A 57671-nucleotide genomic window follows, 5' to 3' on the forward strand; every position below is an offset into this window, starting at 1 on the left:
GCTTCTCTATCTAGCGGAACATTATTTTCTATATGATCGTATAACGCTTTTGCCATTGCAGGACCAAGCATTACACCACGTGTTCCTAATCCGTTAAGAATGTGCAGAGACTTATGTTCTTCATGAGTTCCAAGCAAAGGTCTTCGGTCCGCAACTGTTGGGCGGACTCCAGCAAAGTGCTTTACTATTTCAAAATCGCAGTTAATGATTTCTCTTATACGCTCCAAAAGCTCTTGTTTACCTTCTTCTGTAGGCTCAGCAGTTTTATCATGCCAATTGTAAGTGGCTCCTACTTTGAACAGATTGTCGCCTAGAGGCAAGATAAAAACGCTTGTATTTACAATTATATCAAGATTTAAATCTGGCGCTTTTATAATAAACAATTCTCCTTTTGTCCCATCTAATGGGAGATAGTTAAAGAAAGGATTTTTATGCATTCCAAATCCTTCAGCAAAAATGATATGACGAGCCTGAATATCTTTGTATTGAATTCCTGAATCTAAAAACTCAATGCAACTGAAATCAAAAGATTCTTCTCTCAACAAATCATTCTGAAGCAAATATTGTTTATAGGTGTCTAGCAATAGAGCCGTATCGACATAACCTGTATGCAAAACTTCTCCGTAGTCAAATGGAGAGTCAATGCTGTTATACTTTTTTGAAATTAACTTAGTAGACAAAAAAGGAGCTAGATTGATTTTATCCGAAGCTGCAAACCAATTGTTCTGTTCTTCAATTGAAAAGAACTTTCTTAAAACTGGCATTTTAAAGTTGAATTTCTCTTTGAGCTTCTCTTCTACTTTATCATAAAACTCGTTCATTAATACAAGCTGCTCTTTTGCATTCCAGACTTCACTAAAGCGCTTCAAGATTACAGGATTATACAAACCGCCAGCAACTCTAGAGGAATTCTGAGATTTGTCATCTAAAAGTAAAATTGATTTGTTGTTCTTAAGGGCGACTTCGGCAAAAGAAATTCCAGCCAATCCAGATCCGACAATTAAATAATCAAGCATTGTGAAGTATATAGATAAAATAAAAAAACTCTTACTACAAAGGTAGCAAGAGTTTTTCTTATTATGAGTTTATGGACTTAGTAATTCCACATATCTTCTTCAAAATTACGAATCTTCTCTTTTACTCTTTCCGATTCTAACAATTGGCTTTGCGCATTGTCTTTAATGTAATCTTTGATTTCACGATCGCCATACACATTTTCTTCTTTGTATATCACAGAATTAAAACGTCTAGAATTTAAGATCTGATCAAATGAAATTGGTGCGGCCGAATTTTTATCATTAAAGGCTTTTGCTTCATGCAATACCTCTCTCGCATTAGGAAAGAAAACCCAAAATAACTCTATATAATCTTTTTCATCGCTATTCATGGTATATACGTCAGGAGTAACTGGGCAAATTCCAAGAAGACGGTACTTTAAATCACCTTGCCTTTTATCAAAATACCAAAATCCCTTAATTTTATACTGACTCACATCGGCAGATGTAAGATCTTGTTTTAGAATATATTCGGCAGGAACCGTTCTTGTTGGCCCAACTGTTTGGTCAACATAATTTACTTTTTTATTCTTTCCTGTACCTGTAACCACTTTTTTCTTTACCACACGCGTTCTATAGTCGTCAGGATATTGGTTGATAAGCTCACGGCCCGCATCTGTTGTATCAACACGAGATAACGCACCTTGAATATCTTTTAAAGTCTTTTTTGTATTAAAATAACTATCTGTATAAACTTCTGTAATCCTTCCATCTCTAATGCCTTTCGTTAAAACATCATAAAGAGAACGCCTATCGGGACCTATGTTAGCAGTATCTACCGGAAAATATAATGGAAAATTGATCTTTTCATTCAAATCAATAATTTCCCAAACTGTTTTTCCCATCAAAATATCCCTATCATTTACATAACCATATTCTAAAGGTTTATCATTATCAAATATTCTTTGGGCTGGCGTCTTAACTCCGATCTGATCGGCAGTTTTGGCATTAAGTAAATTAGACTGAGCATAAGAAGATAAGCTTCCGAGAACAGCAACAATAGCAACTAATAAATTTCTTACTTTCATCATGATAAATTTTACAGAACATTAAACGAAATTTTATTACAAATATTGTTATTTTTCTTACATAATCAAAAAGAAATCAAATATTAATCTACATCACAGCCTTGTTAACTTTTTGACATAAAAAAAACTCTTACTACAAAGGTAGTAAGAGTTTTTCAATTATTGTACTATGTATCAACTTAGTAGTTCCACATATCTTGCTCGAAGTTGCGAATTTTCTCTTTCACTCTTTCAGATTCTAACAACTGATTTTGAGCGTTGTCTTTCATATAATCGCTAATTGCTCTGTCTCCGTAAAGGTTTTCCTCTTTGTAAACAACAGCGTTAAAACGTCTTGAATTTAAAATCTGATCAAAAGAGATTGGAAGAGCTGAGTTGTTGTCATTGAAAGCTTTTGCTTCATGCAGTGCTTCTCTGGCATTTGGGAAAAATACCCAAAACAATTCAATATAATCCTTTTCGTCGCTATTCATTGTGTAAACGTCTGGTGTTACTGGACAAATTCCTAGTAAACGATATTTCAATTCACTTTGACGTTTATCAAAATACCAGTATCCTTTAATCTTATATTGGCTAACATCAGCAGCAGTAAGATCTTGTTTCAAGATATATTCAGCCGGAACTGTTCTTGTTGGACCAACTGTTTCTTCTACGTAAGAAACCGATTTGTTTTTACCTTTACCTGAAACTACTTTTTTCTTCACAACTCGTGATTTATAGTCATCAGGATATTGGTTAATCAATTCTCTACCAGCATCTGTTGTATCAATACGAGATAAAGAACCTTCGATGTCTTTCATAGATTTTTTAGTGTTGAAATAACTGTCAGTATAAACCTCAGTAATTTTTCCACCTTTAATAGCTTTAGTTAAAACGTCATAAAGAGAACGTCTGTTAGGACCAATATTAGCTGTATCTACTGGAAAATATAATGGAAAGTTGATTTTTTCATTCAAATCAATGATTTCCCATGTTGTTTTCCCCATCAAGATATCTCTATCATCTACATAACCATAAGCCAAAGGCTTATCATTGTCAGATATCAATTGAGCAGGAGTTTTAAGTCCAATCTGAGCAGGAGTCTTTGCATTTAGCAAATTAGATTGCGCATTAGAAGCAAAACCTCCAGCGATAGAAACAATAGCTATTAAAAAATTTCTTACTTTCATCGTGGTATCGTTATAAGATATTGAATGTAGTTTACACTACTTTATTATTGTATTTCGTAAATTACAGGAGCAGTTCTTGGTAATAAATAACTACCAGCTCCAACAAGTTTAGTTTTAATTTCAGAAATAGTAACTTGGTCTCCTTTACCTGCTCTTGAAAGTACTTGTTTACATTGTGCATTCATTTTGTTTCCTGTAACAACAACTGTAGGCTGTCCAGCAATTTTCATATTGAATCCAACAACATCTAAACCAACTTCAAAATCAAAATCAAGAAGTTTAGCTCCAATAGTAGCAATCTCTAAGTTAGATTTAGGACCTTTAACAACTCCCATCTCACCTCTAATTGTTCCTGTTGGACCAGGAATACCTTTAATTCTGAATGTTTTCTTATCAGTTACTTTGTCACCGTTTGGCAAAGTACCAGTTACAGAAATTGTAGTTTCAGTACCTTGACCTGGGCTCATGTTATATTTTCCTGGTTTTCCAGCAGAAGATAAACCTGGAGCACTTGCAACAATTTTGTTAGCATCAACACCAGCGAAAGATACAGAGATTGGGTTAACAACACCTCTATATACTACGTTCATTTTGTCTGCAGAAATTGTAGCTGCGTTTGGTCTTGGAACAACAACATATTTACCAGAGAATTTTAATGGAATATTTTTTCCATCCTCTAAGAAAGTAAATTGTCCATTGATGTCTTGTTCTCCAACTCCACCTGCAGTTAAAGAGATAACAGCTTGTCCGTTAACAATTTGTCCAGGACCTTGGAAAGAAGTTGGTTTAGTGTTTTCGTCATAACGACCTAAAACAACTTTACCTGTAACTTTTTCTCCTTGGAAATAAGCATTTTTATCTAAAACAACGATTGCTTGGTAGTTGCTGTAAGAAGCAGCAGCAACTGCAGCTTTACCTAAAGCACTGTTGTAAACGTCAGTTTCTACTTTTTTAACGTCATTCTGCCAAGCTGAAAGTTTTGCAGCTGTAGCAATTGCAGGGAATCCTTTAAAGTGGTACGCTAGGTATTTCTCTTTAATTCCTTCTTTGTTTTTAACATCAGAAACATCAAATTTCTTTTCAACCTCAGCTATAATTGCTGCGTATTTTTTGTCTGTTCCTAAAGCAGCTTTAATATCAGCTTTATATTTTTCGATTTTAGAAATAATTTCGTTACCTTTTTTAGTGTAACCGTCTCCTGTAAACCAGTCGTCGATATTATCTCCTCTATCCATAGACTCATAAGGCATTTTTCCTGTTTCCTTATCAACTTCGAAACCTTTAACTGCCTGAGCTTTTAGAGTAGCTATATAATCATAAAAATCTTTTGTAATTGTTTCAACTTTGTGAGCTGTAACTGCAGCAATAGCAAATTCTCCTTTTGCCTCAGCAGCTTTTTGATCTAAAGAGCTTAATAAACTAGCATTTGACTCTGTAGAACTAGTGTTTGCACCTTCGAATTTTTCATTCATCAAACCAAAAGCAGAAATAACTTCTTTTGATACGTTCATTGCTAACATTGCGATGAAAACCAGGTACATCAGGTTAATCATCTTCTGTCTAGGGGTTAATTTTCCTCCTGCCATTTTTCTTTAATTAGTTCTTATTAATAAATTTAATATTTAGTTAAAAACTAATTATCCTTTGTTACTCATTGCAGAAAGCATACCACCATAAACGCTGTTTAAAGAAGCGATGTTTGCAGTCATAGAAGCCATTTGCTCTTTTAATTTAGAAGCATTTTCAGCGATTTCTTTGTTAGCTTCAGCGTTTCTAGAAGCACTTTCTAATTGTACTTTATATAAACTGTTTAATGATTCCATTTGAGCAGCAGCAACAGATAATTCTTCTGAATATTTCTTTTGTCCCGCGATTGAATCTACAGTTGGAGCAATTCCTTTAGCAGCAGATTCGAAGTTTTTGATGCTGTTTCCTAAACTTGACATTAATTCACCGTCAATTTTAGCTTCTTTTAATAATGTGTCTAATTTTTGAGATAATAATCCTTGAGCGTCAGTTGGAGTTTCTGCTTTAGCTTTTTTCTCTCTAGCTTGTCCGTTAGCTAATTCTGGGTAAACTAGTGTCCAATCTAGTTCTTCTTCAACTGGTTCGAAAGCAGAAAGCGCGAAAATTAACGCCTCAGTAACCAATCCTACTGAAAGCATAACTGTACCTGTTAAAGGTCCAATCTCGAAGTGAGTAATTTTGAATAACGCTCCAACGATTACCACTGCCGCTCCCATACCATAAGCGAAATTCATTGCTTTTTTACTTAATAATGCCATAATACTTTTTTTTTAGGTTTAAAATAGATTTGTTGGATATTGAATTAATTATAAATTACTTTTTTCTGTTTCCTGTAACTTGAGTACCCATGTAATCTTGTACAGTTCTGAATCCGATGTAACTTCTAGCTGAGTCAGCATATTCGTGGTCACGTGTACTTACCTGTAGGAAATAAGCAACGTCTTTCCAAGAACCTCCACGAACTACTTTTCTTTGGTTTTTACCATCGATAACGTTTGGATTCATTGTTGATACATATTCGTAAGCGTTTGGATTGTAAGCTGAATCTGTCCACTCAGAAACGTTTCCTGCCATGTTGTATAATCCGTAACCGTTTACATCGTATGATTTAGCTTCAACTGTATAAAGCGCTTCGTCAGCAGCATAATCTCCTCTGCTTGGTTTGAAGTTTGCTAAAAAACAACCTCTATCACTCTTAGTGTAAGGACCTCCCCATGGGTAAGTTGCAGACTCCAGACCTCCTCTAGCAGCATACTCCCATTCTGCTTCAGTAGGTAATCTGAAAGCATTTACTAAGTCACGTCCTTTTTTCTTAGATTTAATGTAGCTGTTTTTGTTTAAAGTTCTCCAAGCACAGAATGCTTTAGCTTGTTTCCAAGTAACACCCACTACTGGATAATCTCCATAAGCCTTGTGCCAGAAGTAATCATTGTGCATTGGCTCATTATATGAATAAGCGAAATCTTTAATCCAAACTGCAGTATCAGGATAAACATTAACCTGCTCAGTTTTTACGAAATCACTTCTTTTTCCAACTTTTGCTTTTGCAGCAGCTTGAATATCCATCCAAGAATAACGGAATTTCAATTTATTCACATCAATTGTTCTTAAACCATTGTATGATTCTTCAATTGGCAAATACATAGAATCCATTACTTCAGCGTAATACTCATCTGGATATGCTTTTGTATCTTTAATTAACTTAACTTTTCTGTTTAATTTTCTTCCAGCATATGGATCATCTTTTGTACCAACACTATAGTAGTTGTCGTACATGTATTTGTCATAAGCTGTCATTTTTTCTGGATCAGAATCATTAAAAGCGTAGTCAGCAATGCTTCCGCCTTTTTTACCTTTTCCATCAGTAGCTTTTTGCCCTGTTTCGTCAGCTAAAATTGCTAAACGAACTCTCATTGTAGAGTCTTTTACCCACTCCACAAATTGACGATACTCACTATTTGTAATCTCAGTTTCATCCATGTAAAACGAACGAACGGTTACAGTTTTAGTTGGAGCATCTTCTACGTTAGCTAAATCAGCATCTGATTTACCCATAATAAAAGATCCACCCGGAACTAATGTCATTCCATAAGGCTTCTCGGGATGCCATTTCCCTCCTGTAACACCAACTAATTCACCTTTGTCACCAGACTTACCACAGCCGATTACTAGTGTTAACATTGCTGCAAATGCAATAAACTTCTTCATATAAATTTGGGATTATCTATTCATTATTAAAAGTCCGTAAACGTATTTATTATTTATCTAAAAAACAATACTACTTGCGAATTTATTTTACCGTTCAAAAATAATGTTAAATAAAATAAAAAAAAAATATTTTATCGATAAACTGTTTCAAAAAATCGATGTAAAACGTTAATTTTTATATATTATATATATTTTCCTACTAATTAATTTTAACCTTTTTTAAGGGGTTTTAAAAATTTAAGATTTCACTTAAATTTTTGATCTATAAAGCGTTTTTTCTTTGCGCTTTCCACCATCTTTCTGGCAATTCTTGATTGCAAGCCGACAAATATTCATCGTAAGAACACGGTAATAACGTATTTCTTTTTAATTTATTGTTGCCGTTTGATTCGTATGGAATTTCAATCCACCAACGGTCCGTTTTATCACTTTTATAGAATATCAATTCTTCATCATCCAACGGAACTATATACTTTAAATAATTAGCCCTACTTCCAAATGGATATTCTTTTGAACGATAGTGATAACCTTCAATAAAATACCATACAATCTGAGCAATAATAACTGATTCAGCTAGTGTGCTATTATGATTAAACACTCCAAAAGAAGAAACTTTATCACTAATTCCAGCATATCTAGACAAAGCACAAATTTCTTTTCCGTTGAATCCGTTCGGCTCAAAAGTCACCATATTCCCTGAGGCAGAAGACTTTACAGAATTCAAATCTATACTAACCAAGTCTGCATCTCTGAAAACCGGTTCAGCCAATGTAATTTTATTTGAAATCTCGCCCAAACGATAAGCATCAAAAAATAGCTTTTCTATCAAATCGATTTCTTCTTGCGAATTATAATAGGTTTGATATCCTATATTACAATAGTTGAAAAGATTATTTGGTTCATCAATAATAATTTTCGTTAAATAAGAATTAGCAGAAACCGACTCATTCTCTTTACCAAAATCAAATTTATTATCAACAGCAACCAAGTTTACCATTTGTTCTAAATCGTCGTAAGCACGATACAAAGCATAGGTCAAATCCTGAGAACCTCCCAGGACTATAGGAATGACTTTATTCTTGATTAATGCCGCTGTAACTTTCTTTAACGCAAAATAAGTATCCTCTACAGAATCTCCTGCAAGTATATCTCCCAAGTCTGCAATTGAAGCATCCCAATTGCCTGGAAACATACTATAAAGTTTTTTACGCACAGCAGAAAGATTAACTTCGTTAATCATATTGATGTTTGTACGGTCTTCCAAAACACCAATTATAGCAATGCTAATCTGTGCAATATCAGGAAACTGATCTTGAGTATGAAAAACAACTTTACTTCCAAGCTCTTGTGAAGACAGTGCTCCGACGAATTTTACAATTCCATCATTAACTGGTTCTAGAAAATCAAATTCCATTTATATACTATTTCTTTTTAGCAGCTGTTTTTTTAGCTGTCGCTTTTTTAGCCGTTGTTGTTTTAGCTGCCGTTTTCTTTGCAGGCGCTTTTTTAGCTGGGGTTTTAGCCGCAATCATTTCTTGAACTTGTGCCAATGTTAATTTTGAAGCATCAACATCTTTACTTAATTCAATTTTGACTTTTCCTTTCAGAATCACAGAACGTCCCCAACGGGCTTTTTCTACTACAATCCCTTCTTCTTCCCAGTTATGAATAACCTTATCGATGTTTTTCTGAAGTTTTTCCTCAATCAGTTCTTCAACATCAGCTTGAGAAAGATTATCAAAATTGTATTTTTTGTTTACGTTTACAAAAAGTCCGTTCCATTTAATGAAAGGCCCAAAACGTCCTACTCCTTTTTGAACAGCTTCTCCTTTGTAAACTGCAATTGGCGCATCAGCAAGTGCTTTTTCGTCAATTAATTCTTTAGCTCTTTCTTTAGAAACATTAAGCGGATCTTCGCCTTTAGGCAACGAAATAAAAACGCTTCCGTGACGTACATAAGGCCCGTAACGGCCATTGTTCACTTCCACTTCTTCTCCTTTATATTCTCCTAAACTTTTTGGAAGCAAGAATAAATTCAAAGCTTCTTCCAAGGTAATGTTTCCTATATTTTGGTCTGCCATTAAGCTGGCAAACTTTTTATCTTCATCGTCAGCTTCTCCAATTTGAGCCATTGGTCCAAATTTTCCTAAACGAACTGAAACTTGTCTTCCGTCAGCATCTTTTCCTAAGATTCTTTCACCGCTTTCACGTTCTGCATTTGCCTCAACCTCTTTTACATTTGGATGAAACTGATTGTAGAAATCCTGCATCATTTTTGCCCAATCAATATTTCCTTCGGCAATTTCGTCGAAATCCTGCTCTACTTTTGCAGTGAAATTATAATCTAAAATGTTTCCGAAATTCTTTACCAAGAAATCAGTCACAATTGTTCCGATATCTGTTGGAACTAATTTTCCTTTATCAGAACCTGTATTTTCTTTCAGAACTTTCTCCCCTACTTTACTATTTTGCAAAGTAAGCTGTGTATAATTACGTTCTACACCTTCAAGAGTTCCTTTTTCAACATAATTTCTATTGATAATTGTAGAAATAGTTGGTGCGTAAGTCGAAGGACGACCAATTCCAAGTTCCTCTAATTTTTTAACCAAAGATGCCTCAGTATAACGTGCAGGCGGTCTTGAATATCGTTCTGTGGCTGTAATATAGTTATTAGCCAGTTTTTCGTTTACTTTTAAAGCTGGAAGCATTCCTTCTTGCTCCTCTTCATCATCATCGTGACCTTCTAAGTACACTTTTAAGAAACCTTCAAAAAGCAATACTTCTCCTGAAGCTGTAAAAACTTCATCATGATTATCTGCCTCAATTTTTACGTTTGTTCTTTCCAACTGTGCATCGCTCATTTGCGAAGCCAAAGTTCTTTTCCAGATCAAATCGTATAAACGAGCTTGGTCACGATCGATATTTACTGTATGACGAGACATATCTGTTGGACGAATTGCTTCGTGCGCTTCTTGAGCTCCTTTGTTTTTATTAGCAAAAACTCTCGGTTTAGAAAATTCTTTTCCGTAAGATTTAATGATTTCTGCCTGTGCAGCATCCATTGCTTCTTTAGAAAGATTCACAGAATCGGTTCTCATATAAGTAATAAGTCCCGCTTCGTAAAGACGCTGTGCCAACTGCATTGTGATTCCAACTGGCAAATACAATTTTCTCGCAGCTTCCTGTTGAAGTGTCGAAGTTGTAAAAGGTGCTGTTGGAGATTTTTTGGTAGGTTTAGTTTCTAAATCGGCTACCTTATATTTAGAACCGATATTTTGATTTAAGAAATCTTCGGCTTCTTTTTTAGTGTTGAAGTTTTTTGGAAGTTTTGCTTTGAAAGCTTTTCCAGCTTCGTTTACAAATTCCGCAACAATAGAATACGTTGCAACTGCATTAAAGCTTTGTATTTCGCGTTCTCTTTCAACAATCAAACGTACAGAAACAGATTGTACACGACCAGCAGAAAGTCCGCCTTTGATTTTTCTCCATAAAACAGGAGACAATTCATAACCCACCAAACGATCCAGAACACGACGTGCTTGTTGCGCATTTACTAAGTTATAATCAATTTCTCTAGGATTATCGATTGCTTTAAGAATCGCAGATTTTGTAATCTCGTGAAAAACAATTCGTTTAGTTTTTTTTGTATCCAGTTTTAATTCTTCCGCCAAGTGCCATGAAATAGCCTCTCCCTCGCGGTCCTCATCGGATGCTAACCAAACCGTTTCGGCATTCTTAGAAAGTGATTTTAGTTTCGTTACCAAGGCTTTTTTATCCGGAGAAACTTCATATTTTGGTTTAAAACCATTCTCTACATCTACTCCTATTTCCTTTGATGGTAAGTCCGCTATGTGACCATAACTTGACTCCACCTGAAAATCACTCCCAAGAAATTTCTCGATCGTTTTCGCCTTTGCAGGTGACTCCACTATTACTAAATTCTTTGCCATTGCTCTATTTTTCTGCAACAAAAGTATTTATTTTTTTTAAATATTAACCTTACGAATGCATTTTTGAGGTATTTTGATATTATGAAACTTAAAATTGCAGATTTATCTGTAATAATCTCGATAATATATATAGGTATAACTTTTAGTGATTTCTGACCGAGAAATGTGCTTTTATTTTAGATTCTAGATTAAATAATAATTTTTTTTATAAGTTTAGAATGCCTTAAAAGAATAATTCCATTTTTAGTTTAAACATTTCAACCATCTAGCAATGAATAAATATGACCTTTTATTACACAAGTCAGAACAACTTGATTTTAGCGATTATTCTTTATTCAATGAAGAAGAATCTATTCAAATATTACCAAACTTTAATACAATAAATATTTTTGTTGGATCAAACAATAGCGGAAAAAGTAGATTTATAAGAGCGCTAATGAAGCAAAAAACTAATTCTGGAATATTCAATTTGAATATTTTAGAAGAAAAAATCACGAGTTATAATACAATCCTCTTGGATTTAGATATTGATTGGCTTAGAAAGCCAAATCTTTCATCCAATTCTATCCTCCCTTTTGTTACAGAAAACACTATGGTCGAAATATTACCATTAAATATGTCGAAGGAAGAATATTTCAAAACAACGTTTATAGGAAAGCTTGAAAATCACAAAAAACTATTGAATGGTATTCAGACAACACCAACCCATATTATAAGACATTACTACATTAATCGAAAATACAATACTCCTATTGGATTTCGTTCTAGTTTCAATCAGTTAATAGCTGACATTATTTTACTAAACGAAGAAATTACAAATTTTTACAAATTTAAACTCATAGGCACCAAACTAAATTATTTAATCCCAACACTAAGAACTGCTCACTCTCTTTTTGAAGAAAAGGAATTTGGCAATAACGATTATTGCAAGATTAAAAAAAATATTTTTTTAGATACAATTACCAAAAATTACAATTTAAGTTCTTTTAAAAGCATAGAACCAACTATTAAAGAAGAACAAGAATCTTCTGAAAAAAAAATATACACTTTTACAGGATTAGATCTTTACAATCAAATTGTTAATGCCCGAAATGGCTTAAAAGAAGAGCGAAAAAGATTTGATGAATTTGAAAAATTCATAGGAAAAGAATTTTTTAATAGTGAACCTATAGATATTGTAGCACAATTCAATATTAATGAAAAACATGAAAATAATGACAAAAATGAAATTATAAATATTCATATAAAAGACAAAAGCAACTATCTACACGATCTAGGAGATGGTATACAATCTCTGATAGTATTAATGTATACGATATTTATCGCTCCTGAAAACACAATGATTTTTATTGATGAGCCTGAATTGAATTTACACCCAGGAATGCAACGATTATTTCTCGAACAAATAACAAACAATCAAGTCTTAACGAAGAAAAAACTAACCTATGTAATTGCTACTCATTCTAATCATTTATTAGATTTAACAATAGAAAAAGACAATATTTCTGTTTATTCATTTTCCAAAAAAGAAAATGGTAAATTCCAAATCAAAAATGTTAATGCAGGAAACAATGAAATAATAAGAGAATTAGGCGTTAACAATTCTTCAGTATTTCTTGCCAATTCAAGTATTTGGGTTGAAGGTATATCAGATAGAAATTATATTAAAGCTTTTCTTATTGCTTATTGCAATTCTGAAAAAAGGTCCATGCCACGTGAAGATATTGACTTTGCCTTCCTTGAATATGCTGGATCAAATTTAGTTCACTATGAATTTAGCTATGAAGACAACGACAACATCAAAGCTTTTGCTTTAAATAATAAGATTTTCATTCTTGCTGATAATGATTCTGGCAAAGAAGAAAAACATGAAAAACATAAAGAACTTTGTGAATTAAATCCTGAAAATTTAAAATACAAATCAACGAGTCCGTATAGAGAAATTGAAAACTTAATAAGTGTCGAAATATGGTCAAAAGCAATGATCGAATTATGCAATAAGAATAAAATTAAAAAAGAAGAAGAAAAAATCTCAGTCCAAGAATCGATAAGTAAAAAAATCTCGAAAATTAACATTGAAGACTATAATGACAAATATATTGGAGAGTACCTTAAAGCATTAAAAATACCTGAATTAAACGATGTTTTTGAAACTTCCGGAAGAACTCCTAAATCACTTAAAAGTGAATACAAAGCTTATTTAAGTAAAATAATATTAGATAAAACAATCAACAAAGAAATTACTTGGGAAGATTTTTCAAAAAATGAAACCGTAAAAAGCATAACTGAGGAAATCTATGAATTTATATTAAAGAAATAATTTTCCATTATATAATTCCTAGCCCAGATTGCAATGGAAAGCCCGGAGTAAAAAAAGCAAAAGTTTCTTGTTTTAAAAAAGCGACCAACGGAAGCTTTTTTATAACATTAGAAACTTTGCTTTTTTTATGAGGACTTGGAGTGGAAAGCTGGAAATAGCTCCTGATAATTCTAAATTGTGAATTGTTAATTATGAATTTCTCTTTATATTTTTTCCTCACTAAAGTCTGCAAATGAATGCTCTATTAATAATTCTCAAAACATTGTTAATTCTTTATCTGACATCTTGTCATATTCATTTCAATTACCCTATCTTTGCACTTTGAATTTTTACAATGGAAAAGATTATTGAAGAAAGCAAACAGGGCGAAAGTCTTGTTTTGGAAAATAAACCTGAGAATACTAAAAAACTTTTTATAGAGAGTTACGGCTGTGCGATGAATTTTTCGGACAGTGAAGTCGTAGCTTCCATTTTGTCTGACGGAGGATATAACACAACTTCGGTTCTTGAAGAAGCCGATTTGGTTTTGGTGAATACATGTTCTATTCGTGACAAAGCTGAACAGACTATTCGTAAACGTTTGGAAAAATATAATGCTGTAAAACGTACCAATCCGAAAATGAAAGTGGGCGTTTTGGGCTGTATGGCCGAGCGTTTGAAAAGTCAGTTTTTGGAAGAAGAAAAAATAGTTGATCTTGTTGTTGGTCCAGATGCTTATAAAGATCTTCCAAATTTATTGGCAGAAGTTGAAGAAGGACGTGACGCCATTAATGTAATTTTATCAAAAGAAGAAACGTACGGAGATATTTCGCCTGTTCGTTTAATGAGCAACGGAATTACTGCTTTGGTTTCGATTACTCGCGGTTGCGATAATATGTGCACGTTTTGCGTTGTGCCTTTTACACGCGGTCGTGAACGTAGCCGTGAACCACAGAGTATTATGAACGAAATTCAGGATTTGTGGAATAATGGCTATAAAGAAGTTACACTTTTGGGTCAAAACGTTGACAGTTATCTTTGGTACGGCGGCGGTTTGAAAAAAGATTTTGTAAACGCTTCTGAAATGCAAAAAGCAACTGCAGTAGATTTCGATCAATTATTAGAAATGGTTGCCGCTGGCTTCCCTAAAATGCGTATTCGATTTTCTACTTCAAATCCGCAGGATATGCACGAAAGTATTTTGCATGTTATTGCAAAATACCCAAACATCTGCAAACATATTCACTTGCCAGTGCAGTCCGGAAGCAATAGAATTTTAAAAGAAATGAATCGTTTACATACTCGTGAAGAATATATGGCACTGATTGATAAAATCAGAGCGATTGTTCCCGATGCTTCGATTTCGCAGGATATGATTGCCGGTTTCCCAACTGAAACTGAAGAAGATCATCAAGATACTTTGAGTTTAATGGAATATGTAAAATATAATTTCGGTTATATGTATTCATATTCCGAACGTCCTGGAACTCTTGCCGGAAGAAAAATGAAAGATGATGTTGAAGAGGAAACAAAAGCCAGAAGATTACAAGAAATTGTCGATTTACAGCAAAAACATGCTTGGTTTAGAAGCGAGGAATTTGTTGGAAAAACAGTTGAAGTTTTAGTAGAAAAAGTTTCTAAAAAATCTAAAGATGAATTTTCTGGAAGAAATTCTCAAAGCATTACGGTAGTTTTCCCAAAAGAAAATTACAAAATTGGAGATTTCGTAAATGTAAAAATCACAAGCTGTACTAGTGGAACTTTAAAAGGCGAAGCTGTTGGTTTGAGTAGCATGAATTAATTTTTTTTAGCCACGAATTCCATAAATTTACACGAATTTTCTTTCAATATTTTCTATAGATTTGCTTAAAAAGTAAAATCGTGGAATTATATAGAAAAGAAGAATATTATAAAATTGTTGGAATTTGCATGGAAGTTCATAGAATATTAGGTGGTGGCCTTTTGGAAATTGTTTACAAGGATGCATTAGAATATGAATTTAGAAAGCACAATATTCCTTATGAACGTGAAAAAGAATATGACATTCAATATAAAGAAATTGTTTTAGCGCATAAATTTTATGCCGATTTTGTAGTATATGACGAAATCATATTAGAAGTGAAAGCATCAAAAGAAATAGTTGATGAATATATCGCTCAAACAATAAATTATTTAAAATTAGCTGATAGTGATTTAGGAATTATCGTTAATTTTAATAAAAAGACATTACAACACAAAAGAGTTATTCATTGACCACTTTTTCAAAAATTTGTGAAATTCGAGAAATTCGTGGCAAAAGAAAAAATATACATGGAAACAGTTCAAGCAATAAAACAACGATTTGAGATTATTGGTAACGATCCAAAGTTAAATCGTGCTATCGAAAAAGCCATTCAGGTTGCTCCAACTGATATTTCGGTTATGGTAACTGGGGAAAGTGGTGTTGGTAAAGAAAATATTCCAAGAATTATACATTCGCTTTCACATAGAAAGCATGGTAAATATATTGCCGTAAACTGCGGTGCAATTCCGGAAGGAACTATTGATAGTGAACTTTTCGGACACGAAAAAGGCGCTTTTACAGGTGCAACAAGCACACGTGAAGGTTATTTTGAAGTGGCAGACGGCGGAACAATTTTCCTTGACGAAGTTGGTGAATTACCTCTAACAACTCAGGTAAGATTACTTCGTGTTCTGGAAAATGGAGAATTTATTAAAGTAGGTTCTTCTCAAGTTCAGAAAACCAACGTGAGAATTGTTGCCGCAACCAACGTGAATTTATTCAATGCAATAGAAAAAGGTAAATTCCGTGAAGATTTATATTATCGTCTAAGCACGGTCGAAATTACTTTACCACCTTTACGTGAAAGAAACGATGACATTCATTTGTTGTTTAGAAAGTTTGTAGCCGATTTTGCTCATAAATACAAAATGCCACCTTTAAGACTGGATGATGATGCTATACAGCTTTTGCAAAAATTTAGATGGAGCGGAAATATCCGTCAGCTTCGAAATGTTGCTGAACAGATTTCTGTTTTAGAAACCAATCGCGATATCAGTCTTGCTACTTTACAATCTTACCTGCCAGCCGAAGGAAGCAATTTGCCTTCTGTTATTAGCGACAGCAAAAAAGAAAGTGATTTCAGTACCGAGAGAGACATATTGTACAAAGTGCTTTTTGATATGAGAAGCGACTTGAATGACTTGAAGAAACTGACTTTAGAATTGATGAAAAATGGCACTTCTAAAGTGCAGGATATTAATCCGAATTTAATTCAGAAAATATACGGAAATCAGCAAAACGACAGCGAAATTGATTTTGAAGAAGAACCAAGAACCGCTGTTATGACAACACCTGCAGTTCGTGATGATAACTATCAAATGCAGGATGATAATTATTTATTTGCTGAAACTATCGAGGAAGAAGAAGTTTTACGTTTGGAACAAAAAGAAATCGAAATGATCAAAAAATCACTAGAAAAAAACAAAGGAAAACGTAAAGCCGCAGCAGATGAATTGGGTATTTCTGAAAGAACTTTATACCGTAAAATCAAGCAATTCGATCTATAAAATAATTAAGTTATAATTTCTAAATTCCAAATCCCAATCATTATATTTGATCGCAATTGGAATTTAAAACTTTAAACATTGGATTTTTTCCAATAGACATTTATGAAAAAAATATATTCTCTTTTCGCATTATTAAGCCTTTTCATGTTGAGCGGCTGTTCAGTTTATAACTTCACAGGAACTGGAAAAATCGACGCCAAAACATTTCAAGTTAACTTTTTTCAAAATAATGCCGATTTAATTGAACCTGGAATCGATAGAACTTTCACGTTAGCTTTACAGGATTTGATTATGAATCAGACCAACTTAAACTTAGTTAGCAATGGCGGTGATTTGGTTTATGAAGGAGAAATTACAGACTACAGAATCACTCCGATGACTGCAACAGCAGATCAGCAGGCGGCTCAAAACCGTTTATCGATTCGTGTTAATGTGCGTTTTATGAATAAAAAGAAAGAAACAGATGATTTTGAGAAATCATTTGAATTCTATTACGATTTCCCAGGAAGAGACTTGCCAACAGGATCTGTTTTAAATGAAGCAATCAGAGTTATTTTTGAAAGAATCACACAGGATATCTTTAATCAGTCATTGGCAAAATGGTAATTTTGCTGTTTGTTGAATCGTTTAACCGCACAACCGTTTAAGCGATAAAAACAAATAAACGATTAAACAAATTAACCGAGTAAACCCAAAAAAATAAAGAATGAACGTTAGCGATTATACCTACTTAATGAATAAACCCGATGCTATTACTGAAAAGCAAGCGGATGCATTAGGCAGTGTTTTGAATGAATTTCCATATTTTCAAAGTGCTCGTGCATTGCGATTAAAAGGGCTTTACAATCAAAACAGTTTTAAGTATAATTATGCTTTAAAGGTAACTGCTGCACATACGGCAGATCGTTCTGTGTTGTTTGATTTTATTACTTCAGAAGCTTTTACTTCTATTCAGAATGATTTCTACGAACAAAAATTGAGAGATCTTCTTGAAATCGCTGTTTTTGACAGCGAGATAATTTCACCAGAACAGATTCAGAAAGCTATCGAGATAAAAACAGATTCTGAAGAACAGCCTGTTCAAGATACAATTAAAGAAAGTCCAATTTCTTCAATTGAAATTCCTTCGGTTACAAAAATCGAAGAACCAATAAAAACGCAGGAACCTATAATTACTGAAGAACCTAAAAAAGTTCCTGAAATTGACCCTTCTATTTTCTTAGCCATAAAGGAAGCACATTCGGTTACTTTTGAAAAACCAGTAACAGTCGAAGAGCCAAAAAAACTTCCAGAAATAGATCCGTCTATTTTTCTCGCTATCAAAGAAGCACATTCAGTTACTTTTGAAAAACCAGTAATTGAAATAGAAAACAAAATTGATTCTACAGATTCAATTTCAAATATTAAAAAAGAGGAAGAAGAAACTAAAGCTTTAATAGAAGAAATAGAAGAAGAAACAATAATAAAGGAAGAACCTAAAATTGACCGTGTTGAAAATTCTATTTTAAGTTCTATAAAAGTTTCTGAAACACCTTCTGTTCCAAACCCAATAACTTTTGAAGAACCTAAAAATGAGCGTATTGAAAACTCTATTTTAAGTTCAATTAAAGAAGCAGAAGCTGTAAATGCTGAACAATCTGTAAAAGTTGAAGAAATAAAAGCAGAACCTATCGCAGAAGAACCTGTTTTAAATTCGGTTGAAGATGAGGAAGATGATAGTGTTATCGAAGAAATGATCATTCCGGAATTTAAAATGAATTCTGTTGAACGATCTATTCTTTCTTCTATTAAAGAAGCTGAAACAAAAGCACCTGAAGAACCAAAAGAAGAAATTCTCGAAGTTCTGCAATCTGAGGATAAAGACGAAGAGGAAATCAAAGAAGAAAATGACGAGCCGATTGAAGAAATAATCGAAGAAGAAGAGCCTAATGAGCCTGCAAAAACAGCTGCAGAACATTTAGAAATTGGGAAGCCTTTGGATTTTTCTCTTAATGAAAAACACTCATTCCAAGAATGGTTGCAATTATCTAGAACCGAACCAATTGATCGTTCAAATGATATGTCTCCAGAGGAAAAAGCGGAGAAAGAAGCGGCAGAAAAAGCAAGACTAGAAGAAGAAAGACAGAAAAAAGCTGAAATTATCGATAAGTTTATTGAAAATAATCCGAAAATTTCTCCAATTAAACCTGGAAACAGCACTCCAATAGTTCCAATTGAAAGCCCTCCAGAAGACAATTCATACCTAATGACGGAGACTTTGGCTAGAGTTTATCTGGAACAAAAGAAATATACAAAGGCAATTCAGGCATATGAAATATTAATTTTGAAATATCCAGAAAAAATTACTTTCTTTGCAGACCGCATATCGGATATAAAGATTTTACAACAAAATAACAATAACAATAATTAAGTAATGAGCACATTTTCAATTTTTTTAGTTTTAATCACAATAGTTTGTTTTCTATTGATCGTAGTTATCATGGTACAAAACCCTAAAGGAGGCGGATTGTCTTCTACTATCAGCGGAACTCAAATGTTAGGTGGAGTACAAAAAACAACTGACTTTTTAGATAAAAGTACTTGGACTTTAGCTACTGTTTTAATTGTGCTAATTCTACTTTCAAGCTTAAGTTTCACTGGATCTTTAAGCGATACAGAATCTAAAATCATTGACAAAACAGAAGCTCCTGTAAACACACCTGCAGCTCCTGCACAAGGAACTACTCCTGCTCCTGCAGCTCCAGCTACTAAATAATTTTAGCTCAATATAAAAATCTAATGCCAGCCTGTCAAAGCTGGCATTTTTTTTAAGAAAAAATGTCAGTTTTTCTAGCATGGCACAATTTCTGAAAGTTTATAGAACAGAAAAAAAACGTATAACTTATTAATAAATATAAAATCATGGCTTTAAACATTAAACCGCTTTCAGACCGCGTACTTATTGAGCCTGTTGCAGCTGAAACCAAAACTGCCTCAGGTATTTTTATTCCAGATACTGCCAAAGAGAAACCTCAAAAAGGAACTGTTGTAGCAGTAGGAAACGGAACTAAAGATCATACTATGACTGTAAAAGTTGGAGACACTGTTCTTTACGGTAAATATGCAGGAACAGAGTTAAAACTAGAAGGCACTGATTACCTAATCATGCGTGAGGATGATATTTTAGCGATTATCTAAAGATTGCTGTAAGCTGTAAGCCGTAAGCTATAGGCCTTCCTGAAAAGCTTAAAGCCTACTGCCTAAAGCTTAAAGCTAACAAAAAATGAGAGATTTTAAAAAATACGACATTTGGCAGCTAAGTCATTCTTTAACTTTAGAAATCTATAAATTGACTTCTTTTTTCCCTAAAGAGGAACTTTACGGATTAACAAGTCAAATAAGAAGAGCATCTTCTTCAATCCCTACTAATATTAGCGAAGGATGCGGAAGAAATAGCGACAAAGAATTTAATCAATTTCTCAACATCGCTTTAGGTTCTGCAAATGAAACAGAATACTTATTGATTTTAGCTCGAGATTTGCAATATTTGAATAGTGAAATTGCAGAAAATCAAATAGAAAAAATCAACAGTATAAAAAGTAAAATTTACAAACTAAAGCAAGTATTAGTTCAGCAATAAGCTGTAAGCCATAGGCAATAAGCACTATGCTGTAACTAAAACCCGCAGTAGAAAGCCTATAGCTTAAAGCCTACTGCATAAAGCATAAAAAAATTACTAATCAAGCAGTAGAAAGCCTAAAGCTTAAAGCCTACTGCCTAAAGCAAATATTAAAATGGCAAAAGATATAAAATTTGATATTGAAGCACGTGACGGTTTAAAACGTGGTGTTGATGCATTAGCAAATGCTGTAAAAGTAACTCTTGGACCAAAAGGTCGTAACGTAATTATCGGAAAATCATTTGGTGGACCTACAGTTACTAAAGATGGGGTTTCTGTTGCAAAAGAAATCGAATTAAAAGACGCATTAGAAAATATGGGTGCGCAAATGGTAAAAGAAGTTGCTTCTAAAACCAATGATTTAGCTGGAGACGGAACTACAACTGCTACAGTTTTAGCTCAAGCGATCGTAAAAGAAGGTCTTAAAAACGTTGCTGCAGGTGCAAACCCAATGGACTTGAAACGCGGTATCGACAAAGCTGTTGAAACTATAGTGGCTGACTTAGCAAAACAAGCTAAAGTGGTTGGAAGCGATTCTGATAAAATTCAGCAAATTGCTTCTATTTCTGCAAACAATGACGAAGTTATTGGTGAATTAATCGCTACAGCTTTCGCTAAAGTTGGAAAAGAAGGTGTAATCACTGTTGAAGAAGCTAAAGGAACTGATACTTTCGTTGACGTTGTTGAAGGAATGCAATTTGACAGAGGATACCTTTCTCCTTACTTCGTAACAAATCCAGAGAAAATGGAAGTTGAATTAGACTCTCCATATATCTTATTATACGACAAAAAAGTATCTTCTTTAAAAGAATTACTTCCAGTTTTAGAGCCAGTTGCACAATCAGGAAAACCATTATTGATTATCGCTGAAGATGTTGACGGAGAAGCTCTTTCTACTTTAGTAGTAAACAAATTAAGAGGTGCTCTTAAAATTGCTGCTGTAAAAGCTCCAGGTTTTGGAGACAGAAGAAAAGCAATGTTAGAAGATATCGCAATCTTAACTGGTGGAACTGTAATTTCTGAAGAAAGAGGTTATACTCTTGAAAACACAACTATCGAGATGTTAGGAAACGCAAAAAGAGTTTCTATCGATAAAGACAATACAACTATCGTAAGCGGTGCTGGTGAAGCGGATATCATCAAAAACCGTGTAAACCAAATTAAAGGTCAGATGGAAACTACTACATCTGATTACGATAAAGAAAAATTGCAAGAGCGTCTAGCTAAATTAGCTGGAGGTGTTGCTGTTCTTTATGTTGGTGCTGCTTCTGAAGTTGAAATGAAAGAGAAAAAAGACAGAGTTGATGATGCTTTACATGCAACTCGTGCCGCAGTAGAAGAAGGAATCGTTGCTGGTGGTGGTGTTGCTTTATTAAGAGCAAAACTTGCTTTAGCTGACTTAAAAGCTGACAACGCTGACGAGGCAACAGGAATTCAAATCGTTTCTCGCGCTGTTGAAGCTCCGTTAAGAACTATCGTTGAAAACGCTGGTCTTGAAGGTTCTGTTGTTGTGGCGAAAGTTTCTGAAGGAAAAGGTGATTTCGGATACAATGCAAAAACTGACGAATATGTAGATATGCTTACTGCTGGAATTATCGATCCTAAAAAAGTAACTCGTGTGGCTCTTGAAAACGCTGCATCAGTTTCTGGAATGATCTTAACTACAGAATGTGCATTAATTGATATTAAAGAAGAAAATGCCGGAGGCGGAATGCCAATGGGAGGCGGAATGCCAGGAATGATGTAATTCATTCTCTTCTTAAAAATTAAAAGCGCCGGATTTTTATCTGGCGCTTTTTTTGTTTGCCACTAATTGCACGAATTTCCACTAATGCTTTGTGTAAAAGAAGTTGCCACAGATTACACAGATTAAAAGGATTTCTTTATTGGATACACTAAAAAATTTTCACGCAGATTTTACAGATTCAAGCAAATTAATTTAATTTTTATAATCTATGATCTGCATAAAATAAAAATCCTTTTAATCTGTGCAATCTGTGGCTAATTAAAATATGCGCAAAAGATTGAAAAAAATTAATTCGTGGAAATTAGTGTAATTCGTGGCAAACCTTTTATTTAACATTCTCTTTTTCTTTAAAAAATCTGTTATCAATACCTTTGCGGTTCTATTTAAAATTGTACAATGAGAAAATTCACAACTCACTTTTTATCTTTTACATTTTTGCTTCTCACTACTTTTTTACAAGCCCAAAATAGCAAAGACAATTACGTTGTTTTAATTTCTATGGATGGATTTCGTTGGGATTATGGAAAAATGTATAATCTTCCAAATCTGAAGCAAATTGAAAAAGAAGGCGTTCATGCAAAATCAATGAAACCGTCTTATCCTAGTAAGACTTTCCCAAATCATTATTCTATCGTCACAGGACTTTATCCAGATCATCACGGAATTATCAATAATGTTTTCTACGATTCTTCTCTAAATCAGTCTTTTTCATTATCAAGTAATGCCAAAAATGATTCGCGTTTCTATGGTGGAAATCCGATTTGGAATTTAGCAGAGCAGCAAGGCGTAAAAACTGCTTCTTTCTTTTGGCCAGGTTCTGATATTGATAGCAGAAATCCGAGTTATTTCAAAAATTACGATGGCAAAGTTCCGTATGGTGCCAGAATCGATACCGTTATGAAATGGCTGCAACTTCCAGAAAAACAGCGTCCGCATTTGGTGACTTTATATTTCGACGAACCAGATCATACAGGGCATAATTTTGGTCCGCTTTCGCCAAAAACTGAAAAAACAGTGATCAAAATGGACTCCATTATGGGAGAAATATCTGGACGATTAGATCAATTGCCTATTGGAAAACAAATCAATTTAATTATCGTTTCAGATCACGGAATGGCTACTATCAGCAATGATAAAAAAGTAGCTGTTTTAGATTATCTAAAACCAGAATGGCTAGGTTATAAAGACGTAATTAATCCGATTATGAGTTTACAGGCAAAACCTGGTTATCAGGATTCAATTGCCAATGCCTTGAAAAAAGTACCTCATATTAAATTCTGGAAATCATCTGAAGTTCCCGAAAGATTGCATTACGGAACAAATCCTCGTGTGCATGATTTTGTTATTGAAGCTGAGAAAGGCTGGAGTTTAGTAAGCAAAGAAAGCACTCATATAAATGGCGGAACGCATGGCTACGACAATAACGAAAAAGATATGCACGCTATTTTTTATGCAAAAGGCCCAGCTTTTAAAGTCAATAAAAAAATAAAAACATTTCAGAATGTTTCGGTTTATCCTTTGATTGCTCATATTCTAGGCTTACAAATTGGAGAAATTGATGGAAAATTGAGTGATGTTGAGAGTGCGCTGCGCTAAAATTAGATAATGTGTCAATTTGATAATTAGATAATTTTTGAATTGGAATAGCTCAATATAGTAAGTTGCCTCCAGCTTTAGCTGGAGGTTCACATATTTAAACACCTTGAAAGGCTTTAGCCAAACTAGCAAGTTTGGCTAAAGCCTTTTTCTTATGCACTTTTTATTCCTCCAGCTAAAGCTGGAGGCAAGTCAATAAAACATAAACTTATTTATTACATAATCGAATGTCACCCTGAGCGGAGTCGAAGGGCACTCCAATTAGTATGTAGGCTTCGACTTCGCTTAGCCTGACAAAACTGAATCAATTATAGACAACCAAACCCGACAGGTTTTAAAAACCTGTCGGGTTTATCATTGCATTTGGAATTTGGACCCGAGCGATAGCGAACAGGCGAAGCAATTTCAGCTATTGGAATTTCCTATTTAAAGCGCTGTAGAAACAGAAACTGATTTCCAGCTTTCCAATTCTGCTTGAACGCTTGCTATTTTTTGATTCGCCATATTATAAGCGTCTTCGCCTAAAAATAAATGTAATGGCGGGTTCTGATCGTTACTCACTTTTATTAAAGCTTCCGCTAATTTCACAGGATCACCTGGTTGATTTTGATTGATATCTTCTTTGTGAGCAATTTCAGATTGTCTCACTTCTTTGTACTCTGCAATTGGATTTTGAGGCAATAATAATGAACTATCTTTTAAGAAATCTGTTCTAAAATAACCTGGATAAACAATTGTTGCGTGAACTCCAAATGGTTTTATTTCTGCCGCCAAAGATTCTGTCAAGCCTGCAACTGCAAATTTTGTAGAACAGTAAATTCCCCAGCCCGGAAATTCTCCATAATAACCGCCAACAGAAGAAATATTAAAGATATGCCCTTTTTCATTTACACGGAAAATTGGCATTGCATTTCTGATTACATTTAATAATCCGAAAACATTTACTTCGTAGTTTTTTCTAGATTCTGCGTCGCTTAATTCTTCTAATGCGCCTAATAAACCATAACCAGCATTATTGACCAAAACGTCAATTGTTTTAAAATGGCTTACGGTTTTGTCAATTGCATTTTTAACGCTTTTTTCGTCAACCAAATCCATTTCTAAAGGAAGAAAGCTTTCCGACAAACTGCCCAATTCTTTAATTAAAGAAGCTTCACTTCTTGATGTTGCCGCTACTTTATAACCTTCTGCTAGTAATTTTTTAACCAATTCTAATCCAAGTCCTTTTGAGGCACCTGTGATAAACCAAACTTTTTTATTGTCCATGATTTTAATTTTTTACGTTATAATTACAGGACAAAGGTATAAGCGAAGTGCTTCTCAAATATTGAAGCAATCAAACAAGAAGTTGCAAAAATCAAACAATTTCTGCTAAACGATAATTTTTTGGAGAAACCTGAACATTCTTTTTGAAAAAATTGATAAAATGAGACAATTCTTCAAACCCTAAACACCATGCAATTTCATTAATATTCCAATTGGTTTGTTTTAGCAAAATCATCGCTTCTTGAACAATTCTTTCTGAAATAATCTGTGAAGTTGTTTTTCCAGTTGTTTCCTTTAATGCCTTATTCAAATGATTCACATGCACATTTAATTGATTTGCAAATTCAGAAAGCGAGCGGAAATTAATCTGCTGAGAAATCGATTCAATTGGAAATTGTCGTTCTAACAATTCCAAAAACAAAGAAGAAACACGAATCGTAGCATTCGATTTACTGTATAATGAAGCAGTTACAGTCTGCGTTTTTAAAGCTAGGTGAATAATCTCAAAAACAAGATTTCGAAGCACATCATATTTAAAAGCATAATCAGAATTGATTTCGTCCAGCATTCTTAAATACACTGCTTTTAAAGATTCTGCCAGCTCAACAGAAACTGGAACAACAGGATTACCGCCCGGCTGGAACAACGGATATTCTTTTAAATTTCCAAACTGACTAAAAAATGCGTCTGTAAAAATGCAGAAAAACCCAGTCTGATTTTCATCTATATGCTCCCAACTATACGGAATCTGCGGATTGGCAAAGAATAAAGCTTGATCTTCAATCGAAACAACTTTATCAGCATAATGCACTTTATTTCTTCCAATGATTAAACTGATTTTATAAAAGTCTTTTCGCGTATAAGGCAACGGATTACAAGTACTTCCAATGTAATCATCCAGTTTAAAAACATTAAAATGTCCGATCTCTTTTTTTAGATTTTCGGGCATCCCTTTTATTTTTACTGTATAAAAGTCCTCTAAAGTTTCTGTTAGTTTCATTTTACAAAGTTACAAAAATCAAACATTCGATAATTAGAAAATTTGTCAATTTGATAATGAGATAATTTTGGATGTTGTTTTAATTATCACCCTGAGCGGAGTCAAAGAACGCTCCAATTGGCATGTGGGCTTCGACTCCGCTCAGCCTGACAAACCAATAAACATAACAAACCCGACAGGTTTTAAAAACCTATCGGGTTTGCTTTTTGATATACATTACGTAGACGCACTGCAGTGCGTATCTACAAATACACGCTGCCAATATCATTATCTAATTATCAAATTGTCACATTTTCTAATTAACTAACCACTTTATAAGTAGGATCTTCAATAACATTAACCTTAATGACTGCATCAGCATTTTTCAGCAATTGTCTACAGTCGGCGCTTAAATGCTGTAGTTCTACTGTTTTATTAAGCAGATTGTATTTTTTAGTAATATTATTCAAAGCTTCAATTGCTGACATATCTGAAACACGGCTTTCTTTAAAATCAATTATAATATGATCTGGATCGTTCTGGATATCGAATTTTTCTAAAAAAGCAGTTGTAGAACCAAAGAATAACGGTCCAAAAATTTCATAATGTTTTATTCCATTTTCGTCAATATAATGTCTGGCGCGAATTCTTTTAGCACTTTCCCATGCAAAAACCAAAGCCGAAATAATCACACCAATTAAAACCGCCAAAGCCAAATTATGCAATATAATGGTAATTAAAGCTACTAGAATTCCAACAAAAATATCATGTTTCGGCATTTTATTGATAATCTTGAAACTTGCCCATTCAAAAGTGGTAATGGCAACCATCATCATAACACCAACTAAAGCTGCCATTGGCAATTTTCCAATTACGGGAGCTCCAAAAAGAATGATCATTAAAATAGTCAAAGCGCCAATAATTCCCGCAAGTCTGGCTCTTGATCCTGCTCCAAGATTTACTAAAGTCTGCGCAATCATTGGACAGCCTCCCATTCCGTAGAAAAAACCATTTAAGATATTTGAACTTCCTTGTGCAATACATTCTCTATTGCTGTTTCCTCTTGTTCCTGTAATTTCGTCGACTAAATTTAGCGTAAGCAAACCTTCTGTTAAACCAACAGCCGCAACAATTACCGAATAAGGAAATATCACTTTTAAAGTTTCGAAAGAAAATGGAATATTCGGAATATGAAATGGAGGAAATCCGCCTTGAACCGAAGCGATATCTTCTACTGTTTTGGTTTCGATATTAAAAATAATTACGATTGCAAAAACAACCATAATGGCCACCAGAGATGCTGGAACCGCTTTTGTAATTTTCGGAAAAACTAAAACTATCGCAATTGTCAAAGCAACCAAACCTAGCATAATATACAAAGGAGTTCCCTGAAGCCATGAAACCTGACCATTGACAACCGTTTTAAACTGTTCCAACTGCGACATAAAAATCACTACCGCCAAACCGTTTACAAAACCAAACATTACGGGCTGCGGAACTAACCGAATAAATTTTCCTAGTTTAAAAAGTCCGATGCAGATCTGGACGACACCGCCAAGAGCGACGGCGGCAAAAACATATTCTATTCCGTGCGACTTCATCAAGGCAATCAAAACAATTACCGTTGCTCCTGCTCCGCCCGAAATCATTCCTGGTCTTCCGCCAAAAATAGCTGTAACCAATCCGGCAATAAAAGCGGCGTATAAGCCAACTAATGGCGGAAATCCAGCCAAAATAGCAAAAGACAACGATTCTGGAATCATAGTCATTGCTACAGTTAAACCCGCTAAAATTTCGTTTTTATAATTGACTTTCTGGCTAAAATCGAAGAGTTGGAATGCTTTTTTCATTGCGTAAAATTAGAAAAATAATACGCAAAAGAGTAAACCTTTTATACGATAAAAAGTGATTGAAAAACATTTGAAGAAAAACAGTTAAATCAGAATAACTGTTCTAGAAGAAAAAGAAAAATAGAAAGTATAAAACTTAGCATTTCAGATTTAGTATTAAAATTAGAATATCACACAAAATACTTACAAAAAACATAAATACGTTAACGTATATACACCTGTTTTAGAAATAGAACATGTTAAATTATTCTAACCGCACGCAAGTATAACCTAAACGATTTACATAATCTACAACATTATCATACTGCAAATCAACACCTTCAACTCTTAAAATTTTATCGCAGTCTTCCAAGTCAAAATTGATTTTATAATCTGGAAACTGATTTTGTATCACTGTTATGATATAATCCCGATCAGATTCTTCCTGAACATTTGTTTTAAAAATCTCCACAATCCTATCGGTATCTTTTAATTCTTTAAACTGGTACATTTTATTTTTTATTAAAAAGATTTATAGAAACTCAGATCAAAAATAATGGAGAAGCCCTTATTTTAACAGCAATTTTATACCAATGGCGTATGATTTATACGAATGGCGTTGGTATAAATTATTCCTGATAAATGCTTACAAACTATACGATTATATTATTTTTGCCGCTATGACAATTGCAAAAATCTACCAGAATTTTTTTCTGCGAAACTTAATCGTAAATACTCTTGTTTATTTGGTCATTCTGGCCTGTATTTACGACGAAATAAAACTCAACGGACATAGCTGGTCTTATATTCTCAGCAAAATTGCCATGGGGTATTTCCCTTGCATTGTTTGGATTACGGTTTTTAACATCTGCATCATCAACCCTTTTTTATTTCACAAAAGATTTAAAATCTTTTTTACGCTTCTTGCGGTCTATTGGACTGGTTTTTACTTTTTTATGAATTGGTTTTTTCCGCTTGTCGGATTAGGAAATTTAAAAGCGCTTCAGATTGTATCATTGATCATAAACGGCTGTTTTTTCTATTTTCTGCACATTGTGATTACCAAAAAAATGAGTCAGGCCGATAAAGATATTATGAATTTCAAATCGGAACTTTCGTTTTTAAAACAGCAGCTGAATCCGCATTTTTTATTGAATGCCATGAATAATCTTTACGGAGAAGCATTAGCAGAACCAGAAAAAGTTCCAGATCGAATACTGAATCTTTCAGATTTGCTGCGCTATCAGATAGAAGCTTCCAAAAAAGATTTTGTCTTAATGCAGGAAGAAATTGCGTTTATTAAAAAATATATCGAATACTACACTTTTAGAAACGAAAGACTGGCTGTAACGCAAAAAATAGAAGGTGTTCATGACCAAATCGAGATTCCGCCTTTGTTCTTTTTGCCTTTGGTAGAAAATGCGGTGAAGTTTTCGGCCGAAACTGCTGAGCCTTTTATTGATTTAGATTTAAAAGTAAATTGCCGAAATTTGTCTTTTACCATAAAAAACAATTATCTCGATTCGGGATCGCGCCTTTCTAGCACGGGAATCGGAATTGAAAACCTAAAAAGACGTCTGGAAGTATACCGTTTAAAACACGATTTAAGCTGTAAAAAAGACAAAAACATGTTTATCGTAAAATTGAATATATGGCACTTACCTACCGCTGTCTAATAGTTGATGACGAATCGCCGGCGCACAAAGCCTTGATTTCGCACATCTCCAAATTTGACGAACTGGAACATTCCGGAAGCGCTTTTAATGGTATGGAAGCCATAAAACTGCTCAATGAAAACCAATACGATATTATTTTTCTTGACATTAATATGCCTGTAATTTCGGGTGTAGAATTAATGGAACTCCAGCCCAAACGTCCAATCACGATTGTAACAACAGCTTATTCTGATTTTGCGCTTTCGGCTTACCAAAACGATGCAATCGATTATTTGATGAAACCTATTTCATTTGATAAATTCTCAAAAGCAATCGAAAAAGCCAAAACGTATCATTCTGGAAATAATCTTAAAAAAGAAAACACCGACGACGAAAAAGTCCTTTCTTATCGCTCGAACGGACAAGTAATTGAAACGCCTCTTTCGGATATTTTATATATCGAAAGTCTGGGCAATTACATGAAATTGTACAATTGCAAACTAAAATCTCCAATTGTCATTTACGGTTCGCTCGCGAGCATAAGTGCCGAAATTGACTGTGCACATTTCGTACAAGTTCACAGATCTTATATTGTAAATACAACTAAAATTTCTGCTGTTACGACCAAAAACCTTACGATGTCTAATGGCGATACTATTCCTGTGGGAAGAAAGTATCAGATTTTATTGAACAATCTTCCAATTAGATAATTTGTCAATTTAGATAATCAGATAATTTTTGAAAAGCTCAACCTATTTTGGTTGGGCTTTTTTGTTTTTAATTAGATTGCAAAATGCGTAGAAGTACTTGGTGTTGAGTTTTTATTTATTGGTATAATTGCTTGAAACTATTTTTATTTTTTAAATTTATAAAATTCCAAGCGAAATATAATTAAAAAATCTTATATATTTGGCGTAATTTTCTTAATAAATTTATTTGCTTTTTATATGGATTATAGGTTAGAATTATTGGATGATTCTCAGTTTGAGAATTTAGTAAACAAAATTTGTCAAGATATATTAGGGTTAGGTGTTATTTCTTTTTCTAGTGGAAAGGATGGCGGGAGAGATGGGAAATTTAATGGCACAGCAAATAAATATCCTTCTCTCAAAGATTGTTGGAAAGGAAAATTCATAATTCAAGCAAAGCATACTTCAAACTCGATTGCCTCTTGCTCTGACTCAGATTTTAAAAAAACTATTGACATTGAAATTGAAAAAATAAAAAAATTAATCTTAGCAGGCGACATAGATTGTTATATTTTATTTACTAACAGAAAATATCCAGCAATTGAGGGAGAGCGTTTAGTAAAAAAAATTCAAAATGAAACTGGGCTTAAAAATGTAGCAATAATTGGTAAAGAAACACTTAATGACCTATATATAAATTCTAATAAAAATCTCATTAAAGACTTTCGATTAGACTTGAATCATATACCTTTCGATTTTTCAGAACAAGAAATTAAAGATATTATAGTCGAATTCAATAAGGAATTACCGAAAATAACACATAATATAATTACAGAAGTAAATAGGATAAAGTTTGATTTTGACAGAATAAAAATAGAAGAAAAAAATAAAAAAAATGACTTAAGTAATGAATACTATGAAAATGAAATTTTGAACCATTCTTTACAAGATTTTGAGAAAATAGAGTCTTTTCTTAGTGACCCTAGAAATGATGATTTAAAAAATCAATATTTTGATATTGCATCTGAGTTAAGAAATTTAATTCAAATAAAAAGAACTAACTTTGCCTCATTTGAAGAAATATTTGTTTATATATTTAAACAAATATCAGACGGAAATCAGATAAAAGGTAAAAGACATATATTCACTTTATTGCATTATATGTATTACGAATGCCTAATAGGGATTAAATGATTAAACCAGACAGACACACCAATCCAAAATATTCTATTTTGAATATAAGTACAATTATACTATTGGAACTAAACTCTTTTTATGCTATTCAATATGATAATTTACTAAATAAAATTACTGCAATACTTGGTGACGAGGCAAAAACAAACTTCCCTTATGCACTAAATTTCTTATATTTATTAGGAAAACTCAATTACGAACAAGAAACTGACTCTTTTAAAGCAAATGAAGTTAAGTAAACTCTATAGCAATGACAATCGATTCAAAAATATTACATTTAATCTAAATGGCTTAAATGTAGTATATGCAGATGTATTAACTGATCTAAAAGAAAAAAAAAATTCACATGATTTAGGCAAAACTAAACTAGCAGAATTGATTGATTATCTATTAATAAAGCAAATTGATAAAAATCATTTCTTACTAAAAATAAAAGACGAAAAAGGAACTTCAATTTTTATCAATTATATTTTTTATTTAGAAATACAATTAAATGATGGGCGTTTTTTAACAATTAAAAGATCGATTGCAAGTCATTCAAAAGCTTCTTTTAGTATCAGTAACCAAAAAAATGATGGTTATACACCTCCATCTATTTGGCAGTTTGAAGATCTTGGTAATGATGCTGCCAAAAAACAATTAGCAGAATTTTTGAAATTTGATTTTTTTAAAAATAAACCATACGATTATAGAAAAGCAATAAATTATTGTATCCGTATGCAACCAGACTATGAAGATGTTTATCGATTATCAAAGTTTAAAGGAGGAAAAGATATAGATTGGAAACCTTTTATGTTTGACCTATTAGGATTTGATGGTGAAGTATTAAGAAAAAAATATCAAAATGACACTGAGCAAGAAAAAATTGAAACCGAAATCAAGCAACTGAAAAAAGATTTTTCTGTTAATGAAGCAGATCGAGATGAAATTATTGCTCAAATAAGTCTTCAAAATAACAAAACAGAAGAAGCTAGACAAAGAATTGATCAATTAAATTTTTATGAAGAAGATCAGAGCTTAATGCAACTTGGAATTGATGAGATTGAAAATAAAATTTCAAAACTTAATACTTTTTCATATAATTTAAGTTTCGATATTAACAAACTTAAGGGCTCAATCAAAAACAACTTTGCTTTTGACTTAAATAAAGTTGAAAAAGTTTTTAAAGAATCTAAAATCTATTTTGCAGATGATCTGAAAAAGGATTATCAAGATCTTATTAATTTTAACAAAGAGCTAACAAAAGATAGAAATCGATTACTCAATAAAACATTAAAAAATAAAAGCGAAGAACTTCAAAAAATCAATACCGAACTTCAAGAACTTAATAGCAAAAAAGAAGACCTACTTAGCTTCTTAACAGATACAGATACATTTCGTAAATTAAAAGAATACCAGAAGGAGTTAGCAAAATTAGAATCTGATTTAATTCAATTAAAAGAACGCTTAAAAATTATCGATTTGATAATAAATAAAGATGAAGCTAAAGAATCACTAAAAAATGACATTGAAAGCACTATAAAGCAGATTCGAAATTTTAGTAATAATACCGAAAAAAATGAAAAATATAAGAGAATTCGTGACTTATTCTCTAAATATTTTCTTTATGTAATGAACGAAGACACGTATATTTCATGGTCTATAAATAGTAATAACAATGTTGATTTTAAACCTCCAATAGTAAAGACTAAAGATCTTTTATCCAAAGACACTGCGAAAGATGAAGGACGAACTTATAGAAAAATATTGTGTGTGGTGTTTGATCTTGCAATTTTAGTTGCATATAATATTGAATCTTATTTCCGATTCGTTTATCATGATGACGTTTTATCACAGCAGGACAATGGTATTAAGATTCGATTATTAAATTTAATTAGCGACATTACTAAAAGCAATGATATTCAATACATACTATCAGTAATTAAATCAGATCTTCCCATAAATGCAAATGATGAATTAGTTTATTTTGATAAAAGCAACATCGTTTTAGAACTTAATGATCGCAATGAAACGGGGACTTTATTTGGCTTTGAATTTTAATAAAAATTTATTTTTCAAAAAAAGAGACTTTTTACACAAAAGTCTCTTTTTGGTTTTATACAATATTTTATAAAATCCTATTTCTCTTTAAGCAACTTTTCCAAATAAGAAATCTTCTCTTTTTCAGATTCCAATAAACGCTCATAAAGTTTCTTATTTTCATCATAAGCTTCAATCAGCTTTTCGATTGGATTAAATGTTGGGTGAAATTGAAATAAAGCAGAATTATCATGATTCGTAACTGTGTTGCCAATAATATTAAAAACGGCTTCATCACTAAAATTCTTGATAGTTTCTACAGAAACTCCTAAAGCTTCAGCAATTCTATTTAGCTTTTCGTCATCAATGTTTTCAGTTCCTTCAAGAGTAGAGATATATTGCTGGCTCATGCCAAGAGCAATAGCAAGTGCTTCCTGCTTCATGTCTCTAAGCTCTCTAATTCGGCTAATATTTCTCCCAATATGTTTTGGTTTTGTTGCTGTGCTCATAATTCAAAGATATTTAAAATTCTTTAAAGTTTTTTATTTCAATACAATACCTTTCTATCCAACAAAAGTATCATTTTTCGCACAACAAAAAAAGCTTCACCGTTTCGTTTTTGCACTAAATCTAAATACAATACAAAAAACTCACATCTTAAGTATTTACAGGGATTTCAAATTTCTGAAAGCATTATTTTTATTTGTTTTAAATCTATAGCAATTGCTGTAATTTATGATTTTGTTAATTCTTTTCTTAAAAAAAATGTCAAACTAAGAAACTTTTCTTACTTAATTCTTTAAATTCGCCGCACAACCAAACCACTAAGCTGTTTATAAACCAATGACCATTTTTAATTTCTTTAAAAGATCTACTGTAAAATGCCCGAGATGTCTTGGAAAAAGATTTGTTGATTGGGATGATATCCGCCGTTTAAACCGACAATTGAAATGGGTTCCTGCGCCATGCGCCTATTGCGATGCAACGGGAAGAGTCCCCAAAGAATTGCTTTCTAAAGTTTCTGTAGATTGCATGTATCTCACAATCGATTTGCCAGAATCTGTAATAGAAAAAATAAAAGAAGGCGATCTAGAAACAATCGAAAAAGGAAAACAACGCGAACTTTTTGTAGATCACCTTATACAATACGCAGAGCATCATTACGTTACTCAAAATCTCGATGCAGAAAGTATTGCTAACCTATACTTAAATACCGAAGCAGAAAAAGCTCCTTATGCCGTAACCAGAGAAGAATTAATAAAATATATTCAAGGCGTAATCGAACTCAAAAAAACGGTATTACAATAATCTTTGCACCCCAATTACTCAAAATCTTTGACCGTTTACAAAAACAGGTAAAAACACCTATAGCCACGCTATTATTTTGTTCTAATATTGCTGTGAATAATTTTTAGTTTAGGCAAGTTTTTCTAATAGAAAGCTTTTTAATTTTTTGTCACTTTTTTTTTGGAACAGAAAGTGGGATTTCAAATCGCTGGTACCGATTGGAAATTTCACTTTTTTTTTGCCATCTTGACGAAAGAAAGATAACCCTCATAAATTCCGCAACGATCCTATCAAAAACCCTAAAAATACACTTCTACAAAGTTATAAAACCTCAATTCTGTCCTATTGTAATACAAACAAGACTTTTAGAGGGAATTAAAAATAGAGCCTCTTTTTACTTTTGCAGCCGCTCATTTATCTTCGAGAAAATCTGATAAATGGATAAAAACAAGTAAAAAGTAAAAAAAGAGAATGAGAAAAATTATACTTATGCTGACATTAATTCAAAGCGGATTCGTGATGGCACAGACAGAAACTGAAAAAGTGGTAACCCCAAACGGGAAAAAAGTAAAAGTTTACACAAATCCAGTCACTACTGTTGACAATGGTTTAACCAGAACTGACGGAAATGTACAATTGGGCGGAGATTTAACAAAGCCTACTTTAATAAAAACAACTTCTGAAAATCCCTTAGCCATTGGAGGTTTACAAAACGGAACTTTAACAGATCAATTGTTAACTACAGATGCTAACGGCGTTTTAAGGAAAATATCTAATGGTAATTGGTGGAATACTAATGGAAACACAGGAACAATTGCAGGAACAAATTTTATTGGAACAACTGACGATCAGGACTTAGTTTTTAAGCGACAAGGCTATGTAATTGGAAGATTAACATCATCAAACATCTCTTTTGGATCTAGTAGCCTAACATATAATACTACTGGTGATCAAAACTCAGCCTTTGGAAGAACTGCCTTATTAAATAATACAACTGGGAGCAATAATACTGCCTTAGGCGCAGGAGCACTTGCGCGTAATACCGTAGGGGAAAAAAATACTGCTGTAGGAGTTAGTGCATTACCATTAAGTAACTCTGCCAATAGAAATGTTGCTGTAGGAGAAGCTGTTTTTGGCTCACTTTTAACAGGAAATAATAATATTGCTTTAGGCTTTGGTAGTGGAAGATATTTTGGAGATAACGCAGCAACTAATCTTCTAGATAATAGTACCGAAAGCATGTTTATTGGAGCAGAATCACGAGCTTTACTCAATGGATCAAAAAATGAAATTGTTATTGGGTATAATGCAAGAGGAAAAGGCTCAAATACAGTAACGATTGGTAATAGCCAGATAACTGAAATCGGCGGTTATGCACCTTGGTCAAATTATTCTGATTCTCGTTTAAAAAAGAATATCGTTAGCAGTACATACGGTTTAGATTTTATAAATAAATTACGTCCTGTGCTTTATAACATGAAAACAGGAACCACAGAATTACAATCTGGTTTTATTGCTCAGGAAGTAGAAAGTGCGGCAAATAGTATTGGTTATAAATTCAGCGGAATTGTAAAACCACAAAGTGATACTGATTTTTATAGTTTGCGTTATTCAGATTTTGTCGTGCCATTAGTAAAATCAGTGCAAGAGCTGAAAAAACAGTTGGAAGAGAAAGAAGAGAGAATTTTAGATCTTGAAAATCGTTTGCTAAAATTAGAGCAAAAACTTAAATAGTAATTGAAAGGAAGCATTTAGCTTCCTTTTTTATTTTCAACTATTTTATTTTTAAAAAATCCAACCTTTGCTACTTTGCTACTCTGCACCTTTGCTCCTCGAAAAAAAGCAGTATTTTTGCATTTCTGTAAACGCCACGAAATTAAAAGCCCAGAAATCGATATGACACGAGAACATTATATTCCGTTTAATAAAGAATTTTTACTCGAACAGCAAATTACCGCTTTTGCTAATGACCCTAAAAAAGTAGATGGTTTTAAGAAACTTTTCGAAATAATCGAACACTATTATCATTACGAATCTTTTAACTTAAACCGAAATCTAAAGCAAAACTATGCACTTTATGATCCTGATTTAAGTGAGAAAGAACGAGAACAGTTTATCAATAAAAGCGATTTTCCAGTTTTTAAAGAAACACTACTGAAAGTCCTTGAACGTGGTAATTACTACAGAATTAATCAAAAAGCTTTAAACGATGCTTTCAACGAATCTGATTTAATTGGACTGAATCTTTCTATCGACTTTAATGCTTTTAAAGATTTTGAACTTTATGCACGCGGGCATCATAAAGCAAAAGAAAAGGTCAAAAAATATTTTTTTTGGACCAAAGAAGTTGAAATTGAATATTATGACCGTGTCTTAATTTACCTCAATTATAGCGAAGCAGATTACCTAAAAGAAAAGAAAGTCAAATTAGGTAAAATGCCAATCGATCCAGGTTCAATTGCCTTAAAAATATTCAAACGTGTACCTAAAAACGATCTCGAAACCATTTTCCCAAATGCTATTCCTAAAATGTCTCTTAAGGATAAATTGCTGCTTTGGGTACCGGGTGTTTTTGGCGGACTTTCGTTATTAAGTGCCAAGGTGATTCCGGCCCTGATCAATATGTATGAAGCTTATCAAACAGGTGAAACAATCGATTTGCTTAACAGCAAAACTTCTTTAAATCAGGGTTTAATTGCACTTGGAATTTTAGGAGCATATTGCTTTCGTCAATACAATAACTTCATAAATAAGAAAATCAGATATTCTAAAACACTTTCAGACAGTTTGTATTTTAAGAATCTTGGAAACAATAGTGGCGCCTTCTACTCTCTTCTAAATTCTTCTGAAGAAGAAGCTTTAAAAGAGACCATTTTGGCTTATACTTTTTTACACGAAAGTGAAGATTCATTAACAGCCGAAGAACTGGACAATCAAATTGAATCTTGGTTTAAAACCAAACTAAATACCGATTTGGATTTTGATGTGAATGATGCTTTATTGAAATTAAAAAGCATTGGTCTGGGAATAGAAACTAACGGAAAATGGAATGTGATTCCACTTAATGAAGCGCTTATTGCAATTGACGACTTGTGGGATAATGTTTTTAAATATAATCAGAAAGCCAAATCTTAAGAAAAATGAATACTTACAAATGTTCTTGTTGCGGAGAAGTTTTTGACCAAATGCCTTTGTGTTTTGGAAATGAATTTCCTGCTTATTATTTTACCATTACGCCAGAAGAAAGAGAACAAAGAATTGAATACGGAGGAAGCTGGTGTTATGTCGATGAAGAGCACTTTTTTCACAGAGGAAGATTGACAATTCCGATAATTGATTACCACGAAGATTTGGTTTTTAATGTCTGGACCACGATAAGCGAAGATAATTTCTGTCTTCGAATGGATTTGTGGGAAGATCCCAATAGAATTAGCCAAGAACCATATTTTGGCTGGATGCAGACTAATATCCCAACTTATGGCGAAACTTTATCTCTAAAAACAATTGCTATTGAGCAAAGCTTAGGGTTAATTCCAGAAATAAAAATGATTGAAGAAAATCATCCTCTAACTTTAGATCAAGAAAACGGAATTACATTAGAAAAAGTCATTTCGATTGTAGATGAAATAATGAAAATACAGCACGGCAAAAGCTAAAAGAAATTTTCTGTAAGTCATCAAGATTAGAAAAAAGAACAACACCTTCCATTTGATTGCACACAATTTATTTCTTTTGTTTGATTTGTTCTAAAGTATCTCACGGAGCTTGATCACAAATTCTATTCAACCAAAACCACTTTCTTTAAAGATCTTCAGTTTGCATCAATTGCAGTATTTTCACTTGGAAATTCATATCTCATTATAAACGATTTCCACTTATTTGATTCCAATTTTCCAATACACACTTACTTTTGAGTTCATAGAAACAATAGCAGAATTTCTATACTGCCCTACACATTTAACTATTCTTTTGCGTTGACAGATAATTATGTCATTACTATTTGCCTATGTAATTGTGGAAATTAAGCCATTAACCTATTGAATTTATTCTGTTAAAATCTATTTTGTATCTCTGGAAAACCTTTAAAACCAAGACAACTCTTCTTTTTATTAAAAAACGAAACAAGCATTTGTCTTATTTTATTACAACTAAAACTTTTTAAGGCTAAAATCTGATTATAACGCAACTAATTTAGCTTGATTTTATGAGAAAATTCAATCAACTCATAAACAACTCAGATTAAAGTATAACAAATCTTTTAAAACAACTTAAAATGAAAAAAATTACCTTGGTGCTCTTATTGATCCAGAGTGCATTTATGATGGCACAAACAAAAACTGTAGTGACTCAATATGGTGAAAAAGTTACTATAAGCCCCTATTCAAACAATGGTTTAACGGCCACAGGAGGCTACATACAGCTTGGCGGTACTTTAATACAAAATACTACCATACAAGCCACTCCGTCTGCTACTCTAGCTTTACTAGGATTGCAAGCAGGAGCATCTACAGACAAGATTTTAGTAGCTGATCCAACAACTGGCGTTTTAAAATTAGTAGATAGATCTACTTTTGGTGACAATCTTGGCAATCATACTGCTACACAAGATTTAGCAATGGAAGGTAACAATATTAATAACGCAGCAAATATTACAGCTACAGCAAAAACAACTACAGCAACTGCTCAAATTACAACTGGTGCTGGAGCTGGTAAAATTGCTGTGTCTGATGCAACAGGTAATGTAACTTGGACAGATCCTGCAACTATCAGTGTAGCAGGTGACAATCTAGGTAATCATACTGCTACACAAGATTTAGAAATGAGCGGCAAGAATATTAATAATGCAGAAAATATTACAGCTACAGCAAAAACAACTACAGCAACTGCTCAAATTACAACTGGTGCTGGAGCTGGTAGAATCGCTGTTTCTGATGCAGCAGGTAATGTAACTTGGACAGATCCTTCATCTATTAGCGTAGCAGGAGACAACCTTGGTAATCATACTGCTACACAAGATTTAGCAATGGAAGGTAACAATATTAATAACGCAGCAAATATTACAGCTACAGCAAAAACAACTACAGCAACTGCTCAAATTACAACTGGTGCTGGAGCTGGTAAAATTGCTGTGTCTGATGCAACAGGTAATGTAACTTGGACAGATCCTGCAACTATCAGTGTAGCAGGTGACAATCTAGGTAATCATACTGCTACACAAGATTTAGCAATGAGTGGCAAGAATATTGATAATGCAGCGAATATTACTGCTACAGCAAAAACAACTACAGCAACTGCTCAAATTACAACTGGAGCTGGAGCTGGTAAAATTGCCGTTTCTGATGCAACAGGTAATGTAACTTGGACAGATCCTGCAACTATTCAAACTATTACATCAGAAATAGTAATTGATGAATTTAATGTGACAACAGATGGAACGGATACTTTTACATTAAGCAAAACACCAACTTCGACTGCCAAATTATTATTCCATATAAATGGTGTTTGCATTTCTACAGCGGCGATTTCTTTAAATGGTAATACTGTGACGTATACTCCTGCTAATAATGCTTCATATGCATTAATGACAGATGATCTAATAAGAATCACCTATTTAAAATAATAGCTTCTCTAAAATCTATCAATACTCCGATCTATTGATTAGTCCTTAATAATCGATACGGATTATTAGACAGATATATTTAATTAAACACCTGCAAGAGCTTTTTTTGCAGGTGTTTTTCTTTAAAATTCTTATCTATTCTTTGTTTTGTCAATTCATTTGAGCAGGAGTTAGCTTATAATTATAATAAGTATCTTACCAAAATTTAAATAACATGGATTTATCTCTTTTTCCATAATTATGCCTTTGTATACCGCTATTTCAGGACAAGACATACAATTTCATAAAAAAAGCCATTTCGATTGCAGATAAAATAATGAAAACAAAGCGCGGTAAAAGCTAAAAGAAAATTTATTAGATTTACGCTACTAACTATAAAACCGCCCAAATGAGAACATTAGATCAATGGTTTGCAGAATATGCCGTAAGTCATAAAAACCCAAAAAACAAGACAATACATTATGTTTGTGTGCCTGCTATTTTCTTTTCAATAGTTGGATTATTTATGAGTATTCCGAGCTCGACAATCTCAAATACATTAAAACTAAACGCTCCAATTATCGAAAATTGGGCTTTTGTTGTACTCCTTTTTGTTCTGCTATTTTATATCAGATTATCTCTTGCAATGGCGGTTAAAATTGCTGTTTTTTCTATTCTTTGTTTAGTTGTAAATTATTACATCGGTCAGTTTGTTCCGTTGTGGGCATTCTCTATTGGCGTTTTTGTATTGGCTTGGATTGGACAATTTTATGGACATAATATTGAAGGTAAAAAACCTTCCTTCTTAAAAGATCTACAGTTTTTATTAATTGGACCAGCTTGGGTTGTAGAAAATTTGTTTTCGAGAAAATAGAATTAAAATGAAAGCGGAAAAAACAAGCAGAACGGCACAATACATGGCGTTCTTTCGAGCATTGGAAACACAATGTAAAAAAAGGTTGTTTTCAGATCCTTATGCCATTCATTTCATAGATTCAAAATTGAGATTGGCCGTTCGTTTATACAAATATCCAATTATCAGAAAATATATTAATAATACTATACAGAAAAAAATTCCTGGAGCTTTGTCTTCTGGAATTGCCAGAACAAAATATATTGATGATTTACTTGAAAATGCTATTTCAAATGGCGTAAAACAAGTTATAATTTTAGGTGCTGGTTTCGACACGAGAGCGGTACGCCTTGATTTTCTAAAAGATATTCCTGTAATAGAAATTGATCATCCTAATACTTCGAAGTTTAAAGCCGAAGTTTATAAAAATAGAATAGGGCAAATTCCTCAGAACATCCGTTTTCTTCAAATTGATTTTAACAAACAAAATTTAGATCAATTAGCATTAGAAAACAATCTGGATTTTTCTAAACCAACTACAATTATTTGGGAAGGTGTAACAAATTATCTTACCGAAGATGCTGTAAAAAATACCTTTTCATATATCGCTAAATTTGCTGCTAACAGTCATATTATTTTTACGTATGTACATAAAAATATAATCTTAAATCCAGAATCTTTTTTAGGTGGCAAAAAACTTCTGGAAGATTTAGAAAACCTTGAAGAACATTGGACATTTGGTTTTCTTCCCGAAGAACTACCAAATTATTTAAATCAGTTTGATATTGCACTTTTAGAAGATTTAGGAGCTAATGAATATCGTGAAAAGTTTCTGCCAAGCCGTTCTGAAAATGGATATGAATTTTATAGATCTGCAATTGGTATAAAAAAATAAACAGCTATTAAAAAGTATACAGACAGTATATAATCAGCAAAATAACTCCATAGATTTTTGCTAATATTTTCTTAATAAAAAAACAACAGACGATATAATTTCTACATTTATGCTTCGTTAATCAATTAAGAAAATATCAATCAAAAAACCAAAAACAAATGAAAAAAACCATTATTTTACTGCTGTTTTCAGTTATTAATATTGCTTTTGCTCAATCTGGAAAGATCTATTTAAAAAATGCAAAATTCAACATGGGTAAACCTAATACTTATGTTTATGAACCTCCTCAAGGTCTTGCAATAGAAGATAATGCTAAAGCAAATTTTCTCTATATTACCCCTAATGATTTTTCTTCTGACGTAAGTCCGCTGAAAAAAAGTGGAAAACGTTATGAATTTACAGCAAAAGTTCCTGATTCTGTTAGAGTGATCCTAGTAACAATAAACGATTCACAAAAAATTGCAGATAGCAATAATGAAAAAGGTTATTCTGTTCTTTTAAAGACACAAAATGATATTGAATTAGGAAAAAGTCTGATAGACGAAATTTATGTCAGAAGTAATGGAGGCTACTTTTTTAGATTAAAATCAGATCCAAAAAGAGAAGATTTAATTACTGAATATGATGTCATATTTGCAAAATATCCGAAATTAAGAGATGATATCGTTTCTTTAGAATATTTATACACTAAAAAGTCTCTCAACAGAGAACAAGGAACAAAAGATCTTCTAGATTTTGCTGATAAATGTGTAAAACGAAATAGTGAAGAATATTTGACTACAGCTTATTATATCTATAGTTCAAATAATGACACTCAAGATAAAGCAACAAAATTGAGAAAGGAAATTTCAGAAAAGTATCCTGCAAATAGAATTGATAAAATGGATTTTATTCGAAATTTCTATGATCAGCCTGATAAAACCGAAGCTTCTATTTTAAAAAGTCTTAATACTTTTAAGACAAAATATCCTAACGATAATTCTAAGAGGTCTCTAAACTATTTTTATTCAAATTTATTAACGATATATCTAAATAAAGGAGATTTAAAAAAAGCGATAGAAATAGAACCCTATATAAACACACCGGCAGACTCCTATAATAATTTTGCTTGGGGCCAATCTGGTGGTGATTTAACAATGCCTGTAAAAGATATTGATTTTGCTACAAAAGTTTCTAAACGATCTTTAGACATTCTCGAAGCAAAACGAAAAGAATGCTTTACTCCTGATTATAATGATAAATTTAACATGTTTGCTGATACTTATGCACTTCTGCTTTATAAACAAGGCAAATATGAGGAAGCTTTTAAATACCAAAGCGGAGTCAAAGCGCTTAACGGGTTGGACGCTGGAGGAAAAGAACGCTATTTAGCAATGCTGGGCAAAGTAAAAAGTAAAGACGAAGTAAAAGCTTATATTGAAGATGAAATTGGTAAAGGCAACACATCACCGGCATTTCTTGCTAAACTAAAAGAAATTTACATTGAGAAGAAACTACCTATGGCTGAATATGATGCTATTCAGCAAAAAACAGAATTATTAGCACAGGAAAACAAAAACAAAGATCTTCTTGAAAAATTTGGAACTAAAAATGCCACTGATTTTACCTTGAAAAATCTAGAAGGAAAAGACACAAAACTTTCAGATTATAAAGGAAAAGTAGTTGTTCTTGATTTCTGGGCAACTTGGTGCGGGCCATGCAAAGCTTCTTTTCCAAAAATGCAACATTTAGTGACTAAATACAAAGATAAAGATGTTGCTTTCTTGTTTGTAAATACTTGGGAAAATGGTAAAGAGGACGACGTACTTAAAAAAGTTACTTCGTATATAACTGAGAAAAAATTCGACTTCAACGTCGTTTTCGATTCAAAAACAGAGGTTGTTACCAATTACAAAATACAAGCGATACCAACACGTATTGTAATTGATAAAACCGGTAATATTCTTGCTTATGACAACTCTAATACTGATCTTGGAGCAATTATCGATGAACAGTTAAAATAAAATCGAGCTTTAGCTAATTAAAAACTAACTAAAAGGACAAAGATATCTTTTGTCCTTTTTTTATGATTAAAATATACTTAAAATATTTTTATATTAGCATAATAAACCTAATCTATAAAATGAGAAAAATCTTCGTATTGATTGTTTCTGGAATTTTACTTTCAGCTTGCAAACAAACAGACAACAAAAACATTTCTGGCAAACAAGAAATAAAGAAAGACAGTGCCAAAGTTGAAAACTCATCGCAAACAGTAAAATCGGATTTGGGATTATTCGAACAATTTTCTAAAAATAAAAATGAAGTTATCCTTAAATTAAAATCGATTCCCAATAAAGAAGCTGCTAATGCATTGTATGAGAAATATTATGAAGAAAATAATATTTTGCTGGGACAGATCGAAGAAAAAGAATCAGGTGTATTAGATAAATTCTACAATGAAGAGGAAAAAGCTAAAAGAGAAGTGAAACTTTTAGGCGAAAAACTTTCAAGACATCAGTTAGAGTATTTTGAAATTGGAGAAGGGTATGTTGAAATTGAGACGCTACCTGATTTCTATTATAAAATCTTCAAAGATTATGTAACAAGCGATTACAAAGATTATTTGTATCTGAAAAGTGAAGAAAACAAAACGCTTTATTCTGCAGACGCTGGACTTGTAATCTCTTTTAAAGATCTAGGCGAGAGAGTAATTTCTTGGGAAAATTTCATGACCAAATATCCTAATTCAAAATTGATTGCATCTGTAAAAGAAGAATACAAAAATTACCAAATGGATTATTTAGTTGGTCAAAACAATACGCCAACAGCCTAAAGAGCAACAGATGAAAAATATATTTACCCAGAAAACATTCAAGAATTTAACCGATTCATGAAAAAATATCCAAAAAGTCCAACAGTTCCTCTAATTAACTTGTTTATGGAGAACTTTAAAAGCGAAAACGTTTTTGATTTACTAAGAGCTGAACAGGATAAACTATAACTAAGATATTTAACAACCAACAATCTAAATATGGAAAATAAAAACCAACCTATAACATTTGTTTTTTGGATAGTAGCCATCATTTTAGGCGTAACCTTATACAAGCAATTTGATTTTAAAAATTTAAAGTTTGAGAATCCGGCAATGGCTGTTATTTATGGCATTGCCTTTTTATTTTCAGTTTATTATATCATTAAAATTTTAAAAAAAAATAAAATATAATTAATAATAAACCTCGAAAAGTTTATGAAAGAGAATTGGTTATATATCAAATCGCCAGATTGTTACGACCCCCCCTCTGTCATTCAATTTAACAATAATGACATTAATTATTTTATTATTGAAAAAAGCAACGAAGATTCTCTATTAAAAATAAAAGATGAAAATAGAAGTAAAAATTTAGCCGAAACAAAACATCAGTTAATAAACCCAAATAGGATTCGTTTTTTTGAAAAAGGAAAAATATATTACTCCTTAAGTAATGAAGAATCAATTACAGAAAATTGTATTTTCGAAAATGATTATCAAAAACTACATCCGACCGAAACAGAATTAACAGAAAATGAAATTCAAAATTTGAAATTCGAGATTAATTGGAACGGAGAAAAGACAATTGTACGTTTTAATGAAGATTTAGATCCTCTATACATACAAGAAATAAATAAGCGACTGAATAGAGAGGGACGGAAAATTCTAATAGAAAAGTTAAATGATACATTGTTTGTTTCGTTTTATGAAAATGCCGCTTTAGACAATCTACTCCCAATAAAATATGTAGACAACCAGAAGATCATTCTATATGGTTTTCCTCAAGAACCTTATGAAATAGATTGCCAAATAAGTCTGTAAAAAATTAATCAAAAAAACACAGAATGGAATTGAATTTTAAAGATTTCCCTAAACTGATTACCGAAAGATTAGTATTAAGAAATATTGAAAACACTGATGTTGCTTTAATTCATAAATTACATTCTGATGCAATTGTAAATGCGTTTGTTGGAAGAGACAATTCGTCAAGCATAAAAAATGCCGAAGAATACATAATTAAAATGCAAAATTTAATTGCGAAAAATGAATGCATTTATTGGGTTATAACGGAAAAAGGAAATAACGATCTAATTGGTTCAGTTTGTTTATGGAATTTTGATGTTGAAAATGAAATTGTAGAAATAGGATATGAAATGTTGAGTGAATTTCAAGGTAAAGGAATAATGACTGAAGCAATCAAAAAAGTAATAGAATATGCGTTTGAAAAAATAAAAGCAAAAATAATAACTGCTTTTCCGTCTTCTGACAATATCAATTCTGTATCAATATTAAAAAAAATGAACTTTGAATTGGAGAATAAAAAATATAATAATACCCATGAGAATATAAAAAATCTGGTAACTTATACTTTAAGAAATAGTCAAATTAATAACTAGACGAAAACATTAAAAATTTTTGCCCCATAAAAAAGCCTGAGAACTTAAATTCTCAGGCTTTTTTAAATTTTATAGTGACCTCGACGGTACAGAATTCGAACCTTTTATTGAAAGACTTGGAGATTTTAAATTATGTCTAATTCCATTTTGATCGTTTACGAAATAAAAATCCTATTTTTGAAAATAAAATCTATTGTTATTTGTCAGATATAACTACTTTATATAAGATATATCAGATGTACATACAAATTAATTTCAACTTTATAACGAACAGTATAAACAGAACCTAGGCTCTAAAATGAAAAATGACAATACAAAGAAATATGAATGTTGGTTTTTAATCAACCAGCATATTTTTGAAAAAGAATTTGAGGCAATTCAACAAAAAGCTATAAATGTCTTTCTTGATTTTATTTCCGATAAAAACTATGGTTTAGGTATTAATCTTTTTCGTTTTGATATTTATGTTGAACCAAATATAAATTTTGGACGACAAACTGATAGTCTTTATTCGGCTTGCGCTCACTTGTCTGCCCATATTGACAAACAACTTTTTGACAAAGTAAGCGATGATGAAAAATTGAAGTTAGTTCTTAATGCGTCTTTAATTCTAGTGAAATATTTAGAACAGAAAGTTCCTTTGCCAAAAGATTTTAATGTAAACAATTTGTATACGGACTATAAACAATATTTAAAAAAACAATCTTTGTTATTAGACCAGACTGAAACTGATCGTGCTATCATCAAATTTTTTGACACTACCCGCTTTCATTTCTTAAGGACAGAAACAGCAGAAGTAGATAAAAGCAAAATCCATTTTGACCTTAATGAAGTTCAGGATTTTATAAATAATGAGATTGCTGGCAGAACATTCGGTAAATCTGTTACTACCATAGACTTTGGATTTGAACTTTATGACTTCAATGGTGGCTTTGCAACATTTTTGAAACAAACAGAGAACTATAAAAGATACGGAACCAAATACAAAAACTATCTTGTAGTAAAACACTTTGATTATTCGGAAATAAAAAAACTTGATGAACAGCAACAATATCGATTATTGAAAGCAAAAATACTCGAAGGTATAAACGATTATGACGACTTAAAAAGAAAGCCAAAGGATTTTAATAAGGAGGGATTTTACAATATAATGCAAAACATATTGAATACCTATGAAAAACAAAAAAGTTAACGTTAATACCGAATCTAACAACATGATTATCAATATTGATAGAAATTAGTTTTGGATTTGAATGATTTGAAAAATTTCAAGAATTGGCTTAATTTAGTTCAAAACCTCTGTAGTGCTTGGAGTGCACAGTAAATAACCTAAACACTCAACAATGGGAATACTCATAATATTATTAAGTATAATTACAGGATTAATAATTTTGCATTTTGGCTTAGCATTTATTTTAATTCAAATCCGCAGACCAAAATTTAATAAAAAAGGTTATACGAAACTCGAAAAAAAACTTTTGGATATTTTTACATCTATGTTTGATCCTGATTTAGCTGAAAAAATCAAGAAGCAAATTGAATACTTCGAAAATAAGCGTAAATGGAGGCAGTACTGGGAGAAGAGTATGTCAATAGAACTATATGGAGATAAAAAAATGTCGCCTGACTTAAAATACTCAAGACAAGATGATAGTAAAATTGCAACTATTAGATTTAAAGTAAGCGAAGAAAAATACAGTATTGAATTTGATAGTTATGAGGGTAGGATTTGGGGATGGAAAATAAGACCCAATCCCAAGCGAATTCAAAAAACAGACGATATTGAAGTAATTAGTAAAAAGATTAACAATGATCCAAATGAGAAAGTTGTAATTAGTATCGAAAAAACAGAATTCAAGACGATTCCAAATTTTGATGGCGTGATTGGAGAGATTGCAAAAGTGAAACCAATTAAAACTGCGTATAATCCGTTAATTCCACAGCAAATTGAGATATTTAAACGGAAAATTGACTCATTCCTTCCACATGGTTACATACAAATCATTGAGCAAACCGAGGGCTTAGAATTTCAGGAATTTCGAATTTCAGGAATCTCTGAAATACAGAGAACAGGATTGGATGATGGAGATTATTTTCATTTAGCGGAATTTGAAGATGGTATAATTGCCATAAAAGAAAATGATAAAAACGGCGAACTTTATTTTTGCCATTTTTCGGGGCTGATTGATAAAGTGGGGACAGATTTCGACAAAATATTAAAAGAAAGAACTACATAACTACACACCAAAACAACTATTATAACGTTAATCATGATTTTGAACTTGAAATAAGCTGGAGACGAATTTAAAAATTATATTATCCGTATAATTAATGTAAAAAATAAATCCATGATGGGCTTCGAACCAAAATTCCCTTTAAATATAGGCATTTTCAAAACTAGAGAAAAGATCATCTAAATTTTCGAACCATAAAAAAGCCTGCAAAATATACACTTTGCAGGCTTTCATTTTTTTATAGTGACCCCGGAGGGGTTCGAACCCCCAACCCTCAGAGCCGAAATCTGATATTCTATCCAGTTGAACTACGAGGTCAGTTTTATTTATGATTTTAGATTATAGATTGGTGATTGAAATCTAAAATCTACAGTCTAAAATCTAATAAAATTATATTTACGAAAGTAATTTCTTTACAATTGTAGAAATGGTTTTTCCTTCAGCAGTTCCACCTAATTGAGCAGATGCTAATCCCATTACTTTACCCATTGAAGCAATTCCAGAAGCGCCTGTTTCAGCAATGATTTTTGCTACTACAGCTTCTACTTCTTCTTCACTTAATTGAGCTGGTAAAAACTTCTCGATTACAGCAACTTGAGCCAATTCTGGTTCAGCTAAATCTGGACGGTTTTGCTCTGTAAAGATTCTTGCGCTTTCTTTACGAGTTTTAACCAATCTTTGAAGTAATTTAATCTCATCATCTTCAGATAAATCTTCTTTAGATCCTGAAGCTGTTGAAGCCAATAATAATTCAGATTTAACAGCTCTTAAAGCTTCTAAAGCTACTGTATCTTTTGCTTTCATGGCGTTTTTGATTTCGTCCATGATTAGTGTTTGTAAACTCATGTTTATATTTTATTAGAATAAGCTAACGCTTATTAATTGATGTATTAATTTGACCCTTTGACTTCGCTCAGGGTGAAAATAAGATTCACTTTAAAAACCTATTTAGAAAGTCAAATTTTGAAATTCTGTGCGAAGATAAAAAAAATAACCCGAAAATTAAATCCAATTTTCGGGTTACCCTATATTATGATTCTAAAAATTAATCTACGTTATCGTGCAAAAATGAATTGTTTGAACGTAATTGTAAATCATTATTACTGTCTGTTCCAACAGAGATTCTAGAATTTGTATTATTAGACTGAGAATTAGACAAATCTATCCCTAATCTTTTGTAAGCAGGCTCTTTTTCCAACTCATCAATTCTAGAAACATTGTTATGGAATTTATAGTTAAATTCTTTTAGCTTCTTTCTTCTTTCTTCTGCTCTTAAACGCAATGTTTCTTCAATAGTCAATTCTAAAGGAGAAACTTCAGAAGTTGTTGAAATATCAGGTTGACTTGCAAAATCAGGTCTTGCTTTCAACGTGATGTTTAATTCCTCTGGAATTGTAGGCTCAACTACTTTTTCAACTGGTTTAGAAGCCAATAAATCGTTTTCAACTTCCATATATTCTTCTAGAGAATATTTAATGATTCCGTTATCTGAAACTTCAGTTACAGGAACAAATTGTACTGGATCGTTTACTTTAATATCACGAGTTTCATTTGTCAATTCAAACAGAACTCTATTATCTTCAACAACTGGCTCTCTTTTTGCAGGCTCTTGCTTAAACAAAGGAAGATCAAACGAGAATGTTGTTTGTTCTTCTCTTTCAAAAACTCTTTGCTGCTGCACTGGCTGTTGTTGTACTTGCTGAACAGCTGGTGCTTCAGGAGATGAAATTGTAAAATCGATATCTGTAATTGGCGAAACGATTTCGAAAGTAACATCTAGATTCTTAATAAACTCAGACATCACCACTAACTCTTCCTGATTGATTGCTGGAGCAACAGCTTGTGCAGTTGGAGTAAAAGTTTCGTCATCATCCATCAAATCAAAAACAACTTTATCTTCTACTTTTGCTGTCGGTGTATCAACAGTTAAGTCGAAAGAAGCAAGTGGTTTATTCGTTAAATTATGAACGCTTCTCTGCTCATCTTCTAACGTATGAATGATTTTCTTTGGTTCTGTATTTACAATTTCATTTTGTTGTTCTACATCAAATCCTGTAGCGATAATAGTTACAGCAATGGCTTCACCAAGAGTTTCGTCTTCACCAACTCCCATGATAATATTTGCATTGTAACCCGCTTCAGCTTGAATGTGATCGTTGATTTCTCCAATTTCGTCAAGAGTAATCTCATTAGTTCCAGAAACGATAAGCAACAATACGTTTTTGGCACCCGTAATTTTATTGTCATTTAACAACGGAGAATCTAATGCTGAAACAATAGCATCTTTCGCTCTGTTGTCGCCTTCAGCCACAGAAGATCCCATGATCGCAGTACCGCTGTTTGCTAAAACAGTTTTTGCGTCACGTAAATCGATATTTTGAGTGTAGTGGTGCGTAATTACTTCGGCAATACCTCTAGAGGCTGTTGCCAAAACTTCATCCGCTTTAGAAAATCCTGCTTTAAAACCAAGATTTCCGTATACTTCTCTTAATTTGTTGTTGTTGATTACAATTAAAGAATCGACTTGCTTACGCAATTTCTCAATTCCAATAATTGCTTGCTCCTGACGCACTTTCCCTTCAAATTGAAACGGAATGGTCACGATACCAACTGTCAATATTTCTCTTTCTTTTGCTAATTGAGCAATTACCGGAGCTGCACCAGTTCCAGTTCCTCCACCCATACCAGCAGTGATAAATACCATCTTAGTATTTTTATCCAACATTTTCTCAATATCCGAAATACTTTCGATAGCCGACTGCTGTCCAACGTCTGGGTTTGCTCCTGCTCCTAATCCTTCAGTCAAATTAACTCCTAACTGAATCTTATTTGGTACTGAACTATTTTGAAGCGCTTGCGAATCGGTATTACAAACGATAAAATCTACGCCTTTAATACCTTGTTTGAACATGTGGTTAATTGCGTTACTTCCGCCCCCACCTACACCTATTACTTTGATTACATTTGATTGATTTTTTGGTAAATCAAATGAAATACTTCCAAATTCTGAGTTGCTCATCATCTTTTTGGTTTTTTGAAATTCTTATTAAGTACATTTTTTACTTCTTGACTTGGGGCAAGAAATAATCCTTCTCTTTTTATTATTCTGCGTTGTCTAAAAATTCTTTGATTTTGTCGACATATCGATCAAAAAATGATCTTCTTATTTTGGTTTCAGTAGATTCATTTTTAGGCACCTTTTGACTTACGGTTTCTCTAGGTTCTTCAATGGTTTCTACTTTCTCAACGTAGTTTTCTTCAACTTCGTATCGCTGTACTGGCGGAGCCGTTCTGTAAACAATTTTTGGTTGTTCTTGAACCATTTCCATTCTAACAGCACTTTGCGAACTGTTTTCGATACTGTTCATTACTAATCCTACTGCAGTTGCAAATAGCGGGCTAGAGATTTCTTCACTAGAGTTTCCTGCCAAATGCTCATTCGGATAACCAATTCTAGTATCCATTCCTGTAATGTATTCTACCAGCTGTTTAATGTGCTTTAATTGTGCACCACCACCTGTTAAAACAATTCCTGCAATTAGCTTTTTACGGGGATCTTCGTGTCCATAAGCTTTAATTTCTGCAAAAACCTGTTCTACTATTTCCACAACTCTTGCATGGATAATTTTAGATAAGTTTTTAAGCGAAATCTCTTTTGGCTCTCTTCCTCTTAAACCTGGGATAGAAACGATCTCGTTGTCTTTATTTTCTCCCGGCCAAGCAGATCCGAATTTTATTTTTAAAAGCTCGGCTTGTTTTTCAATAATTGAACATCCTTCTTTGATATCATCTGTAATTACATTTCCTCCAAAAGGAATTACTGCAGTATGACGAATGATGCCATCTTTGAAAATAGCTAAATCTGTTGTTCCGCCCCCGATATCGATAAGCGCAACACCAGCTTCTTTTTCTTCCTGACTTAAAACAGCATCAGCCGAAGCTAATGGCTCTAATGTCAATCCAGACAATTCAATTCCTGAACTCTGGATACATCTTCCAACGTTTCTGATTGAAGATGCCTGACCAACTACAACGTGAAAACTTGATTCTAATCTTCCGCCGTACATTCCGATTGGCTCTTTAATTTCAGATTGCCCATCGATTTTAAATTCTTGCGGTAAAACGTGAATTATTTCTTCTCCCGGTAACATCGCCAGTTTGTTTACCTGATCGATTAGGAGCTGAATATCTTTTTCGCCAATTACTTCTTCAGGATTATTTCTGCTGATGTAATCTGTATGCTGAATACTTCTGATGTGCTGTCCGGCAATACCCACAACCACATCTTTGATTTTGTATCCTGAATTATTTTCTGCTTCAACTATAGCCTGCTGTATAGACTGAATAGTCTGCGTAATGTTGTTTACTACTCCTCTGGCAACACCCAAACTTTTGGATTTGCCAATGCCCAAAATCTCCAACTTACCATATTCATTTTTTTTGCCAATCATGGCAACGATTTTGGTTGTTCCAATATCTAGACCTACTGCAATGTTATCTTTTTCCATTTTCTATTATTTAGTGCAAACTACTTGTTCCGTAAACCTAAGGTCAATTTTTTTGTATTTGTATAACGAACTATCTAAAACTGCTTTTTGAAAGAAGGCTTTATAGTTTCTAAATTTTTTATCAACATTCATCGTTCTTCCAAAATCTATGAAGTAATCATAGTTACGATTAAACATTTTTAAGCTTCCATTCGGCATAATCTCTATAGCAATGATGTTTTTTTTCAAAAACGCATCGTCATAAATTGTGCGAAATAAAGCTGCTAAATCTTCGTTATTTTTTTCATTTATTGCCCCTGAAACAAGAGGAACTCGCGCAGTGAAATTGTCCGATAAGGGCATTTTATTACCCTCATAGTCAATATAAAAAGAAGCGCCGCCATCATAAACTCTTGCTATGGGCGTCTTCTGTTTTACTACTGCTTTTAGAACTCCATCGATACTTACAAAAACATTTGACTTCTCAATCATGTCTTGCGTATCGAGGGTTTTCTCTATCTTATTCAAATCTACTTCATCTTTTCTAATACTGGAAGCGTCTCTTTTATTTTCTATCAACAATTTATTAACCGTTTCTGGCTTCACAAAAAGCGTATTTTCTCCTACAAAAACGACCATCGATTTTTTCAATTTTCGATCACCATTTCGATGTTGTGCGAAAGAATATAAAAACAAAACCAGTCCGAAAATAAGTACTAATCTGATATTTGTCCAATTAAATATTTTCATTTAAAATCTTTTTAATTGAAGGAACCATTTCTCCCAGATCACCAGCTCCGATTGTTACAATAATAGGTGCATCACTGGCTTTGATTTCACCTAATAAATCTTCTTTTGCAACAATTTTCTTGTTCGTATTGGTCATTTTACCCAAAAGCCATTCAGAAGTCACTCCTTCCATCGGAAGCTCTCTTGCAGGATAAATATCCATCAAAAATACTTCGTCAAACTGCGATAAGCTTTCTGCAAATCCGTCAACAAAATCTCTCGTTCTGCTGAATAAATGCGGCTGGAAAATTGCCAAAACTTTACGCCCTGGATACAATTCTCTAACTGCATGATGAACAGCATTTATTTCTGTTGGATGATGCGCATAATCATCAATATATACTAAATTTTCGCTCTTAATCTGATACGAAAAACGTCTTCTGATTCCGTTGAATGAAGCAATGGCTTTTGCAATGGAATCGGTCGGGGTGCCGAAAGTTTTAGCCATCGCAATAGCCATCAATCCATTCATTAAATTGTGTTTTCCAGGCAGTCCGAAACATAAATCTTTCATGATTTCTGACGGCGTTTGCACGTCAAAAACATAAGCCCCATCTTCAATACGAACGTTGTAAGCCTTATATACAGCATCTTCATTTATAGCACATTGAACGCCGTCTAAAGGCAATTCTTTGGTTATAAAAAGATTATTTTTATCTTCTACTTTGGCAGCAAATTCTCTAAAAGAAGCTTGAATTGCATCGCTAGTTCCATAGATATCCAAATGATCCGCATCCATAGAAGTCACACAAGCAATATCTGGGCGCAAATGCAAAAATGATCTGTCAAATTCGTCTGCTTCAACAACTGTTACCGTTTTTCCGCTTCCGATTAAGTTAGAATTGTAATTCTCTACAATTCCTCCGATAAAAGCAGTTACATCTGCACCGCTTTGAAACAAAATATGCCCCAAAATACTAGATGTAGTAGTTTTTCCGTGCGTTCCAGCAACTGCAAAACAGAAAGTATCTCTACTTATAATTCCAAGAACTTCAGCACGCTTTTTAACTTCATAATGCCTTTCAATAAAATAATTCCACTCTGAATGTGTTTTTGGAACTGCTGGCGTATAAATTACCAATGTATTCTCCACATAATAATCACTTGGAATTAAATTAATATTGTCTTCAAAATGAATATCTATACCACTTTCAATCAATTCATTAGTCAGCATAGAAGGCGTTTTATCGTAGCCTGAAACATTCTTTCCAATAAACTTGAAATAACGAGCCAGGGCACTCATTCCGATACCTCCAATACCAATAAAATAAACGTTTTGTATTTGATTTAAATTCATTTTTATTTGCTTTAAGCATTAAGCTATAGGCTTTAAGCCTTCGCCTATATTTTACTTTTTAATTAACTTCACAATTTCTGCAACAATATCCTGTGTCGCTCTTGGTTTGGCCAGTTTTTTAATATTATCACTTAGTTGTTTCTGTTTTCCAGAATCTTTCAGCAGCGCTTCAAAAACAATGCTAAACTGGCTGTCAAGCTCAGATTCTTTCAACAAAATCGCACCTTTTTCATCTACAATTGCCTGCGCATTTTTAGTTTGGTGATCCTCAGCTACATTAGGCGACGGAATAAAAATCACTGGTTTTCCGACAATGCATAATTCTGACACCGACGAAGCGCCTGCACGTGAAATTATGACATCTGATGCTGCATAAACAAAATCCATTCTTTCAATAAAATCGACCACTTTTACATTTGGCTGATTGTATTTTTTATATTCTTCAAAATATAACTTCCCGCATTGCCAGATTACTTGCACGTCTTGAGAAAGAAAATTTTGCAGTTCTTTTTCGATTAACTGATTAATTCTTCTTGCGCCTAAACTTCCTCCTAAAACCAGCAATGTTTTCTTATTCGGATCTAAACCATAGAAAGCAATTGCTTCGTCACGTTTGCTCTCAATATCAATTAAATCCTGACGAACTGGATTTCCAGTTAAAACAATTTTCTCTTTTGGGAAAAAACGCTCCAAATTTTGATACGCTACACAAATTGCATTGGCTTTTTTGCTCAACAATTTATTTGTTATCCCCGGATAAGAATTCTGCTCTTGAACCACTGTTGGAATTCCTGCCGAACCTGCCGCTTGCAATAATGGTCCGCTGGCAAAACCACCCGTTCCAATTACTACATTTGGCTTGAACTTTTTAACAATTCTTTTTGATTCCAATAAACTGCTTGCCAATTTTAACGGAAACATTAAATTTTGTAAAGTCAATTTTCTTTGTAATCCAGCAATCCAAAGACCTTTTATTTCATAACCCGCCTGAGGCACTTTCTGCATTTCCATTTTATCTTTGGCCCCTACAAAAAGAAATTCTGCATCAGGAAATTGTAATTTTAATTCATTTGCAATCGCAATTGCAGGATAGATATGCCCTCCTGTTCCTCCTCCGCTAAGTATGAATTTATACTTTGTCATCTTTCTAAAAATTACAACTTTTTAAAAACTTTTTATATTCTAATCTTATTTGTTTAAAACCGCATTCATCGGATTTCTTGAATTATCTTCAATGGAATACAAAGCTTCTTCTTCGTAAATCTCTTCTTTTTCATCAACTGGCAAATCATCTTCTGCCAATTCTTTATCTATTAATCTCTGAAGCGCTTCTTTTCTTCTTGCTTTTTCTTCTTGTTCTTCAGCAATTTCTTCTTCTTTTTTGGTTACGCTAATGATAATTCCAAGAGAGAAACAAGTCATCCAGATCGAACTACCTCCAGAACTTATCAGCGGAAGCGTTTGCCCTGTTACCGGCAATAATTCTACTGCAACCGCCATATTAATCATAGCCTGAAATATCATCGGAAATCCGAGACCGACGACGACTAATTTTCCAAACAATGTATTAGCTTTATGCGAAGCGATCACAAATCGGAACAGCAATAATAAGTACAGAACCAATATTGCAACACCTCCAACTAAACCATATTCTTCTACTACAATTGCATATATAAAATCTGAAGATGATTGTGGCAAGAAATTTTTCTGAACACTTTTTCCTGGCCCTAATCCGCCTAATCTTCCCGATGCAATTGCAATTTTTGCCTTTTCAATCTGATAATCATCTTCATCTGGTTTGTCTGTTGTAAAGTTCATAATACGACTTTCCCAAGTTGAAACCCTGCTGAAGAATCTTGAATCTGGAAATGCTTTAGCCACCAAAAGGAAAAAAGCCAACATTGCAATTCCCGATCCGATGATAAAAGCGATATATTTTAATGGATATTTACCAATGAACGTAAGCATCATTACCATTGAAAATATCAACGCTGTGGTCGAAAAGTTGGCTGGTAATATTAATGCCAAGGTGATAAATACCGGAATCCAAAGCTGAATAAACGAGGTTTGAAACGGTTCGTTTTCTTCTTTGGTTTTCGACAAATAACGTGCAACGTAAATAAACAATACGCTTGCCGCTAAAGTAGAAGTCTGAAACGTAATTCCAATGAACGGCACCTGAATCCAACGGCTTGCATTTGCTCCCGCAATTACTGTCCCTTTCAACAAAGTGTACAGTAATAATAACCAAACCACTGGAAGCGCAATTTTTGAAATTGCTCTAAAATAATGGTACGGCACTTTATGAACCCAGTAAATGATCAAAAAACCGATACAAACGTGAGCTAGGTGTTTTACCAAATATCCCAATGTATTTCCTGTTCC

50 protein-coding genes and 1 tRNA gene (2 of these 51 running past the window's edge) are annotated in these 57671 nt (G+C 33.0%); 30 read left to right on the forward strand and 21 right to left on the reverse strand.

All coding sequences use genetic code 11. The annotated features are described in order from the left end of the window. From NU08_RS06540 to topA, 8 genes are all read right to left on the reverse strand, one after another. On the reverse strand, positions 1-1016 hold the 5' portion of the coding sequence (locus tag NU08_RS06540; RefSeq protein ID WP_129746376.1) for an NAD(P)/FAD-dependent oxidoreductase. The gene continues 58 nt to the left of window position 1, outside the view; the window shows 1016 of its 1074 coding nt (coding positions 1-1016); its start codon is at positions 1014-1016; its stop codon lies beyond the left edge, outside the window. 77 nt (positions 1017-1093) lie between these two features. Continuing rightward, the gene (gene gldN / locus NU08_RS06545) at positions 1094-2083 is read right to left on the reverse strand and encodes a gliding motility protein GldN (RefSeq protein WP_129746487.1); all 990 of its coding nucleotides are present in this window, start codon (positions 2081-2083) and stop codon (positions 1094-1096) included. A 179-nt stretch (positions 2084-2262) separates the two neighbouring features. After that, positions 2263-3252 carry a gliding motility protein GldN gene (gene gldN / locus NU08_RS06550; RefSeq protein ID WP_008467088.1) on the reverse strand — a complete coding sequence of 330 codons (990 nt, stop codon included), beginning with the start codon at positions 3250-3252 and terminating at the stop codon, positions 2263-2265. Positions 3253-3296: 44 nt separating this feature from the next. Beyond that, positions 3297-4838, reverse strand: a complete 1542-nt coding sequence (gldM, locus tag NU08_RS06555; protein WP_008467090.1) for a gliding motility protein GldM — start codon at positions 4836-4838, stop codon at positions 3297-3299. Positions 4839-4889: 51 nt separating this feature from the next. After that, positions 4890-5537, reverse strand: coding sequence for a gliding motility protein GldL (gene gldL, locus NU08_RS06560; RefSeq protein WP_008467092.1), 648 nt, complete (start codon positions 5535-5537; stop codon positions 4890-4892). Positions 5538-5592: 55 nt separating this feature from the next. Then, complete coding sequence (gene gldK, locus NU08_RS06565; protein WP_008467094.1) at positions 5593-6987, reverse strand: gliding motility lipoprotein GldK; 1395 nt, start codon at positions 6985-6987, stop codon at positions 5593-5595. A gap of 262 nt (positions 6988-7249) precedes the next feature. Continuing rightward, positions 7250-8401: a formimidoylglutamase gene (locus tag NU08_RS06570; protein ID WP_129746377.1), complete on the reverse strand. Its 1152-nt coding sequence runs from the start codon at positions 8399-8401 to the stop codon at positions 7250-7252. Between the two features lie 7 nt (positions 8402-8408). Then, positions 8409-10937 (reverse strand): type I DNA topoisomerase, encoded by a 2529-nt coding sequence (topA, locus tag NU08_RS06575; RefSeq protein WP_129746378.1) that lies wholly within the window; start codon positions 10935-10937, stop codon positions 8409-8411. A gap of 271 nt (positions 10938-11208) precedes the next feature. On the opposite strand from topA, the gene NU08_RS06580 reads away from it, so the two are divergent. The 11 genes from NU08_RS06580 to NU08_RS06630 all read left to right on the forward strand — a co-directional run bounded on the left by NU08_RS06580 (position 11209) and on the right by NU08_RS06630 (position 23807). Then, positions 11209-13257 (forward strand): ATP-dependent nuclease, encoded by a 2049-nt coding sequence (locus NU08_RS06580; protein WP_129746379.1) that lies wholly within the window; start codon positions 11209-11211, stop codon positions 13255-13257. A 334-nt stretch (positions 13258-13591) separates the two neighbouring features. Then, positions 13592-15037, forward strand: a complete 1446-nt coding sequence (gene miaB, locus NU08_RS06585) for a tRNA (N6-isopentenyl adenosine(37)-C2)-methylthiotransferase MiaB (RefSeq protein WP_129746380.1) — start codon at positions 13592-13594, stop codon at positions 15035-15037. An 80-nt stretch (positions 15038-15117) separates the two neighbouring features. Then, entirely contained in the window at positions 15118-15489 is a 372-nt protein-coding gene (locus NU08_RS06590; protein ID WP_129746381.1) for a GxxExxY protein, read from the forward strand. 57 nt (positions 15490-15546) lie between these two features. Beyond that, a complete protein-coding gene (locus NU08_RS06595) occupies positions 15547-16806 on the forward strand; it encodes a sigma-54 interaction domain-containing protein (protein WP_129746382.1) in 1260 nt (419 codons plus the stop codon). A gap of 102 nt (positions 16807-16908) precedes the next feature. Further along, on the forward strand, positions 16909-17412 hold the full coding sequence (locus NU08_RS06600; RefSeq protein ID WP_129746383.1) for an LptE family protein: 504 nt from the start codon (positions 16909-16911) through the stop codon (positions 17410-17412). A 100-nt stretch (positions 17413-17512) separates the two neighbouring features. Further along, positions 17513-19216: a tetratricopeptide repeat protein gene (locus tag NU08_RS06605; RefSeq protein WP_129746384.1), complete on the forward strand. Its 1704-nt coding sequence runs from the start codon at positions 17513-17515 to the stop codon at positions 19214-19216. A 3-nt stretch (positions 19217-19219) separates the two neighbouring features. Then, a complete protein-coding gene (gene secG, locus NU08_RS06610) occupies positions 19220-19561 on the forward strand; it encodes a preprotein translocase subunit SecG (RefSeq protein WP_129746385.1) in 342 nt (113 codons plus the stop codon). 146 nt (positions 19562-19707) lie between these two features. After that, the gene (groES, locus tag NU08_RS06615) at positions 19708-19983 is read left to right on the forward strand and encodes a co-chaperone GroES (RefSeq protein ID WP_008467105.1); all 276 of its coding nucleotides are present in this window, start codon (positions 19708-19710) and stop codon (positions 19981-19983) included. Positions 19984-20068: 85 nt separating this feature from the next. Beyond that, positions 20069-20425: a four helix bundle protein gene (locus NU08_RS06620; RefSeq protein ID WP_129746386.1), complete on the forward strand. Its 357-nt coding sequence runs from the start codon at positions 20069-20071 to the stop codon at positions 20423-20425. A gap of 154 nt (positions 20426-20579) precedes the next feature. Continuing rightward, a complete protein-coding gene (gene groL / locus NU08_RS06625; protein WP_111365082.1) occupies positions 20580-22211 on the forward strand; it encodes a chaperonin GroEL in 1632 nt (543 codons plus the stop codon). A 396-nt stretch (positions 22212-22607) separates the two neighbouring features. Then, a complete protein-coding gene (locus NU08_RS06630) occupies positions 22608-23807 on the forward strand; it encodes an ectonucleotide pyrophosphatase/phosphodiesterase (protein WP_129746387.1) in 1200 nt (399 codons plus the stop codon). A 426-nt stretch (positions 23808-24233) separates the two neighbouring features. Here the strand turns inward: NU08_RS06630 and NU08_RS06635 are convergent, their stop codons facing one another. The 4 genes from NU08_RS06635 to NU08_RS06650 all read right to left on the reverse strand — a co-directional run bounded on the left by NU08_RS06635 (position 24234) and on the right by NU08_RS06650 (position 28392). After that, positions 24234-25073, reverse strand: coding sequence for an SDR family NAD(P)-dependent oxidoreductase (locus tag NU08_RS06635; protein ID WP_129746388.1), 840 nt, complete (start codon positions 25071-25073; stop codon positions 24234-24236). Positions 25074-25164: 91 nt separating this feature from the next. Then, positions 25165-26073, reverse strand: coding sequence for a helix-turn-helix domain-containing protein (locus NU08_RS06640; protein WP_129746389.1), 909 nt, complete (start codon positions 26071-26073; stop codon positions 25165-25167). Between the two features lie 299 nt (positions 26074-26372). Continuing rightward, positions 26373-27902, reverse strand: coding sequence for a SulP family inorganic anion transporter (locus NU08_RS06645; RefSeq protein WP_129746390.1), 1530 nt, complete (start codon positions 27900-27902; stop codon positions 26373-26375). Between the two features lie 244 nt (positions 27903-28146). Beyond that, on the reverse strand, positions 28147-28392 hold the full coding sequence (locus NU08_RS06650; RefSeq protein ID WP_129746391.1) for a hypothetical protein: 246 nt from the start codon (positions 28390-28392) through the stop codon (positions 28147-28149). An 82-nt stretch (positions 28393-28474) separates the two neighbouring features. Here NU08_RS06650 and NU08_RS06655 point away from each other — a divergent pair, with 82 nt between their 5' ends. From NU08_RS06655 to NU08_RS06675, 5 genes are all read left to right on the forward strand, one after another. Further along, positions 28475-29557: a sensor histidine kinase gene (locus tag NU08_RS06655; protein ID WP_129746392.1), complete on the forward strand. Its 1083-nt coding sequence runs from the start codon at positions 28475-28477 to the stop codon at positions 29555-29557. After that, the gene (locus NU08_RS06660; RefSeq protein WP_129746393.1) at positions 29533-30246 is read left to right on the forward strand and encodes a LytR/AlgR family response regulator transcription factor; all 714 of its coding nucleotides are present in this window, start codon (positions 29533-29535) and stop codon (positions 30244-30246) included. The genes NU08_RS06655 and NU08_RS06660 overlap by 25 nt, the downstream gene beginning before the upstream one ends. A gap of 237 nt (positions 30247-30483) precedes the next feature. Next, positions 30484-31419 (forward strand): ABC-three component system protein, encoded by a 936-nt coding sequence (locus tag NU08_RS06665; RefSeq protein ID WP_129746394.1) that lies wholly within the window; start codon positions 30484-30486, stop codon positions 31417-31419. Next, on the forward strand, positions 31416-31658 hold the full coding sequence (locus NU08_RS06670; protein WP_129746395.1) for an ABC-three component system middle component 8: 243 nt from the start codon (positions 31416-31418) through the stop codon (positions 31656-31658). The genes NU08_RS06665 and NU08_RS06670 overlap by 4 nt, the downstream gene beginning before the upstream one ends. Further along, positions 31645-33459, forward strand: coding sequence for a DUF2326 domain-containing protein (locus NU08_RS06675; RefSeq protein WP_129746396.1), 1815 nt, complete (start codon positions 31645-31647; stop codon positions 33457-33459). The genes NU08_RS06670 and NU08_RS06675 overlap by 14 nt, the downstream gene beginning before the upstream one ends. A 77-nt stretch (positions 33460-33536) precedes the next feature. On the opposite strand, the gene NU08_RS06680 is transcribed toward NU08_RS06675, so the two are convergent. Further along, positions 33537-33947 (reverse strand): helix-turn-helix domain-containing protein, encoded by a 411-nt coding sequence (locus tag NU08_RS06680; RefSeq protein ID WP_129746397.1) that lies wholly within the window; start codon positions 33945-33947, stop codon positions 33537-33539. A 334-nt stretch (positions 33948-34281) separates the two neighbouring features. On the opposite strand from NU08_RS06680, the gene NU08_RS06685 reads away from it, so the two are divergent. The 14 genes from NU08_RS06685 (at position 34282) to NU08_RS06750 (ending at position 48716) form a co-directional block, all read left to right on the forward strand. Then, the gene (locus NU08_RS06685; protein ID WP_129746398.1) at positions 34282-34746 is read left to right on the forward strand and encodes a hypothetical protein; all 465 of its coding nucleotides are present in this window, start codon (positions 34282-34284) and stop codon (positions 34744-34746) included. Between the two features lie 450 nt (positions 34747-35196). Then, the gene (locus tag NU08_RS06690) at positions 35197-36459 is read left to right on the forward strand and encodes a tail fiber domain-containing protein (protein ID WP_129746399.1); all 1263 of its coding nucleotides are present in this window, start codon (positions 35197-35199) and stop codon (positions 36457-36459) included. 162 nt (positions 36460-36621) lie between these two features. Next, complete coding sequence (locus NU08_RS06695; protein ID WP_129746400.1) at positions 36622-37860, forward strand: TMEM143 family protein; 1239 nt, start codon at positions 36622-36624, stop codon at positions 37858-37860. 5 nt (positions 37861-37865) lie between these two features. After that, positions 37866-38381 (forward strand): DUF2199 domain-containing protein, encoded by a 516-nt coding sequence (locus NU08_RS06700; RefSeq protein ID WP_129746401.1) that lies wholly within the window; start codon positions 37866-37868, stop codon positions 38379-38381. 617 nt (positions 38382-38998) lie between these two features. After that, a complete protein-coding gene (locus NU08_RS06705) occupies positions 38999-40345 on the forward strand; it encodes a hypothetical protein (protein WP_129746402.1) in 1347 nt (448 codons plus the stop codon). Between the two features lie 388 nt (positions 40346-40733). Then, positions 40734-41198 (forward strand): DUF962 domain-containing protein, encoded by a 465-nt coding sequence (locus tag NU08_RS06710; RefSeq protein ID WP_129746403.1) that lies wholly within the window; start codon positions 40734-40736, stop codon positions 41196-41198. 7 nt (positions 41199-41205) lie between these two features. Further along, entirely contained in the window at positions 41206-42072 is an 867-nt protein-coding gene (locus NU08_RS06715; protein WP_129746404.1) for a class I SAM-dependent methyltransferase, read from the forward strand. Positions 42073-42230: 158 nt separating this feature from the next. Continuing rightward, a complete protein-coding gene (locus tag NU08_RS06720; protein WP_129746405.1) occupies positions 42231-44075 on the forward strand; it encodes a TlpA disulfide reductase family protein in 1845 nt (614 codons plus the stop codon). A 119-nt stretch (positions 44076-44194) separates the two neighbouring features. Next, positions 44195-44887: a hypothetical protein gene (locus NU08_RS06725; protein ID WP_129746406.1), complete on the forward strand. Its 693-nt coding sequence runs from the start codon at positions 44195-44197 to the stop codon at positions 44885-44887. A 198-nt stretch (positions 44888-45085) separates the two neighbouring features. Further along, positions 45086-45277, forward strand: coding sequence for a hypothetical protein (locus NU08_RS06730; protein WP_129746407.1), 192 nt, complete (start codon positions 45086-45088; stop codon positions 45275-45277). 24 nt (positions 45278-45301) lie between these two features. Continuing rightward, positions 45302-45904 carry a hypothetical protein gene (locus tag NU08_RS06735; RefSeq protein ID WP_129746408.1) on the forward strand — a complete coding sequence of 201 codons (603 nt, stop codon included), beginning with the start codon at positions 45302-45304 and terminating at the stop codon, positions 45902-45904. A gap of 23 nt (positions 45905-45927) precedes the next feature. Further along, the gene (locus NU08_RS06740; protein WP_129746409.1) at positions 45928-46479 is read left to right on the forward strand and encodes a GNAT family N-acetyltransferase; all 552 of its coding nucleotides are present in this window, start codon (positions 45928-45930) and stop codon (positions 46477-46479) included. A gap of 298 nt (positions 46480-46777) precedes the next feature. Further along, positions 46778-47671, forward strand: a complete 894-nt coding sequence (locus NU08_RS06745; RefSeq protein WP_129746410.1) for a hypothetical protein — start codon at positions 46778-46780, stop codon at positions 47669-47671. Between the two features lie 151 nt (positions 47672-47822). After that, positions 47823-48716, forward strand: a complete 894-nt coding sequence (locus tag NU08_RS06750) for a hypothetical protein (protein ID WP_129746411.1) — start codon at positions 47823-47825, stop codon at positions 48714-48716. Between the two features lie 241 nt (positions 48717-48957). Here NU08_RS06750 and NU08_RS06755 read toward each other — a convergent pair. From NU08_RS06755 to NU08_RS06790, 8 genes are all read right to left on the reverse strand, one after another. Continuing rightward, positions 48958-49031: transfer RNA gene (locus tag NU08_RS06755), tRNA-Arg, on the reverse strand. Positions 49032-49109: 78 nt separating this feature from the next. Continuing rightward, the gene (locus tag NU08_RS06760) at positions 49110-49559 is read right to left on the reverse strand and encodes a GatB/YqeY domain-containing protein (protein WP_129746412.1); all 450 of its coding nucleotides are present in this window, start codon (positions 49557-49559) and stop codon (positions 49110-49112) included. A 199-nt stretch (positions 49560-49758) separates the two neighbouring features. After that, positions 49759-51735, reverse strand: a complete 1977-nt coding sequence (gene ftsZ / locus NU08_RS06765; RefSeq protein ID WP_129746413.1) for a cell division protein FtsZ — start codon at positions 51733-51735, stop codon at positions 49759-49761. A gap of 79 nt (positions 51736-51814) precedes the next feature. Further along, positions 51815-53221, reverse strand: coding sequence for a cell division protein FtsA (ftsA, locus tag NU08_RS06770; protein WP_129746414.1), 1407 nt, complete (start codon positions 53219-53221; stop codon positions 51815-51817). A 6-nt stretch (positions 53222-53227) separates the two neighbouring features. After that, positions 53228-53950: a cell division protein FtsQ/DivIB gene (locus NU08_RS06775; RefSeq protein WP_066032692.1), complete on the reverse strand. Its 723-nt coding sequence runs from the start codon at positions 53948-53950 to the stop codon at positions 53228-53230. After that, the gene (gene murC, locus NU08_RS06780; protein WP_129746415.1) at positions 53937-55286 is read right to left on the reverse strand and encodes a UDP-N-acetylmuramate--L-alanine ligase; all 1350 of its coding nucleotides are present in this window, start codon (positions 55284-55286) and stop codon (positions 53937-53939) included. Before murC ends, NU08_RS06775 begins: the two co-directional genes overlap by 14 nt. Before the next feature lie 51 nt (positions 55287-55337). Continuing rightward, positions 55338-56429, reverse strand: coding sequence for an undecaprenyldiphospho-muramoylpentapeptide beta-N-acetylglucosaminyltransferase (murG, locus tag NU08_RS06785; RefSeq protein ID WP_129746416.1), 1092 nt, complete (start codon positions 56427-56429; stop codon positions 55338-55340). A 45-nt stretch (positions 56430-56474) separates the two neighbouring features. Beyond that, positions 56475-57671, reverse strand: the 3' portion of a protein-coding gene (locus tag NU08_RS06790) for an FtsW/RodA/SpoVE family cell cycle protein (protein ID WP_129746417.1). It continues 123 nt past the right edge of the window; 1197 of the gene's 1320 nt are visible here — the last part of the coding sequence; its start codon lies beyond the right edge, outside the window — the gene reads right to left on this strand; the stop codon is at positions 56475-56477.

The sequence above is a fragment of the Flavobacterium anhuiense genome, assembly GCF_004151235.1.
GTDB classification, from domain to species: Bacteria; Bacteroidota; Bacteroidia; order Flavobacteriales; family Flavobacteriaceae; genus Flavobacterium; species Flavobacterium anhuiense_A.

What these genes read in the sequence shown, in the direction of transcription:
- groL (WP_111365082.1), top strand. Translation starts at nt 20,580, where the DNA reads ATGGCAAAAGATATAAAATTTGATATTGAAGCACGTGACGGTTTAAAA.
- NU08_RS06745 (WP_129746410.1), top strand. Translation starts at nt 46,778, where the DNA reads ATGAAAAATGACAATACAAAGAAATATGAATGTTGGTTTTTAATCAAC.
- groES (WP_008467105.1), top strand. Translation starts at nt 19,708, where the DNA reads ATGGCTTTAAACATTAAACCGCTTTCAGACCGCGTACTTATTGAGCCT.
- NU08_RS06715 (WP_129746404.1), top strand. Translation starts at nt 41,206, where the DNA reads ATGAAAGCGGAAAAAACAAGCAGAACGGCACAATACATGGCGTTCTTT.
- gldL (WP_008467092.1), bottom strand. Translation starts at nt 5,537, where the DNA reads ATGGCATTATTAAGTAAAAAAGCAATGAATTTCGCTTATGGTATGGGA.
- gldN (WP_129746487.1), bottom strand. Translation starts at nt 2,083, where the DNA reads ATGAAAGTAAGAAATTTATTAGTTGCTATTGTTGCTGTTCTCGGAAGC.
- NU08_RS06675 (WP_129746396.1), top strand. Translation starts at nt 31,645, where the DNA reads ATGAAGTTAAGTAAACTCTATAGCAATGACAATCGATTCAAAAATATT.
- NU08_RS06635 (WP_129746388.1), bottom strand. Translation starts at nt 25,073, where the DNA reads ATGGACAATAAAAAAGTTTGGTTTATCACAGGTGCCTCAAAAGGACTT.
- NU08_RS06730 (WP_129746407.1), top strand. Translation starts at nt 45,086, where the DNA reads ATGGAAAATAAAAACCAACCTATAACATTTGTTTTTTGGATAGTAGCC.
- NU08_RS06600 (WP_129746383.1), top strand. Translation starts at nt 16,909, where the DNA reads ATGAAAAAAATATATTCTCTTTTCGCATTATTAAGCCTTTTCATGTTG.
- ftsZ (WP_129746413.1), bottom strand. Translation starts at nt 51,735, where the DNA reads ATGATGAGCAACTCAGAATTTGGAAGTATTTCATTTGATTTACCAAAA.
- NU08_RS06660 (WP_129746393.1), top strand. Translation starts at nt 29,533, where the DNA reads ATGGCACTTACCTACCGCTGTCTAATAGTTGATGACGAATCGCCGGCG.
- gldK (WP_008467094.1), bottom strand. Translation starts at nt 6,987, where the DNA reads ATGAAGAAGTTTATTGCATTTGCAGCAATGTTAACACTAGTAATCGGC.
- NU08_RS06630 (WP_129746387.1), top strand. Translation starts at nt 22,608, where the DNA reads ATGAGAAAATTCACAACTCACTTTTTATCTTTTACATTTTTGCTTCTC.
- NU08_RS06740 (WP_129746409.1), top strand. Translation starts at nt 45,928, where the DNA reads ATGGAATTGAATTTTAAAGATTTCCCTAAACTGATTACCGAAAGATTA.
- NU08_RS06580 (WP_129746379.1), top strand. Translation starts at nt 11,209, where the DNA reads ATGAATAAATATGACCTTTTATTACACAAGTCAGAACAACTTGATTTT.
- NU08_RS06655 (WP_129746392.1), top strand. Translation starts at nt 28,475, where the DNA reads ATGGCGTATGATTTATACGAATGGCGTTGGTATAAATTATTCCTGATA.
- gldM (WP_008467090.1), bottom strand. Translation starts at nt 4,838, where the DNA reads ATGGCAGGAGGAAAATTAACCCCTAGACAGAAGATGATTAACCTGATG.
- topA (WP_129746378.1), bottom strand. Translation starts at nt 10,937, where the DNA reads ATGGCAAAGAATTTAGTAATAGTGGAGTCACCTGCAAAGGCGAAAACG.
- NU08_RS06725 (WP_129746406.1), top strand. Translation starts at nt 44,195, where the DNA reads ATGAGAAAAATCTTCGTATTGATTGTTTCTGGAATTTTACTTTCAGCT.
- ftsA (WP_129746414.1), bottom strand. Translation starts at nt 53,221, where the DNA reads ATGGAAAAAGATAACATTGCAGTAGGTCTAGATATTGGAACAACCAAA.
- NU08_RS06645 (WP_129746390.1), bottom strand. Translation starts at nt 27,902, where the DNA reads ATGAAAAAAGCATTCCAACTCTTCGATTTTAGCCAGAAAGTCAATTAT.
- NU08_RS06680 (WP_129746397.1), bottom strand. Translation starts at nt 33,947, where the DNA reads ATGAGCACAGCAACAAAACCAAAACATATTGGGAGAAATATTAGCCGA.
- NU08_RS06775 (WP_066032692.1), bottom strand. Translation starts at nt 53,950, where the DNA reads ATGAAAATATTTAATTGGACAAATATCAGATTAGTACTTATTTTCGGA.
- NU08_RS06640 (WP_129746389.1), bottom strand. Translation starts at nt 26,073, where the DNA reads ATGAAACTAACAGAAACTTTAGAGGACTTTTATACAGTAAAAATAAAA.
- murG (WP_129746416.1), bottom strand. Translation starts at nt 56,429, where the DNA reads ATGACAAAGTATAAATTCATACTTAGCGGAGGAGGAACAGGAGGGCAT.
- NU08_RS06605 (WP_129746384.1), top strand. Translation starts at nt 17,513, where the DNA reads ATGAACGTTAGCGATTATACCTACTTAATGAATAAACCCGATGCTATT.
- NU08_RS06695 (WP_129746400.1), top strand. Translation starts at nt 36,622, where the DNA reads ATGACACGAGAACATTATATTCCGTTTAATAAAGAATTTTTACTCGAA.
- NU08_RS06665 (WP_129746394.1), top strand. Translation starts at nt 30,484, where the DNA reads ATGGATTATAGGTTAGAATTATTGGATGATTCTCAGTTTGAGAATTTA.
- NU08_RS06685 (WP_129746398.1), top strand. Translation starts at nt 34,282, where the DNA reads ATGACCATTTTTAATTTCTTTAAAAGATCTACTGTAAAATGCCCGAGA.
- NU08_RS06650 (WP_129746391.1), bottom strand. Translation starts at nt 28,392, where the DNA reads ATGTACCAGTTTAAAGAATTAAAAGATACCGATAGGATTGTGGAGATT.
- NU08_RS06760 (WP_129746412.1), bottom strand. Translation starts at nt 49,559, where the DNA reads ATGAGTTTACAAACACTAATCATGGACGAAATCAAAAACGCCATGAAA.
- NU08_RS06705 (WP_129746402.1), top strand. Translation starts at nt 38,999, where the DNA reads ATGAAAAAAATTACCTTGGTGCTCTTATTGATCCAGAGTGCATTTATG.
- NU08_RS06710 (WP_129746403.1), top strand. Translation starts at nt 40,734, where the DNA reads ATGAGAACATTAGATCAATGGTTTGCAGAATATGCCGTAAGTCATAAA.
- NU08_RS06700 (WP_129746401.1), top strand. Translation starts at nt 37,866, where the DNA reads ATGAATACTTACAAATGTTCTTGTTGCGGAGAAGTTTTTGACCAAATG.
- NU08_RS06570 (WP_129746377.1), bottom strand. Translation starts at nt 8,401, where the DNA reads ATGGAATTTGATTTTCTAGAACCAGTTAATGATGGAATTGTAAAATTC.
- murC (WP_129746415.1), bottom strand. Translation starts at nt 55,286, where the DNA reads ATGAATTTAAATCAAATACAAAACGTTTATTTTATTGGTATTGGAGGT.
- NU08_RS06595 (WP_129746382.1), top strand. Translation starts at nt 15,547, where the DNA reads ATGGAAACAGTTCAAGCAATAAAACAACGATTTGAGATTATTGGTAAC.
- NU08_RS06670 (WP_129746395.1), top strand. Translation starts at nt 31,416, where the DNA reads ATGATTAAACCAGACAGACACACCAATCCAAAATATTCTATTTTGAAT.
- NU08_RS06620 (WP_129746386.1), top strand. Translation starts at nt 20,069, where the DNA reads ATGAGAGATTTTAAAAAATACGACATTTGGCAGCTAAGTCATTCTTTA.
- gldN (WP_008467088.1), bottom strand. Translation starts at nt 3,252, where the DNA reads ATGAAAGTAAGAAATTTTTTAATAGCTATTGTTTCTATCGCTGGAGGT.
- miaB (WP_129746380.1), top strand. Translation starts at nt 13,592, where the DNA reads ATGGAAAAGATTATTGAAGAAAGCAAACAGGGCGAAAGTCTTGTTTTG.
- NU08_RS06690 (WP_129746399.1), top strand. Translation starts at nt 35,197, where the DNA reads ATGAGAAAAATTATACTTATGCTGACATTAATTCAAAGCGGATTCGTG.
- secG (WP_129746385.1), top strand. Translation starts at nt 19,220, where the DNA reads ATGAGCACATTTTCAATTTTTTTAGTTTTAATCACAATAGTTTGTTTT.
- NU08_RS06735 (WP_129746408.1), top strand. Translation starts at nt 45,302, where the DNA reads ATGAAAGAGAATTGGTTATATATCAAATCGCCAGATTGTTACGACCCC.
- NU08_RS06750 (WP_129746411.1), top strand. Translation starts at nt 47,823, where the DNA reads ATGGGAATACTCATAATATTATTAAGTATAATTACAGGATTAATAATT.
- NU08_RS06720 (WP_129746405.1), top strand. Translation starts at nt 42,231, where the DNA reads ATGAAAAAAACCATTATTTTACTGCTGTTTTCAGTTATTAATATTGCT.